Here is a 56,307-nt window from a genome sequence, read left to right as displayed (position 1 = left end):
CAGGCGATTCCCCTTCTAACCGAGGGCAAGGATCTGCTCGGCGTCGCCGAGACCGGCTCCGGCAAGACCGCGGCCTTCGCCCTGCCCTTGCTGCACAACCTCTTTCTGGACGCCACACCGCGTCTACCGGGCGCCCCGCGGGCGCTCATCCTGGCGCCGACACGGGAACTCGCCGGCCAGATCGGCGACCGGATCAACGCTTATGGGCGCCATCTGAAGCTGCGTTCGGCCGTGATCTTCGGCGGCGTCGGCCAAGGTCAGCAGGTCAAGGCGCTGAAAGCGGGCGTGGATATCTTGATCGCCACACCGGGCCGCCTGCTCGACCTCTGTAATCAGCGCCATGTGCGGCTCGACAAGGTCCAGATCCTCGTTCTCGACGAGGCCGACCGGATGCTGGACATGGGCTTCATCCATGATGTGCGCAAAATCGTGGCCGCCTGTAGTAAGGACCGCCAAACGCTGCTGTTCTCGGCCACCATGCCGCCGTCGATCGCCAAGCTCGCGCAGGACATCTTGCGCGCTCCGGTGCGCATCGACATCTCGCGGAGCAAGGTTGCAGTCGACCGCGTGGCGCAAAGCGTCTACTTCGTGGGCGCGCAGGACAAGCGGACGTTGCTGACCGACCTGCTCAAGGCCCAAGAGATGGGCCAAGCGATCGTGTTTACGCGCACCAAGCGCGGCGCCGACCGGGTTTGCCGCCATCTCGTGCAGAACGGCCTGACCGCCGAAGCCCTGCACGGAAACAAGGCCCAGAACGCACGCGTGCGCACGCTCAACGGATTCCGCTCCGGCAAGGTGCGCGTGCTGGTCGCCACCGACATTGCCGCGCGGGGCATCGACGTTCCGGGCATCTCCCACGTTATCAACTACGAGTTGCCGAACGAGCCGGAAAGCTACGTGCACCGCATCGGCCGCACGGCCCGCGCCGGCGCGCAAGGCATCGCCTTGTCGCTGTGCGATAACAGCGAGCGGCCCTATCTCAAGGCCATCGAACGGCTGATGAGTACGAACGTCGACATCGCCGAGCATCGTCTCGCCGAAACGAGCAACGCGCCTGCCACTGGATTTGAGCGCAGCACGCCTGCAAGCAAGCCCGCCAGACGGCGCCGGCGTTTTCGCGGCCGCCGTCCGAACGGCGCGGCCCCTTCCACCGGTAAATCATCCAACCACCGCCGTATGGAGGCTCCTATATGAGCAAGTCCTCCCCCTCACGCATGTCAGCGGCCCGGCGCAATGCCGAGACGATCCTGAGTCAGAGCCGAAAGCGCCAGGAAAGCTTCAAGCAGGAGCAGCAGCAGGCGCAAGATGCCATGACCCTGAAAACCACGCGCTTGCGCGAGCTTCGCTTGGCCAAGGAGGCGGCCGAACAGGAGGCCGCCGATGCCGCGCCGGCGACCCCCCGGAAGCGCTCCAAGGTGCGCCGGTCGAAGCAAACCTAAACACGGAGGCCCCGAGAGATGGCATTCAAACCCAACTACAATTTCCAGAAGGCCGAGCGCAGCCGGGCCAAGGCGCAGAAGAAGCAAGAGAAGCTGAAGCGCCTGCAAGATGAAGCCGCCAAACGCAAGGCCGAGCGGGGCGAAGACCCCGAGACGGAAGAGGCCGGCGAGGCCGCCGAAACGAGCACGGACGAAGCCTAGCCGGAGGTTGGAGCGTCATGGCGCGGAAACAACAGGCACGCCCGAGCGGCTACGTCCTATTCGACGTGGTCTACGAGGACGGTACGCAAACTTCGAACCGCAAGGTGCCGGCCATCGAGCTCGGCGGCCTGGACGGCGACGCGCCGGCGCGTACCATTATCGAGGACCAAGACCAGAAGATTGCCGCGATGTCCGGCAACCGGCGCGCGCGCATAAAATCTCTGGCCCGAGCGCGCAAGGCCAAGGCCAGCGCCGCCTCTTAGCCGCTTAGACCCTCAAAAATTGGCTTCATGGCGCCTGCGGGATAGTTCCCTAGGCCTGGGCCTCGACTATAGTGTGGCTCCGGCCGCGCAGGGTAGCGGCAGCGTTTTCAGAAGCCGTCTTAGCCGCCATTCAAGGCACATACCGTCTGGGAGGAAAGTTCATGCAGGTTCTCTTCGCCACTGTGAAGGGGTTGATGGCGCTCGGCATCGCGATGCTGTTCATCGACGATGTCCGTGCGCAGGTTCCCATCGAGGAAGACGCCGGGACCATTACGATGACCGGCACCGTTGAGGAAATCATAGTGCCCGAGCGCGTGCTCATGGTGGTCGGTCCAGGCGGCAACACGGTCGTCGGCGTGATCAGCCCCGACGTAAAGGACATCACGAAGATCAAGCTGAAAGAAAATGTCACGATCCAGTACAGCCAGGAAGTCGCCGTGGCCCTACGCAAAGCCGACGGCCCGCCCGCGGCCGCGCAGGACGGATTCGAGGCAAACGAGACCTCCGACATGGGCCTCGACGCGCCGACCGTGGCCGAGCAGGACTGGACGAACCTGACGCCTTCAGGCGGTGTGGCCAATCTCGAAACCATCGAGATCACCGAGACGATCGCCGCGCTCAACAAGCGCAAGCGTACCGTGACCTTCGCCGGCACGGGCGGCAAGACGCGCACCATCTATGTGCCGCCGAGCGTGCAAGGCTTCGATGCGCTGGAGGTCGGCGACATGATCGTGCTCGAGGTAACGCGCGCCTCGATCGTCAACGTCAAAATCTCTTAGACGCTTCACAGCGCAAAACGACAAAAGGCAGGGAGAGCGATCTTCCTGCCTTTTTGATGAGCGAATACAACGCGCGCAGCGAAGCCTTACATGGTGGAAGCGCCAATCACCTCGTGATCGCTGATGACGCATTGCCAGGCGCCCACGGCCGGGAACTCGTGCAGATCCTGCCGCTGCTGGAGGAACTGCATGGCGGCGAGGTAGCCGCCGTGGCCCATACAGGCGGTGGGCGACATGGCGTCGGCGAGAAACTCCATTGGCACGGGCACGTCGATGCAACCCGTGGCGACGAGCAAGGTCTTGCGCTCTTCCAACGTCAGCGGCTTCTCGTCGTCGTAAACCTTGCCCTGGTTGATAGGCTGAAGCGGCGTCTCCACGCCGCGGCACGCCTTCACGATGAGCTGCACATAGACGGTCTTTTCTTTGTCCTCGCCCATGCGCGTGGGTTGGTCGGCATCGGCCGCAACGGCAGGACCGCTCGCCACGGCGCCCAGCGCGAACGCGGCAATCGCATGACGGATCATCGTCGGATCTCTCTGTGGAGAGCTGGCGGCCGCGCTCTCTTGACGATTTGCCTGCGGCTGGCCGATGCCGCTTTGGGGCACATGCTCCATTGTCCCGCGAGAAACGGGAAGATTTATCCTACAGCGTTCCAACGCCCAAACCAAACCGAAGGTTGCAAGGCTTATTTGCCTGGCAGCCTGCCTAGCGGCGGGGCTTCTTTTTTCCTAGCTCGCCACCTCGTAACCATATTCGGCGGCGCTCCCGTCGAGCCAGCGCCAGAAGCTCGCCGCCACGCTGCGGAACAAGGCGATGTCGTAGGCTTGCTCGTCGCCCTCTCGCCAAACGAGCACACCCATATGCGAAAGCGTGCTGGTGGCCGCGCCTCCAGCCGGAAAGACGCGGGGGTCGAGGTCGATGGCCAATCCCTTGGCGAGCACGTCGCGGACGCGCGGACCGCTCAAGCGAACCACGGCCCGCCCGCTGCTCTGATCCGAGACCGACGCAAGGCCCTTCAGCTTGTCGGCGAGATCCTCGGCTAGCGCTTCGTTGTGAAGCATCGCGGAGACGGCGAGCCACTGGCCCGGCCCCGTGCCAATAAAGCTGATGTCCTTGCCCTGGGTCACGATCGAGGCCTCGGGCAGGTCCAGGCCATAGGCCTCGCGCACGGCCGCGTTCAGAGCCTCGTCCTGGCCTTTGCGCGTCTCGACAGAGGCGAGACCGAGATCGGTGCGCTCGGCGACCGTCACGCCTGCGTCGCCGTCCGCCTTGCCATAACGGCCGGGCGTGGCGAGGCCATGAAAAGCGGAGAGAGAGGCGAGCTTAGACACGGAGGCGCCCCCCTTCCGGATCAACGAAGCAGGGTCCGCAGACTTCGGCCAGCATCTCGGTGTTACGCAACGGATCGCAGACCTTCACAACCTCGCCGTGGCGCTCAGGACCATTGGACAACATGGCGAGCGCAATCCAGGTACCGAGCTCCGGCGAATAGGCCATGGAGGTGACGTAGCCCTGATCGTTGGCGGCCACGACATCCGCTCCCTTCGGCACGAGATGCGCGCCGGCGGGAATGCGCGCCGCCCTATCGAGCGGCTTCAGGCCCACGAGCGAAGCGCGCTCGGCTTCGGTGAGAGCTTCGCGCTCGCCCATGAAGCGGCCGATGAAGTCCTTCTTCTTCGACGCCATCCGGCCGAGCCCAAGATCGTGCGCCGTGGTCTGGCCGTTGAGCTCAGGTCCCGCGGCATGCCCCTTCTCGATGCGCATGACGCCAAGCGGCTCGGTGCCGTAAGGCGCGATGCCGTGCGGCGCACCCGCTTCGATAATCGCGCGGATCATGGCATCGCCGTAGCGCGCCGGCACCGCCACCTCAAAGGCGAGCTCGCCGGAGAATGAGAGCCGGAACAGCCGCCCCTTCACGCCGCCGCAGAAAGCGAACTCGCCGCAGGCCATATAGGGGAAGGCTTCGTTGGAAATATCCTGCCCCGGATCGAGCAGTGCCTCGACGACCTTTCGCGACTTGGGACCGGCGACGGCGTATTGCGCCCATTGCTCGGTGACGGACACGGTCTGCACGTCGAGCTCGGGCCACAGCACCTGCTGGCAATATTCCAGATGCTGGCTCACCTTGAGGGCGTTCGCCGTGGTCGTGGTCATGTAGTAGTGGTCGTCGGCGAGGCGCGCGGTGGTGCCGTCGTCCATGGCGAAACCGTCCTCGCGCAGCATGAGCCCGTAGCGAGCCTTGCCCACGGCGAGTTTGGCGAAGCCGTTGATGTAGACCCGGTCGAGGAAGGTACCGGCGTCGGCGCCCTGCACGTCGATCTTGCCGAGGGTGGAGACGTCGCACACGCCGACATTGGTGCGGGTGTTCTCCACTTCGCGATTGACGGTCTGCTGCGGGCGCTCGCCGGGCTTGGGGAAGATGAGCGCTCGCATCCAGGCGCCCACCTCGACGAAGACGGCGCCCTGCTCCTTGGCGAAGGCATGGGAGGGCGGCAGGCGTGTCGGACGGAAATCGGCCCCGCGATGATGGCCGGCGAGCGCGGCGATAGAGACGGGCGTATAGGGCGGGCGGAAGGTAGTGGTGCCCACGGCGCCCACATAGCGGCCCGTCTGCGCGGCAATGAGCGCGGCGGCGTTCAGGTTCGACGTCTTGCCCTGGTCGGTGGCCATGCCGAGCGTCGTGTACCGCTTGACGTGCTCGGGAACGCGGAAGCCTTCGCGGGTCGCGAGCTTCACGTCGGACGCGGCCACGTCGTTCTGAAAATCGACGAAGACCTTGCCGCGGCTCTTCTCCACTTGCCAGGTCGGCGTCGCGGGGACCGCCTCCTCCTTTGGCGCGGGACGGCGAAGCGCCGAGGGAGAGAAGCCGCAATTACGCGCAGCATCGGCACCCGCCGCCTCCCCGCTTGCCAAACAGGACGCAAGCGAAAACTCGCCGGACGCCGCGCCGGCCACGCGCATGCCGGGCGGCAGATCGCCGGGCACCAGGCAAGACAGCGTATGGTCCCAGACCGGCTTGCCACTGAGATGAGTGCTGAGGTTGAGCGCCGGGTTCCAACCGCCGGACATGGCGAGCACGTCGCAATCGAATTGCTCCGTGGCGCCCTTCGCATCGTTGACCAGAACCGACTTGATGCCGTGTGCGCCGCGCACGCTGCCGATCGATGCCGCTGCGAAATACGGCGCACGCGCCGCCTCGGCGATGGCCTGCACGGCCTCGGACGGTTCGCGACGCGCATCGACCAGAGCATTCACAGCGATGCCGGCATCGGCGAGATCGGCCGCGGTGCGAAAGGCATCGTCATTGTCGCCGAAGATCACCGCGTGACGGCCGGGGGCCGCGCCGAACCGGTTCACGTAAGCGCGCACGGCGCCCGCCAGCATGACGCCGGGGCGGTCGTTATCGCCGAAGAGGATGGGCCGCTCAAAGGCACCGGCGCACAGGACGGCGCGCTTGGCTACGATTCGCCACAGGCGCTGGCGCGGCTCATGGGCCGGCGGCACAGGCCGGTGATCGTTGACCCGCTCGATGGCGGCGTAGGTGCCGCCGTCATAGACGCCGAACACGGAGGTGCGGCGCAGGACCTGGCAGTCAGGCAGACTTTCGAGCTCGGTTTCCGCCGCTCTTGCCCATTCATGGGCGGGCCTGCCGTCGATCTGGTCGCGCTCGGCCAGGAGCCGGCCACCGAGACGGAAATCTTCGTCGCAGAGAATGACGCGGGCGCCCGCCTTGGCAGCGGACAAAGCAGCGGAGAGGCCGGCCGCGCCGCCGCCGATCACCAGCACGTCGCAAAATGCATTCGACTTCTCGTAGTGGTCGGGATCAGCGGCCGAGGCAGCGCGTCCGAGACCCGCGGCCCGGCGAATCAAGGGCTCGTAGACCTTCTCCCAGAAGGAGGCGGGCCACATGAAGGTCTTGTAGTAGAAGCCCGCGCCGAAAATGGGCGAAGCGAGCTGGTTCACCGAGAGAAGATCGTATTTGAGGGACGGCCAGCGATTTTGGCTCGCGGCATTCAGCCCGTCGTAGAGCTCGACAGTGGTGGCGCGCGTGTTGGGCTCGCGCCGCGCATTCGTGCGCGATTCGACAAGCGCGTTCGGCTCCTCGGAGCCGGCGGTGAGTATTCCGCGCGGGCGGTGATATTTGAACGAGCGGGCGACGAGGCGTACGCCATTGGCGAGCAGCGCCGAGGCCAGCGTGTCGCCTGGGTGCCCGGTGAGCCGCGTGCCGTCGAAGTTGAAGCCGAGCACCTTCTTACGGTCGACGAGACCCTTGTCGCGCAGGCGATTGACTTGCGGCGGGGCCATGTCAGCGCCCCTTCCCGGCGAAGGCGACATCCATGATCTCGTGGGTGCGCGTATCGCGCGTCACTTCGAGCCAGGCATGACAGCCGGCGCTGTGATGCCAATGCTCCTTGTGAAGGCCTGCGGGATTATCGCGGAAATAGACATAGTCGACCCAAGCCTCCGTCGCCGACGGCTCGAGGCTCTCGGGCCGCTTCACGGTCGCATCGCCGCGATAGGAGAACTCCTCCAGCGCGCGCTCACCGCAATAAGGACATTTGATACGCATGGTCTTGCCTCAGTGCAGGTTCGGTTGCGCGCCCATGCCCTTTTCGTCGATGACGCGGCCGAGGCCGAAACGATCGAGACGGTAGGCGGCGGCATAAGGGTGAGGTTCGCCGGTGGCGATGAGATGGGCGAAGCACCAGCCGGCAGCGGGCGTGGCCTTGAAGCCGCCATAGCACCAACCGGCATTGAGATAGAGGCCGTCGACGGGCGTGGTGTCGATGATGGGCGAGCCGTCCATGCTCATGTCGAGCAGGCCGCCCCAGGACCGCAACAGGCGCAAACGCCCGATGATCGGCATCAGCGCCATGCCGCCTTCGGCGACATCCTCGACAACCGGCAGGTTCCCGCGCTGGGCATAGGTGTTGTAGCCGTCGATGTCGCCGCCGAAGACGAGGCCGCCTTTGTCGGATTGGCTGCAATAGAAATGTCCCGCGCCGAAGGTGATCACCGTGTCGAGCAGCGGCTTGATGCCTTCGGTTACGAAGGCTTGGAGCACATGCGCCTCGATGGGAAGGCGCAAGCCTGCCATCTCGGCGACGCGGCTGGAACTGCCGGCGACCGAGAGCGCCACTTTCTTGGCGCCGATGAAGCCTTTCTCGGTCTCGACCCCAACGATGTGGCCGTCATCGATGCGGAAGCCGGTGACCGCGCAGTTCTGGATGATGTCCACGCCGTGTGAATCGGCAGAGCGCGCATAACCCCACGCGACCGCATCGTGGCGCACCGTACCGCCGCGCGGTTGATACAGCCCGCCGCGTACGGGGAAGCGTGCATTGTCGAAATCGATGTAGGGTACCAGCTTTCTCACCTGCTCGCGGTCGAGCAGCTCGGCGTCGGCGCCGTGCAGACGCATCGCATTGCCGCGCCGAACGAAGGCATCGCGCTGAGGATCGGAGTGAAAGACGTTGAGCACGCCACGCTGGCTGACCATGGCGTTGTAGTTGATGTCCTGCTCCAAGCCCTCCCAGAGCTTCATCGACCATTCGTAGAAGGGCTCGTTGCCGGGAAGCAGATAGTTGGAGCGGACGATGGTGGTGTTGCGGCCGACATTGCCGGAGCCGATATAGGATTTCTCGATCACCGCCACGTTGGTGATGCCGTGCTGCTTGGCGAGATAATGCGCCGTAGCGAGCCCATGGCCGCCGCCGCCGACGATCACCACGTCGTATTGGGGCTTAGGCTCAGGCTCGCGCCAGACCGGCTTCCAGTTCCGGTTGCCGGTCAAAGCGTTGGTCAGAAGGCTGCCAAGCGAGTAGCGCATGGTCCGAGTTTCTAGCGGCTTCCCGCGTCAGGATTGACATTTTGCGTCGCTTGTTTGACCGTTTCCGCCATGAGCGAAAATCTCAGGACGGTTGGCTTTCTTTTGGTGCCGGGCTTCGCGCTAATGTCCTACACCGCGGCCATCGAGCCCTTGCGCGCGGCCAACCTGCTCTCGGGACAGACGCTCTATCGCTGGTGGCATGCGGCCCCTTCGGGCGAGCCCGTCACCGCCTCGAACGGCGTCGCGATTATTCCCGACTGCGGAACGCGCAGCGAGCGGCCCGCCGACATGCTGTTTGTCTGCGCGGGCGGAAACCCAGCAACGTTCAACGACAAGACGAGCTTCGCCTGGCTAAGACGACTTGCACGAAAGGGTACGATCCTCGGCGGCATCTCAGGCGGGCCTTACATCCTGGCGCTGGCGGGGCTGCTCGACGACCGCCGCGCAACACTGCATTGGGAGCACATGCCAGCCTTTCGTGAGGCCTTTCCCGACGTCACCGTGGTGCCGTCGCTGTTCGAGATCGACGGCAACCGAATCACCTGCTCTGGCGGCATCTCGGCGCTCGACATGATGGTGGCGCTGATCGAACGCGATCACGGCCGGCAGCTTGCGGCCGCCGTCGGCGATTGGTTTCTGCACACGCACATCCGGGAGGGCTACGGCCCGCAGCGGCTGGACTTGCGCTACCGGCTCGGCGTCGCCGATGAGAAGTTGCTGCGCGTGCTGGGCGTCATGGAGATGAATCTCGAGCAGCCCTTGCCGCGCGTCGAGCTGGCAGAGCAGGCGGGCATCTCGCTAAGACAGCTGGAGCGGCTATTCCATGCCCATGTGGGCCACGGTATCCACCAGCATTACCGCTGGCTCCGGCTCGAACGCGCGCGCCAGCTCTTGCGCGAGACGTCGCTTCCCGTTCTCGATGTGGCGCTTGCCACCGGCTTTTCCTCGGCGAGCCAGTTTTCCCGCGCTTACGGCCAGACTTTCGGCGAACCACCGAGCCGCACAAGGGGTAACGCGTAAATGGTCGCGCGCCTGAAAACTTTGGTGCTAGGTTTGTTGCAATCCCGCGAACTGCTCGCAATGAGATGTCGGGATCGGGAGGGCTGATGGCCTCACGGCTGACTTCAAAGGAGCTTCGGGCGCGCGCTCTTTCGCGGGAGAAGACGGCAGCGGTGCGTCCCAAGCCGGGCAAGGCGGCCGCCGAAACGCCGCCGGAAGCCGAATACGCCACCGGCTCAAACGCTCCCACCACCGGCGAGCTGAATCTTGAAGTCTCCATCGGCCGCCGGGTGCGGCTGCTTCGCCAGCGTTTGCAGCTCACGGCCACGGATCTCGCGGCGCAAGCGGGACTATCGCCTGGCATGCTCTCAAAGATCGAGAACGGCGGCACCTCGCCATCGCTCTCCACCTTGCGGGCGCTGGCCCGCGCCCTCAATGTGCCGATGACCAGCTTCTTCGCCGATTTCGAGGACCGGCGGGACTGCTCCTATGTGCGGGCGGGCCAAGGCGTGCTGATCGAGCGGCGCGGCACCAAGGCTGGGCACCATTACGAGCTCCTGGGACATACGCTGTCGGGCGACATCGTGGTCGAGCCCTATTTCATCACCTTGAGCGAGGATGCGAACCCCTACACGCAGTTCCAGCATGACGGCATGGAGTTCATCTACATGCTCTCGGGCCAGGTGATCTACCGCCACGCCGACAAGCTCTACCCCATGGGGCCTGGGGATGCGCTGTTCTTCGACGCCGCAGCGCCGCACGGCCCGGAAGAGCTTGTCGAGCGGCCCATGACCTACCTGTCGATCATCATCTATCCGCGCTCCTAGATCTTTTTGCGCGCTCCTCTGGACTTTCCCCAAAGGAAACTTTATTTCATGTGGGTTGACGAACCCAAGCGCGCCGTAGCATGGTGAACGGCGCTTAACCTGGAGCTTTTCTTCGCATGTGTGGCATTGTCGGACTGTTTCTCAAGGATCCCGCCCTCGAGCCCGAATTGGGCCGCCTGACGGCAGGCATGCTGGCAACCATGTCGGACCGCGGGCCCGATAGCGCCGGTTTCGCCGTCTATGGCGCCGGCGAGGCCGGGCAGATCAAGCTGACCTTACGCGGCCCCTCGGCCTCGTCGATCGAGGGCACGGCGGCCGAGGTCGAGAGCGCCTTCCCGGGCGCGCACGCCACCTTGCACGATACCCATGCGGTGGTGGCAGTGCCCGACCAAGACGTTGCGCGGCTGGAAGAGTGGCTCGCGCGCGAGCGCCCGGACACCGAGATCGTCGGCCGGGGACACCGCATGGAAATCTTCAAGGAAGTCGGTCTGCCGGAAAAGGTGGCGGAACGGTTCGGGCTTTCCGGAATGCGCGGAACCCATGCGATCGGCCACACGCGCATGGCCACGGAATCCGCGGTGACCACGGACGGCGCCCATCCCTACTCTACCGGCCAGGACCAGTGCCTGGTGCATAACGGCTCGCTGTCGAACCACAACAATCTGCGCCGTTCGCTGCGCCGCGAGGGGCTCGAATTCGAGACCGAGAACGATACGGAGGTAGCCGCCGGCTATCTCAGCTGGCGCATGCGCGAAGGGCTTTCGCTCGGCGATGCGCTGAAAGTGAGCCTGGACGATCTCGACGGCTTCTACACCTTCGTGGTCGGCACCGAGAACGGCTTCGGGGTGCTGCGCGACGGCATCGCGTGCAAGCCGGCCGTCATGGCCGAGACCGATCAATATGTGGCCTTCGGCTCCGAATATCGGGTGCTCGCCAATCTGCCGGGCATCGAGAACGCGCGCGTCTGGGAGCCCGAGCCTGCCACCGTCTACTTTTGGGAACGCTAGACATGCCGGATATCGACCTTAGCGTCACGCCATTGAGAGAACTCAACGCGGCGCTGCACCAACTTACGCCCGAGACCAACGAGCGGCATTGGGTCATCGAGCATCCAGCCGGGGGGCACGCCATCGCGGCGGGGCTCAACGTGCCGGTCACTGTCGAGATCAACGGGTCCGTCGGCTATTACTGCGCGGGCATGAACAAACTTGCGACTGTGCTCGTACATGGCAGCGCCGGCGTCGGCGTGGCGGAGAACATGATGAGCGGCTTCGTGCATGTCTCGGGCGATGCCAGCCAAGCGGCGGGCGCTACCGGGCGCGGGGGTCTGCTTCGCATCGACGGCAATGCCTCGTCGCGCTGCGGCATCTCCATGAAAGGCATCGATATCGTGGTGAAGGGGTCGGTGGGCCATATGAGCGCGTTCATGGCGCAGACCGGCAACCTCGTTGTGCTTGGCGACGCCGGCGACTCGCTCGGCGATTCCATCTACGAGGCACGCCTCTTCGTGCGTGGCTCGGTCAAGAGTCTCGGCGCCGACTGCATCGAGAAGGAGATGCGTGACGAGCATAAGGCCGCCGTGCATGACGTGCTCACCCAGGCGGGCCTCGACGGCGGGGTCGATCCATCCGAATTCAAGCGTTACGGCTCCGCCCGTACGCTCTACACTTTCAACGTCGATCACGCAGGAGAGTATTGATGGACGCGACGCCGAGGACGACGCCACGCAAGTCTGCGACGTTCGACGATTATAGCCTGTCGGAAATCCGCCGCGCCGCAGCCAGCGGCATCTACGATATCCGCGGCGGGGGAGCGAAGCGCAAGGTCCCGCACTTCGACGATCTTCTGTTTCTCGGCGCCTCCATGAGCCGTTATCCGCTCGAAGGCTATCGCGAAAAATGCGCCACTGATGTGTGGCTCGGTACGCGCTTCGCCCAGAAGCCGATACATTTGAAGATTCCGATCACCATCGCCGGTATGAGCTTCGGCTCGCTGTCGGCGCAAGCCAAGGAGGCTTTGGGCCGCGGCGCGAGTCAGATGGGCACCTCGACCACCACGGGCGACGGTGGCATGACCGAAGAGGAACGAGGCCACTCCACCATCCTCGTCTATCAGCTGCTCCCCTCGCGCTACGGCATGAACCCCGACGATCTGCGCCGCGCCGACGCCATCGAAATCGTCATCGGCCAGGGCGCCAAGCCCGGCGGCGGCGGCATGCTGTTGGGGCAGAAGATCTCCGACCGGGTGGCCGAAATGCGCACGCTGCCCAAGGGCATCGACCAGCGCTCGGCCTGCCGCCATCCGGATTGGACCGGGCCGGACGATCTCGAGATCAAGATCCAAGAGCTGCGCGAGATCACCGACTGGCAGAAGCCCATCTACATCAAGGTCGGCGCCTCGCGGCCCTATTACGACACGGCGCTCGCCATCAAGTCCGGCGCCGACGTGGTTGTGCTGGACGGCATGCAAGGCGGCACGGCGGCGACCCAAGAAGTGTTCATCGAGCATGTGGGACTGCCGATCCTGGGCGCCATTCGTCCGGCGGTGCAGGCGCTGCAAGACCTCGGCATGCATCGCAAGGTGCAGCTCATCGTCTCCGGCGGCATCCGCAACGGCGCCGACGCAGCCAAGGCTCTGGCGCTGGGTGCCGACGCGGTGTCGATCGGCACCGCGGCGCTGGTCGCCATCGGCGACAACGATCCGGCGCTCGAGGAGCACTATCAAAAGCTCGGCACCACGGCCGGCGCCTATGACGACTGGCACGAGGGCCAGGATCCCGCGGGCATCAACACGCAGGACCCGACGCTTTCGGCACGGCTCGATCCGCAGCTCGCCGGACGCCGCCTCGCCAACTATCTCGCCGTCATGACGCTCGAGGCACAGACCATCGCGCGCGCCTGCGGCAAGAGCCACGTCCATAATCTGGAGCCGGAGGATCTCGTCGCGCTGACGGTCGAGGCCGCGGCGATGGCGAAAGTGCCGCTGGCCGGCACCGAATGGATTCCAGGATCGAAAACATATGAGTAAGGCGCGCAGGAAGCACGCCTAAGAGCAAAAGCAAAGGGGAGTAGCATGGCGGTTGATCTTGCAGTAGAGGCCCGCGAACGCGGGATCAAATATTTCCTGATTTCTTTTGTCGACCTGTTCGGCACGCTCAGGGCCAAGCTGGCACCGGCCAGCGCTATCACCGGCATGTCCAAGGATGGTGCGGGCTTCGCAGGCTTCGCCAGCTGGCTCGACATGACGCCGGCCCATCCCGACATTCTCGCCATCCCCGATCCCGATAGCCTGATCCAGATTCCATGGAAGCCGGAAGTTGGCTGGCTCGCCGCCGATCTTTATATGAACGGCAAGGAAGTGGACCAGGCGCCGCGCAACGCCTTGAGGAGGATTCTCAAGAAGGCCAAGGACGCGGGCTATACGGTAAAGACCGGCGTGGAGTGCGAGTACTTTCTCGTGAGCCCCGACGGCGAGGCGCTCAGCGACCCGTCGGATATCCAGGCAAAGCCCTGCTACGATCAGTCGGCGCTGATGCGCCGCTACGACGTGATCAGCGAGGTCTGCGACTCCATGCTCCAACTCGGCTGGGGCCCGTATCAGAACGACCACGAGGACGCCAACGGCCAGTTCGAAATGAACTGGGATTTCGACGACGCGCTGAAGACCGCAGATCGCATGACCTTCTTCAAGTACATGATGAAGTCGATCGCGGAGAAGCACGGCTTGCGCGCCACGTTCATGCCCAAGCCCTTCGCCCACCTCACCGGCAACGGCTGCCACGTGCATGTGTCCTTATGGAAGGGCGATGAGAATGCCTTCGAGGACGACAATGACCCGCTCGGCCTTTCGAAGGTGGCCTATCACTTCATCGGCGGCCTGATCGATGGCGCGGACGAGATCTGCTCGATTACCAATCCGACGGTGAACTCCTATAAGCGCATCAACGCGCCGGTGACGACGTCGGGAGCCACCTGGTCGCCCAACACGGTGACCTTCGCCGGCAACAACCGCACCCATATGATCCGGGTCCCGGGTGGCGGCCGGTTCGAATTCCGCCTTCCCGATGGTGCGACCAATCCGTACCTCCTGCCGGCCGCGATGCTCGCCGCTGGGCTCGACGGCATGGCCAAGAAGACCGATCCCGGCAAGCCGCTCGACATCGACATGTACGCGGAAGGCCACAAGGCCCCGGCTGGCGTGAAGAAGCTGCCGCTCAACCTGCTGGATGCGCTGCGGCTCACCGACAAGTCCGCGCTCTTGCGGGACGCCCTCGGGGACGAGCTCGTCGACTCCTACGTCAAGCTCAAGACGAAGGACTGGAACGAGTTCTCGCGGCAGCTCACGCCTTGGGAGCGGGCCACGACTCTCGACTGCTAATGGCGGCGGCCCACGGACTTCGTATTCGCGATCCGAGACCCGGCGACGAGGCGGCATGGCGCCGCCTCTGGTCCGGCTATCTCACCTTCTACAAAGTGGACGTGCCCGAGGCGGTAACGGCGGAAACGTGGTCGCGCGTCCTCGATCCCGCCGTTCCCATGCTCTGCAGACTTGCCGAGCAGGAGCGGACGATTGTCGGCTTCACAGTCTCGACGCTGCATCCTTCGACCTGGACGAGCGACCTGAACTGCTATCTGGAGGATCTCTTCGTCGATCCGGACGCCCGCGGCCATGGGGTGGGACGCGCGCTGATCGACGATCTCCCGACCCTCGCCCGCAAAAAGCGGTGGTCGCGGCTCTATTGGCACACGAACGCTGGCAATGAGACCGCACGCCGGCTCTACGACACCTACACGCAAGCGGACGACTTCGTTCGCTACCGGATCACATTCGACTAAGCACAAAAAAAGGGGCGCCAGCCCAAGGCCGGCGCCCCACATGTCACGCGTTCGCGTCAGGCCGGCCTAAATCGGATGATCGTCGAGCGCCCTCTCGATGGACTCTTTGTTGCCGTAGAGCCGGACATCCTCGGCATACTCCACCTTCTCATCGCGGAGCTGGATGATGTGCCAGAGGATCCATAGAGCCACGCCAACGATCACCATGATCAGTTCGTAGCCCTGCCAGGGATAAACCGCCCCGGTGTCGGCAAGATCGACTGCCCAAGTGCTACCCATTTCAGTTCTCCTTTATCTCTCTTGCCATGCCTCAGACGAGCGCCTTCTCGGCGTCGCGAACGTCTCGGCGTGCTTGCTCTTCCTCATGGAGCGTCTTGAAGTCCAGGCCCATGAGTTCGACCTCCCGCGGCACCCGCAGAAGCCCGCCTGCGTCGAGCAGCTTGGACACGATCCAAGCCGGGACGAAGCCGAGGACGAAGAACATGATGACCGCGCCGATGGTGTTCCCGAGCGGATTCACCGCGGCGTAGCCCTCATACGGCGAGGACGGATAGCCCCACAGGACAAAGCCAGCGATCACCAGACCGATGAAGCCGGCATAGCCATGAACGGCCACGGCTCCGACAGCGTCGTCGATCTTGAAGGTGCGCTCGACCCAGTAGTGCAGCTTGTAGGCGCACCAAGTGCCGATGCCGGCAATAACCATGGCCTGGATCGGGTGGTAGAGGTCATTACCGGCTGAAGCGGTAATGATACCGGCAAGGCCGCCCGAATAGGTCCAGAAGGAATCGCCCTTGGAGACCAGGTAACCGACCAAGAGGCCTCCCGACAGCGACATCAGGAAATTGACCGTGATGGCGCCAAGTGTGGTCGGCGTCAGATAGATGGTCGTTGCCGTCCAGGTCTCGCCGGTGATCTGACCGCCAATACCCTCCGGAGAGATGATTGGCACGTTGCAGGCGGCGTAGAAGCCCCAGAAGCCGGTGTAAATCAAGAACAGACCGATCGTGACCAGCCAGGGATTATGCGCAACGAACACGCGCGGCGTGCCGTCCGCGGCGAAGCGGCCGAGACGCGGGCCGAGCACCACGAGAACGCCGAGGGCGGTGCCGCCGGCAATCCCATGGATGACGCCGGAGGCATAGGCGTCGTGATAGCCGAGAAGCTTCACCATCCAGCCTTCGGGATGCCAGCCCCAAGCCGCATCGATGATCCAGGTCACCGAGCCGATCATCACGGCGATGATCCAGAACGCACCCGACCTGATGCGCTCGATGACCGCGCCCGAAACGATCGACGCCGCCGTCCACGAGAACAGCAGGAAGGCCGCCCAGAACACGCCGGTGATGCGGTCGCCGAGATTGGTGGCCATGGTCTCGGATGTAGGCAGGTTCGCTGCCCCCGCCTCGAGATTGAGCCCGCCGGTGATGAACGGTCCGTTGGGGAACGCCCAATAAATCCACCAGCCGAAGAAGAAGAACGTGATGGTGACCAACGGGATCAGCATCGTGTTCTTCAATAGGGTGTGCATGTGGTTCCGCCGCCGGCTGGCGCCGACTTCGTACATGCAAAAGCCAACATGGATCAAAAACATGATAACGACCGTCACCCAGTAATAGAACTCGGTGAAGACGGTCGTGAGAGCGTCTAAGTTATTGCCCATTGATGTAACCCCCCTAGGTTCACGCCTTGGATTGATTTTTTGTCCCAAGGTCACGATGGATGTTTCAACTACGTCGTCGATTCTCCTCTTGTCTCGCCAGGTGCCTGAAACGGCCCGCTGCCACGGTTAAAAGCCCTACAGAGCGTCCTCATCTTACATTGATGCTAGGGGGCACCCCAAACGCCGTCAACCAAGATGAAATTGACTTTCCTTAAATGAAACGCAATTGAACCCAGGTCTCTAAGCCACTTTCATGGCGCTAAATCAATCGGTTAATGGCCGTGCGAGCAAACTCTGCGTGAGTTTGGAGACCCGTATTTTTTTGACCTGAAGGCGGAAAAGCAACGATTTCTGGAGCCAAAGAGGGCCAGAAAACTCGACCAGACAGAGAAAGAAACCAAGCTTTTCAACCGGCTTTCGAAAAAGCGTGAGCCAAGCCCTTGCCCTAATACGACCTGCGGATTGACGCGAAGCGCCGGGGGAGGCAGTGAGGCCCGATGGGCAAGACGAAAACCAAGGATTCGCGGCAGCCGTTTCTAATCTGGCAATGCCAGATTCGCCAGATTGCCATGCGGGAGGATGATGGACGTCCCTCCCCGGGCATGTGCCCCCGGGTGTTGGATGAGTCGGGTGCGGAGCTTTCGCCGGCTTTGACCGTGCTGCTGGTGCCAAAAGCACCCGAGGAGAGTACGGCCTTCTTCCGGTTCCAGGTGATGAAGTCGGCCGACCCGCGCGAAACCTACGAGAAGGCGCTGCGCCATCTCCAGGCGGACTATTTCCAAGAGCCGAAGTCTTTCAGCGACCGCCTGCTCGCAATCTTGCCCGCGGATGCTCCGCTTGCCGACGCGCTTGTTTCAGGCAAGCGCTGCGTGCTCGACTTCGCGCAACGGCGCTATGCTTTCCGTCTGTCCTGCAAGGTGAAGGCTCTCGATGTGGGCGATGCGGACCGCGAGGCCGCGATCTGGCATAATCGGGTCTTCAATCCAGCGCTGCCCGACACGGTGCAAGTGCTTGCCTTCAAGCCGGATTGGAAAACGGCCGAGATCAAGAACTGATCCCGGCCGTCTGCCCAGCTTGCGAAGAGTCACTTCGCTTCGGTGAAGCTTAGGTCCGCCCCCGCGTTTTCGCGGGACGCGAAGCCGTCCAGGTTTGTCCGGACGCTTGTTTTGTTCAGTCTTGGTCTGCGCAACCGCCTAGAACTTCGTGTAACCCTCCTAGAACTTCGCTTAGCCTTTTAGAACTTGCGATAGGCCTTGTTCAGCTCAATGAGCGGATGCCTTGGCGAAGTCTGAAACCGGATCAGTAGCTCGCGCGCCAGCATGTCGCGATCCTGCTGGTTGTCGGGTAGCTTCATCGACTTGGGGATGCGCACCCAACCGTTGATGTTGCGGTCGAAGATGGCGGGTTGCCCCGCCTCGTAGCCCATGTGGACGTCCTCCAGCCAGTTGAGGTCGTCCCAGCCCATGAACTCCATGTAGTCCTTGAGGAAGGGCGTGAGCTTGCCATAGTCGGGCAGCAGATTGACGTCGTAGCGGTAGCCGATGTGCTGGCCGATCACCTTCTCGCGGTCGGTGTCGAGGCCCGCGGCATCCTTCAGGTACTTATCGACGTCGCCGCCTTTGGCAGCCGCGTTATCGACTTTGCCGTTCTTGTCGCTCTTAGCCATAATTTACCTCAACCCAGCTTGTGGTAGTTCTCGACACCGACGGTCATATCGGTGCCGGCGAGCGGCACTTGTGCCATCGCCGAAGCTTCCATGGTGAGCGCGGCGAGATCCTCCGGTTCCAGGCTATGGATGTTGGTCTTGCCGCAGGCGCGCGCCAACATCTGCGCTTCCAACGTGAGCGTGTGCAGGAAGTTGTAGACGCGCTCTGCTGCCTCGTCGGGATCGAGCCGCTTTCGAAGCTCCGGGTCTTGCGTGGCGACGCCGACCGGGCAGCGGCCCGTGTGGCAGTGATAGCAACTGCCGGCGGGAACGCCCATCTCCGCCTCGAAGTCGGACTCCGGAATTTCCTTATTGCAGTTGAGCGCCATCATCACCGAGTGGCCGATGGCGATGGCGTCGGCGCCGAGCGCCAGCGCCTTGGCCACGTCGCCGCCGTTGCGGATACCGCCGGCATAGACGAGGCTGATCTGGCCGCGCAGGCCGAGCTCGTCGATGGCGCGGCGCGCCTGACGAATGGCGGCAATACCGGGGACCCCGGTATCCTCCGTGGCGATATGGGGGCCAGCGCCGGTGCCGCCCTCCATGCCGTCAATGTAGATCGAATCGGGCCCGCACTTCGCCGCCATGCGCACATCGTCATAGACACGCGCGGCGCCGAGCTTCAACTGGATCGGAATCTCCCAGTTGGTCGCCTCGCGGATTTCCTCGATCTTGAGCGCCAGATCGTCGGGGCCGAGCCAGTCCGGGTGACGCGCCGGCGAGCGCTGGTCGATGCCGGCAGGAAGCGAGCGCATCTCGGCCACCTGGTCGGTGACCTTCTGGCCCATCAAATGACCGCCCAAGCCCACCTTGCAGCCTTGGCCGATGAAGAACTCGCAAGCGTCCGCGAGCCGCAAATGATGCGGATTGAAGCCGTAGCGCGATTGGATGCACTGATAGAGCCATTTCGACGAATAGCGCCGCTCGTCGGGGATCATGCCGCCCTCGCCCGAGCAGGTGGCGGAGCCCGCCATGGTGGCGCCGCGGGCGAGCGCGATCTTCGCCTCGTAGGACAGCGCGCCAAAGCTCATGCCGGTGACATAGACCGGGATGTCGAGATCGAGCGGGCGCTTCGCTTTAGGGCCGATCACCGTCTTGGTATCGCATTTCTCGCGATAGCCCTCGATGACGAAGCGGGTCAGCGTGCCCGGGAGGAATGTGAGATCGTCCCAATGGGGAATCTTCTTGAACAGGGAGAAGCCGCGCATGCGGTAGCGCCCGAGTTCGGACTTCACATGGATGTCGTTGATGACCTCCGGGGTGAAGATCCGGCTCTTGCCGAGAATGAAGCGGCTTTGCTCGGCCGGTTCCCGCGCGCCGTTTCCCTTTTGCTTCTTGCTCTTTGCCATTGCCCAGCCTTTCCCCTACAGCACCATCTTTTTCTCAGTGGGCTCTAGATTGTCGTAGTTCCACAATTGCTTGCCGGCGACGATCTTGCGGAAGGAGGTAATGCCGCCCTTCGGCATGATGTCGTACCGGGTCAGCTTCTGGTTCAGCCATTCCTTGTCGAGGTCGGTCAGTTCGCCCCACACCGCGTCGACACCGAGGCTTTGCGGCTCGCCGCCCAGGTAGATGACGCCGTCATACATGGAGTCGCCGAGGTTCTTTCCCGCATTGCCGCAGATAACCATGCGGCCGCGCTGCATCATGAAGCCGGTGAAGGCGCCGGTGTTGCCGCCGACGATGATATTTCCGCCCTTCATGTCGATGCCCGTGCGCGAGCCGACGTCGCCCTTGCAGACGAGATCGCCGCCGCGGATGGCCGCGCCGAACTGCGACCCGGCATTCTTCTCGATGAGCACCGTGCCGCTCATCATGTTCTCGGCGCAGGACCAGCCCACGCGTCCGGAAATGCGGACATTCGGGCCATCGAGCAGGCCGAGGCCGAAATAGCCGAGCGAGCCTTCGACGATGAGGTTGAGGCGGTTCAGAATGCCGACGGCGAGCGAGTGCTTGGCGCCAGGGTTCTTGAGCACGATGGTGCCGTAACCGTCGATCATCATCTCGCGGATGCGGAGATTGACCTGCTTCGCGTCCATGTTGGAAGCGTCTATCTCGCCGCGCTTGTTGAAGTCGACATCGAAAGTGTCGGGAAGCCCGAAGCCGTGATGCTGCTCGCTCAGATCGATGTCGAAGAACTGCTGCTGGGTGCGGCCGGTAAGCTGCTCCGTGTGCATGCCCATCTCATGGGACTTGAGCTCCTGCTTGGAGGGAGCCGATCGCGTCAGCGCTGCCATACCCGCACCTCCTCATCGTAAGGATCCGACGTGTCGATCTCGCGTGGGACGATGGCGCGGATCGCCACCTCCTCGGAAGCGAGCGCGACGATGTCGTCGCTTTCGTAGAGAACCATGGGCTTGGCGGCCATGGTGTCCTTGGCGAGGCCAAGCTCCTTATCGGTGGCGACGAGATAGGTGAAGACGCCGTCGATCTCGCTGATGGAGGCCTTCAGCGAATCTTCCAGCGTCGCGCCCTGTTCCAGATTGTTGGCGGTGTAGACCGCGAGCAGCTCGGAATCGCAGTTCGACATGAAGCGGTGGCCGAGACGCTCCATCTCGCGGCGCATGATCCAGTAATTGGTGATCTGGCCGTTATGGACGACGGAGATGTCGTTGTACGGATAGGCCCAGTAGGGATGCGCGGAACGGATATCGACATCGGACTCCGTCGCCATGCGCGTGTGGCCGATGCCATGGGTGCCTTGGAATGTCCCAAGACCGTATTGTCCGGAGACCTGGGTCGCGTCGCCGAGATCCTTGATCAGCTCGAGCGCATGGCCGAAGGACAGGACCTCGGCGCCCTCGATCTGCTCGATATCCGTGGCGAGTTGCTTGGTGTCGCCGGAATAGCGCAGGCGATAGCGGAACGCATAGGGTCTGGGCTGCTCCACTTCCAGGGCCTCGACGCCGAGTTCCGACAACCTGTTGTCGACCAGACCCTGGCGCTCGCGAATCTTGTCGCGAATCTTGTGATCCGTCTTCAGGTCGTCGGCTTCCGCAAGCTTCAAGCGCATGACGTACTCTTCGGGCTTGGTGACGCCGTAAACGGCGAACCCGGTCGAGTCGGGGCCGCGGTGCTTCAGGCTCTGGAGCATCGCCGTCATTTCCTGGCCAACGCCCACGGCCTGCCCGCGATGAATCACTCCGGCAATCCCGCACATTATTTTTATTCCTCCTCGTTTCGTCCGCCGGCGCCCGGTTGAGCGCGGCTGACTGCCCGCCTACGGCAGGCAGTCGAGATAAGTCTCGACATCCCATTCGGTGACGGTGTGATTGAAGCGCTCCCACTCGTCCCGTTTGTACTGGTCATAGAGGCGATACATCTCGCCCGGCATGCCGCGCTGCACGACCTTGTCGGCGGCCAAGGCATCTAGAGCCTCGCCGAGCGTCATCGGCAGCTTCTTGACCTGCTTGCCGGCCTCGATCGCCTCGTAAATGTTGCGCTCTTCCGGTTTGCCCGGCTCGAGATTGTTGTCGATGCCGTCGTCGGCGGCCGCAAGGATCGTCGAGCCCATCAGATAGGGATTCACCATCGAATCCACTGAGCGGTACTCGAACCTCCCTGGCGCGGAGACGCGCAAGCCCGTCGTGCGGTTCTGGAAGCCCCAGTCGGCGAAGATCGGCGCCCAGAACCCCGTGTCCCAAAGCCGGCGATAGGAGTTCACCGTCGACGAGCCGACCGCGGTCAACGCGCGCAAGTGGTGCACAATGCCGCCGATCGCCGCCAAGCCCGCTTTGCCGGGCATCTGCAAATCGTCGCCGTCGGGCATGAAGGTGTTCTCACCCCCCGAGACATACATGTAGTTGTGCGGCAGGCCCGGCAAATCATTGGCGTCGTTGCCAGTCGGGCGAAGCTTGTCCTCACCGCCACGCCACAGCGACATGTTGTGGTGACAGCCATTGGCGGACACGCCCATGAAGGGCTTCGACATGAAACAGGCGATGATGCCGAACTCGCGCGCAACTTGCGCGCAAATCTGGCGGTAGGTCGTCAGCCGGTCGGCATTGCGCAGGACGTCGTCGAACATCCAGTTCAGCTCAAGCTGACCGGGCGCGTCCTCATGGTCGCCCTGGATCATGTCGAGGCCCATCTTCCGGGCATACTCCATCACCTTCATGTAGACCGGGCGCAGGCTCTCGAACTGGTCGATGTGGTAGCAATACGGATTGGAGTAGCCGCCGTTCGGCTTGCCGTTCTCATCCTTCTTCAGCCACATCATCTCCGGCTCGGTGCCCATGCGTAGCTGCAGACCGTCGTGCTTTGTTTGGAACTCCTGGTGGAGGCGGCGAAGATTGCCGCGGCAGTCCGCGGTGAGGAACCCGCCCGGGTTCTCCTTCTCCTCGCGGTTGCGGAACAGCGTGCAGTACATGCGCGCGATGCGCTTGTCCCAGGGAAGCTGCATGAAGGTCTCGGGATCGGGAATGCCGACAAGCTCGGCGGCCTCCGGACCGTAGCCGAGATAGTCTCCATGGCGGTCGAGGAAGAGGTTAACGGTGGCGCCATAAACGAGCTGGAAGCCCTTCTTCGCTACACTCTCCCAATGGTCGGCCGGAATGCCCTTGCCCATGATGCGGCCCGTGACCGAGACGAACTGCAAATAGAGATATTCGATGCCGAGCTCGTCGATCTTGCGGCGAACTTCCTTCACAAGCTCTTGGCGTTCCGGATCATCTACGTAGCGTGCGATATCCATCGGCACTCTCCCCTTCCCTCAACTCCACGGAAATGGACTATTGGAGGTCGGATGCAGTTCGCCTTTGGCGAAGCGTTCGAAACGAAACGGCTCCAGCAACCTGCTCTTCTCTCCCATCAACTCCTGCGCCACGAGTTTACCAACGCCGATCATCTTATAGCCATGGTTGGAATCGGCGATGATGTAGACGTTCTCGCGGAAGGTATCGAAGACGGGGAAGTTGTCGGGTGTGAAACAACCGAGCCCACCTGATTTTTCCTTGTGCTTATAGGCCGAGATCTTCCCTTCGAATCTCTTCTGGCAATGGGCCAGCATCGAGCACCACATGTGAATGAAATTGTCGCCGACGATGAAGTCCGGCGAGTCCGGACCATAAGGATCGATGGCGATCTGGTCGGGATCCTGCTCAACCTTGTAAGGCGAGGCGCCGCCCTGGATGCCGCCGAAATTGAAGTCAGGCTTGTAATAGAGGCCCCACAGCTGATCGGTGATCACGGAACCGTCTACGTCCGAATAAAGCGGCGCGTCCGTATCGACATGGATGACGGGCGGCATGCGGCCGTCATTGGTCTTATGCATGTCGGGATCGACGCCGAGCGTGCCTTCCTCAAGACACCAGAATTTCCACATGGGCACGTCGTCATGCATCGCGCCGTCGGCGCCCTTGACGGAGATGGCCTTCGGTAGATCAAGCATCTCCCAAAACTTCAGGACCCAGGGGCCGGCGCCCACCACTACGGTCTCGCAAGGGATGGTGCCCTTGTTGGTGATGACGCCGGTGACGGAGCCGGAGTTCGAACCGTACTCGAAGCCCTTGACCTCGACGCCGGTGGCGATCCGCACGCCTTCGGCTTCGGCTTTGCCGGCCAAGCCATAAAGAGACGCGGTGTTGTTGGCATAGCCACCCCGCTTCTCATGCAGGACCGAGGTGATCCCCTTGGCCTGCCAATCGTCGAACAGGCCCATCATATATTTCTGGCAGTCGCCCGTGCCCTCGATGAACTCGGACTCGTAGCCGATCAGCTTTTGCTGCTCGTAGATGGTGCCGACCTGCTCATGCATCACCTCGGCGCTGATCTGCATGTAGCCGACCGGGTGATAGCTGTAGGCCTTGGGGTCGCTTTCCCACACCTCGACGGAATGGGCCATCAGCTCGCGCATGGCCGGCTGATAGTAATTGTTGCGGACCACGCCGCAGGCAATCCCCGACGCGCCGGCGCCGATCCCCGCCTTGTCGATGACGAGAACGTCCGCACCGGTGCCGCGACCGGTCGCTTTCAGCTGCTGTGCGAGATGATAGGCGGTGCTCAGGCCGTGAATGCCGGCGCCGATGATGACGTATTTGGCGGCCGAGAGGGTCATAGCAGACCAGCTCCCTTCAAGGAATTGGTCTCAAATTGGTCCTCTATAGACCTCAGTCTCACGTCGAACGACATTGCGATGCCCAGCGCTTTGCCACTTAACTGCGACTATTACTGCATAGTGAGAGCCCGATTGCAAACCAATTAACACTTTACGAGCCCAAAGTGGTCCGTTATAGTCGCGCTGGGAAAGGAGACTCCATCGTGAACGATCAGCCCATGAGGGAGGCGGCCGCCGTTCTTGCGCGCCTGTCGAAACCAATCTCGGGCGTGAGCGCCATCTCCGCCTATCTGCAGCGCGCGATCGAGACAGGGGCCTATTCCGAAGGCGAGAAGCTGCCGCCAGAACGGCAACTTGCCGAGACATTCAAGGCGGCGCGCTCGACGGTGCGCCGTGCACTGGACAGGCTCGAGAAGGAAGGGTTGGTGTCGCGCCGTCTAGGCAGCGGCACATTTGTCGGCGGCCCTGTCTCCGCAGGCAAACGCACCGCCCACCTCATCGACGAGGTGAGTCCATTGCAGCTCATCGAGGCGCGTCTCGCAGTGGAGCCTTTCACCACGCGGCTTGCGGTGTTGCACGCCACGCGGCGCACGCTCGATGAGATGGACCAGGTGCTGGCGCACGCGGAAGCGACACGGGACAAAGACGAATTTTCCAAGTGGGATGGCGAGTTTCATCTCCTGCTTGCGCGCGCCTCCGCCAATCCGCTTCTGATCAACGTCTATCGGCAGATCAATCATGTGCGGCTCCACGCGCAGTGGGACGCGATGAAGGAAAAGGTCCTGACGCCGGGGGTGATCGCCGATTACAGCCGGCAGCATCGCAGCATCCTCCAGGCAATCCATGTGCGCGACGCACAGTTGGCGCAGACGCTGATGGCCGATCATCTGGAGAAGGCGCGGGATGATCTGATGAAGGCGGCGAGCCCTTAAGGCGCCTCACGCCCGAGACATTCGCCCGTGACTTTGATCGCCCGGAAAAAAATATTTCTCAACACGCAAGTACGTGGTCTAGCATGGTCTGCCGTGTGCAACACCAGTTCCCGGGGGCGTATCAATGCTGACACCGGCCAAGGACCTCAACTCACTTCGCGAGCAGCTCGGCGCCGAGGGCGTGGAGTTTTTGATGGCGAGCTTCTCCGACATGCACGGCGTGTCGAAGACCAAGATGGTGCCGCTCGCGCATCTCGAACACATGATGGCCGGTTCGGAGCTCTACACAGGTGCTGCGCTTGACGGCGTTCCCCAGGATGTGAGCGACGAGGAGGTCTCGGCGCGGCCCGATCCCGCCTCGTGCATCGTGCTGCCCTGGCAGAAAAACGTCGCCTGGTTTGCGAGCAATCTATGGTGCGAGGGGAAGCCCTTCGAGGCCTGTAGCCGCAACATCCTGGCGCGCGCCACGCGTAAGGCCGCCGATCTCGGCTATGTGATGAATCTCGGGTTGGAAGCCGAGTTCTATGTGCTCAGGGACAGCGAGGCCGGCGCGGTGCCCGTCTCGGAGCGCGATACGCTCGAAAAGCCCTGCTATGACGGCTATGGCGCGCTGGACAACCTGCACTGGCTGTCGGAACTGGTGGATGCCATGGAGGCGCTGGGTTGGGACGTCTATTCCTTCGACCATGAAGACGGCAACGGCCAGTTCGAGGTCGACTTCCGCTTCGCCGACGCCATGACCATGTCGGACCGCTTCGTCTTCTTGCGGATGATGGCCAACGCGATCGCGCGCAAACACGGCTATTTCGCCTCATGGATGCCCAAGCCTTTCGCCAACCGCACGGGCTCCGGCGCCCATTACAACATGTCGCTGGCGAGCCTCGACACGGGCGAAAATCTCTTCACGGACCCGGACGACCCACGCGGCTGCGGGTTGTCGAAACTCGGCTATCAATTCCTTGCCGGCGTGCTCAAGCACCTGCCCGCCATCAGCGCCGTCGTCTCGCCAACGGTGAACAGCTATAAGCGCCTGATCAAGCAAGGCTCCATGTCGGGCTCGACCTGGGCGCCGGTGTTCGTGTGCTACGGCAACAACAACCGCACCAACGCATTGCGTATTCCGCTGGGCGGAGGCCGGGTCGAGCTGCGCGCGGCCGACTCGGCCAACAATCCCTATCTCGGCGCGGCCATGGTGCTGTCCGCAGGCCTGGAAGGCATTCGCGAAGGGCTAGACCCGGGCGAGCCGCATACCGAGAACATGTACCGGAAGTCTGACGCCGAACTGAAGGAGATGGGCATCCAGGTGCTGCCGCGGAACCTGGAAGAAGCCGTGGACGCCTTCGAGGCCGATCCGCTGTCGGCCGAGGTCATGGGTAAAGCCATGTTCGAGAGCTATGCCCGCTTTCGCCGCGCGGAGTGGGAGGCGTACCACAACTTCGTCTCCGACTGGGAGCGCGACCGCTACCTCAAGTTTTTCTAATGCGCGGCGGAAAAAGCGCCAATCGTTAGGCAGTTCGCCGCCCCCTTAGGCAGAGCTTCAGCCCCCCATCCGGGCCCGCTTTGGGCAACAGCTTGATTCGCCGGACTCTCCCTCCCTGGCACGCTCTTTGCGACAGTAAATATAGTTTCCTCAGAGGAAACGATTAACGCCAACGTGGACTTGGTCTTCGGCTGCGGCCGGGAGCCAGGTTCATTCGGATGGGGGTGCTGCTCATGGAAGAGCAAATCGCAGAACTGACGAAAACGAGCGGCATGCTCGGGACCGTCGACATGGAGATCTTTTACTGGTGGTGCACGGCGATCATGGTGTGCATCCACGCAGGCTTTCTCGCTTACGAAATGGGTGCGTCGCGCGCCAAGAACGTGCTGGCCTCGGGCGTAAAGAACATTCTCGCTTTCGCCTTCATCGTTCCGACCTTCTTCTTCTTCGGATGGTGGATCTATCTCGCCTTCCCGAACGGATTCATTCCGAGCGCAGACGGCAATGTGGGCTTGCCGTGGGCTCCGGAGATGGGACCGAACCTCGCAGACAATGCAACGGGCGTGTTTTGGGCGGCCTTCGTGCTGTTCGCTGCGACGACCGCGTCGATTTTCTCCGGCGCCGTCATCGAGCGCATTCGCGTTTCGGCGTTTGTCATTCTCGCCATCGTCCTAGGCTCCATGGCTTGGATCCTGGCGGCGTCTTGGGGTTGGCATCCGGACGGCTGGCTGGTGAAGGACTGGGGCTACCACGATGTCGGCTGTGCCGGCCTCATCCATGTGGTCGCCGGTTTCTTCGCACTCGGCGTGCTGCTCAATCTCGGTCCGCGCATCGGCAAGTACAACGCCGATGGCACCGCGAACGATCTATTGCCGCATAACGTACCCATGGTGCTGATCGGACTGATGCTCATCATCGTCGGGTTCTTCGGCTTCCTCGGTGCGTGCCTGATCTTCAACCCGGGCGCTCAGTGGACCAACATCTACGGTCAACCGGCGACGCTTTCGTCCTACGCCTTCAATACGCTCATGTGCTTCTCGGGCGGTATTATCGGCGCCTGGGCGACAACTCGCGATCCATTCTGGATGATGTCGGGCGCACTGGCCGGTATCTTCGTCGCGGCCGCCGGCCTCGACGTGTGGTATCCGCCACTCGCCTTCCTGCTCGGCATTCTGGGCGGCGTCATCATCAAGCCGGGCAACGACTTCCTGGTGCGCATGGGCGTTGATGACTCTGTGGGCGCGGTGTCGGTGCACGGCTTCTCGGGCATCCTCGGCGTCATGGCCGTGGGCATCCTGGCGGCCGGTTATCCGAATGTGGGAGATGCGCCTCCGACCTCGTTCATCGGTCAGCTTGTCGGCCTCATTGTCATGATCCTCTGCGGCTTCGTGCCCGGCTACCTCGTGTCGCTGGCTCTGAAAGCAGGCGGCGTGCTGCGAGTGCCGAACAGCGTGCAGGAGATCGGTCTCGATCTGGCCGAGGTTCCGTCGAAAGCCTATCCGGAAGCGGTTGGCTCCAAGAGCGGCGCCGCATTGCTTCCCGCGGAATAGACGGTCTCTAACGCGAACTCTTTGGAAAGGAGACTTAAATGGACACCAGTCCGATCACAGCGTGGGAAGGGGCGGAAACCTATTTCACGTTCGCTGACAAACCCGGGATCATGTACGCGATCCTGGCGGCCGCGGTGATCATCTGCTTCGGCACGATCATCTCGGCCGGCATCCACGAAATCGAGGCGTTCAAAAAGTTTGAAGGCAAGGAGTAAGAGTACCCTCCGTGCGCGGCGAGCCTTGTCGGCCTCGTTTGGGCCGGCAAGGCTTCGTTGCGACTGGAGACGCGCCAATTACGGTTCAGGGGAAACGACCAATGGAACAGAAAGTCTCTGACGACGTCGCGGCGCTTGAGAAATCCCTCGCCGGCAAGGGCGTCAAATATCTCATGGCGAGCTTCGTCGACATGCACGGCGTGTCCAAGACGAAGATCGTACCGCTCAGCCACATCAATCAGATGCTGCAAGGCTCCGAGCTCTATACAGGGGCGGCGCTGGACGGCGTGCCTCAGGACGTGAGCGACGAGGAGGTCTCGGCGCGTCCGGATCCCGACTCCGCGGTCGTGCTGCCTTGGGAGCCGGAAGTCGCTTGGTTCGCGAGCGATCTGTGGTGCGAGGCAAAACCTTTCGAGCCCTGCTCACGCAACATTCTCAAGCGCCAGCTCCAAGCGGCGCTCGATCTTGGCTATGTCATGAAATTTGGAATGGAGGCTGAGTTCTTCGTATTCAAGGACAGCGAGAACGGCGGCTTCGAACCGCTCTCGCCCCTGCCCCATCTCGACAAGCCCGCTTACGACGCGACCCGACTCCTGGACAATCTGCCGTGGATCTCGGAGTTGGTGGACGCGATGAATGGGCTCGGCTGGGGCGTCTATTCCTTCGACCACGAGGACGGCATCGGCCAGTTCGAGATCGACTTCAATTATGCCGACGCGCTGACCATGGCCGACCGCTACGTGTTCTTCCGTTTCATGGCGAATTCCATCGCGCGGCGACACGGCGCCTTTGCCACCTTCATGCCAAAGCCTCTCGGCGACCGCGCAGGCTCCGGCGCGCATTTCAATATCTCGCTGGCGGATGCGGACAGCGACGCCAATTTGTTCGCAGGGCCGGCCGACGCCCGCGGCAACAAGCTCTCCGGACTCGGCTATTACTTTTTGGGGGGCGTGCTCCGGCATGTGCCGGCAATCTGCGCGGTCTGCTCACCGATGGTGAACAGCTATAAGCGGCTGATCAAACAGGGCTCCATGTCCGGCTTCACCTGGGCGCCGGTGTTCGCCTGCTACGGCAACAACAACCGCACCAACTCGCTTCGCATTCCCTTGGCCGGCGGGCGTGTGGAGCTGAGACCGGCCGATAGCGCCTGCAATCCTTATCTCGGCGCGGCGCTGGTGCTGGCCGCGGGGCTCGAAGGCATCCGCGAGAGGATCGATCCCGGCGAACCGTACCGGGAGAATATGTACCGTAAGAGCCCCGAGGAGCTTCAAGCGCTCGGCGTGACGCTGTTGCCGCGCACGCTCGAAGAGGCCATCGATGCCTTCGAGGCCGATCGATTGACGTTGGAAGTGTTCGGCCCGGCCATGCACGAGGCCTGGATCGACTTCAAGCGGGAGGAGTGGTCGAGCTATCACAACCACGTCTCCGATTGGGAGCGGGACCGCTACCTCAAGTTCTTCTAGATCGGACCGATAGCGACGGCGAGGCGAGCGCTTGAGAGGCTGCGGGCGCCACGATCGGGGCCGTGTTGTCGTACTGTCATCGCCCCCATTAACGATGCGCCAGGAAGATTTGGCAAAAGCGGCCCGCTCGTCGTTCAAATCCCGGTTATGCGGACGGTCGTCGCTGGCACCGGTCCTATTCTATCTTTAGATTGGCGCCGGAACGCGATGGGGGCCGGATTTGGCCTTTCCACATCGTAATGTTCCGGCCGAGAAGCCTGGATTACCATGGGCTTACACGGCTGGACGCCCGCATCGCAGCCCCACTCGATTGGCCCTTGGACGATATGAGAGCTGTTATTTCTTTACCTTCCCGATCCCCGGCGAGACACGCCGTTCTTCTCGGCCTGTTCATGACCGTGGCGGCCTATCCGGGCGCGTCCCTCCAGGCGCAAGCCATCCCGCCCGTGGAGACCGAGGTGGTGAAAGAGGCACCCGTCGTCCGCAAGCTCGCGCTTTCCGGTACGGTGACGTCGCCGCATGCCTCGCCGATCTCGACGTCCGTGGAGGGCCTGGTGAGCTCCGTCTATTTCGACAGCGGCGCGCATGTGCAGCAAGGCGACCTTCTCTTGGAACTGGATGCCGAGTTGGAAGAGGCCGCCTACGCGCAAGCCGAGGCCCAGGTCGCGCAAGCCGCCGCCGAGGTCGACGACGCCAAGCGGCGCCTTGGTATCGCCGAGAGTCTCGCGAAGCGAAAGTACGGCCCTCAGAACGAGGTGGAGGCCAGGCAGGCGGAAGTCGAGATCGACAGCGCCACCCTTGAGAGTTTCAAGGCGGAACAGAAGCGTCGCATGGCGGTCCTCGAGCGTCACAAGTTGCCGGCCCCGTATGAGGGGGTTATCTCCCAGCGCATGGCTGAAGTCGGCCAGTGGGTGGCACCGGGTACGGCCGTGTTCGAGCTTGTGGCCATGCGCGACTTTCGCGTCGATGTGCCGGTACCGCAGCAGTATTACGCGCGGCTCAGAGATGGTGCGGAGGTGGCGATCGAGGTCGATGCGCTTCCCGGCGAGACGGTGCCCGCAAAGATTGGCGCACTTATTCCGGTCAGCGATCCGGACGCGCGCACATTTACGTTGCGGGTGCTGCCGACGCGCGATGACATTCCCATCACGCCCGGCATGTCCGCCCGCGTCCTGATCAATCTCGACACCGGCAAGCACGACGTGGCGGTGAAGCGGGACGCGCTGATCCGCTATCCGGACGGCCGCATCACGGTATGGGTCCTGAAGGACCAGGACGGCGACAAGGCCAGCGTCACCGAACGCCGGGTGCAGATCGGTCTCGCCTTCGATGGGTATGTGCAGGTGTTGTCTGGGCTGAAAGTGGGTGAGCGGGTTGTGGTGCGCGGGAACGAGTCGCTGCGCGAGGGCCAGACTGTCCGGATTGCGGAAGCAAGAGGCTAAGAGGGAACCGGCCTGATGCTCGAAAAGATCGTCCAGCGCGGGACCTTGGTAACGGTCGCAACGCTCATCGTGTGCGTGCTCGGCGTCGTGGCGGCCTTCCGCATCCCCGTGCAGATGATTCCCGACCTTGAGGTCCGCACGGTGACGGTGCAGACGCGCTGGCCCGGAGCAACGCCGCAAGACATCGAGAAAGAGATCATCATCGAGCAGGAGGAGTATCTGCGCTCGATTCCCAGCCTGGAGCGCATCATCTCTCAAGCATCGAGCGGCGAGGCGCGGATCCAGCTAGAGTTCCCCTATGATATCGATCTCAACGAGACGCTGATCCGCATCAACAATGCGCTGAGCCAAGTCCCTTCGTATCCGGAGGACGTCGATCAGCCGCGGGTGCGGGCGAGCTCCTTCAGCGCCAACGCTTTCATGTTCTTCCGCGTGTCTCCGCTTCCGGGCAACCCACGCGAACTGAACATGGACATGATGCGCGACTTCATCGATGACAACGTCAAGGCGCGTCTTGACAGCGTGACCGACGTCTCCGACGTGCGGCTCGGCGGCGGCGCAGAAAAGCAGATTCAGATTTTGTTCGACCCGGCCGCACTGGCCGAGCGCAAGATTTCGCTGACAGACGTGCGCCGCGCGGTCGCCGAACGCAACCGCGATACGTCCGGCGGCGAGATCGAAAGTGGCAAGCGGCGCTATCTTTTGCGAACCATCGGCCGCTTCGACGATCTCGAAGACCTGAAAGACCTGATCATCGCCCGTCGCGGCGACAACATCATACGGCTTGAAGACGTTGCGGATGTTCGGCTTGGCCATTTCGAGATCTATACCCGCGCCTATGTGAACGACCGGCCTATCATCTTCCTGTCGATCCGCCGCGAGGCAGGCTCTAACGTCATCGCCATCAAAAAGGAGGTAATGAAAGAGATCGAGGCCATCAACCGTGAGGTGCTGCATCCCGCCGGCATGGAGATCGAGCGCACTGCGGACGACGTTACCTACGTCGAAGCCTCGATCCGCAACGTCTGGACCAATCTCGGCATTGGCGCCGTGTTGGCGACGCTCGTGATGTTCCTGTTCCTGCGCTCGGCAAAGGCCACTGTCGTAGGCGTGATGGGCGTCCCGATCTGTACCATTGCCGCGTTCATCGGCTTGATGCTTGCGGGGCGGACCGTCAATGTCATCTCGCTGGCGGGTGTGGCTTTCGCCATCGGCATGACGCTCGACAACACCATCGTCGTGCTCGAGAGCATCGATCTCGAACGGCGGCGCGGCCTAGGCCGGCTGAAAGGGGCAATCGAAGGCGTCCGCAAGGTATGGCCCGCGGTGTTGGCGTCCACGCTCACCACCGTCATGGTCTTTCTGCCCATTATATTCATCCAGGAAGAGGCCGGACAGCTTTACTCGGACATCGCAATTGCCGTATCCGCCTCGATCCTCGCCTCGATGATCGTTGCCATTACCGTCGTGCCCACAGCGGCAGCGCATTTCGATCTCACGCCGCAAGACAACAAGACCGTTGATGCGGCGGACGGCGCAATCGTCAAGGGCGTGAACTGGCTCGTGGCAGGCCCTTTGCGGCGGCTCTTCTGCATCTTCGGCATGGCCGGTGCCAGCGCCGCGATCATTCTCTTGCTGACGCCGCCCGCCGAGTATCTGCCCGAGGGCGAGGAGCCCAAGATGTTCGCCAGACTCAACGCGCCGCCCGGCTACAACCTCGAGACCATCGAGGAGATTGGCAAGGACCTGCAGGACTGGCTGATGCCCTTCGTCGAAGACGATCCGGTACGGTTCCATAGCGGGGAGACCGAGGTCCCGGCACTCAAATACTTTTTCTTGATGATGGAGGCGGATGGCCTGCGCATCATCGCCGAGACCGTGGATTCCGGCGATATCGACAACCTGATGAAGATCATCGGCGAGAGGTACAAGACGTATCCGGGTATGCAGCCCTTCGTCTCGCGGGGCTCGATCATTACCAGCAATGACGGCGGCACGCGCAGCGTCAGCCTCGATATTTCCGGACCCCGGCTCGATGACGTCTATCGGGCCGCGGCCACCGCCTATCGCCGCGCGAACGAGATCTTCGACGGTCCGCGCATTCAGGCCGACCCTTCGACACTGAGCTTATCTCAGCCGTTGCTCGAGGTTCGCCCGAAATGGGATCGCGCGGCGGAACTCGGCATGAACGCAGACGATGTCGGCTTCACCGTCGCCGCGCTGACCGACGGGACCTATGTGGGGGAGTTCTTCCGCGACGACGAAAAAATCGACATCTATTTCTACAGCAAGGATTCCGCGCGCGCCGAACTCGACAATCTCGGCCAGATGCCGATCTATACGCCGCAAGGCACCATCGTGCCGCTGTCGTCCGTCGCGGATATCAGAGAGACGGTGGATACGAACACGATCCGGCGCATCGATGCCAAGCGTACGGTAACCCTCAACATCATCCCGCCGGACAACATCGCTCTCGAGACGGGCGTCGAAATCGTCCGTAGCCAGCTCGTGGAGCATATGAAGCGCGCGGGCGAAATGCCGTTCGCCGTGACCATGAACATTTCCGGAGCCTCCGACCAACTGGACGCCACGCGCAGCGCGCTTGCCGGCAATTACCTGGTGGCGATCGTCATTATCTACCTTCTCCTTGTCGCCATCTTCACCCATTGGGGCTACCCGCTTCTCATCATGACCACGATTCCGCTCGGCGTGGCAGGCGGATTGGTCGGCTTGGCGCTGATGAACTGGGTCGGTGCGATCCTGCCGCGCTTCGGGCTCGACCCCATCATTCAGCCCTTCGATATGATCACGATGCTGGGCTTTTTGATCCTGATGGGAACGGTGGTGAACAACCCGATCCTGATCGTGGACCGGGCGCTCTATAACCTGCGTGAGATGGGGCTCGACGCGCAGAACGCCGTGATGGAGGCGGTCTCGTCCCGCTTGCGGCCCATCGCCATGTCCACGGTGACGACGATCTGCGGCTTGGCGCCGTTGGTGTTCATCCCGGGCGCGGGTACGGAGCTTTATCGGGGCGTGGGCGCCATCGTGCTGTTCGGCATTCTCAGTACGGCGATCATCACGCTGACCTTCCTGCCGGCGCTGTCCATCAGCGTGTTCAAGCTGGCAGGCTATGGGAAAAAGGCGGGCAGCAAATCTTCGGCCATGGAGCCTTCACCCGCACCCGGCGAGTAGGATTACGCCAGCTTGCTCTGAAGCTCGGGCACGAGCTGCTCTGGCGGCACATAGTGCGGATGGACCGCCGCCCAGCCGTCGGCGCAGAGGTCCGGGTGGGCCCGCACAACGTCCTCCAGCACGCCGGCCGGGAAGCGCGTTACATCGTAAGCGCAAACCACCGCCTCGCCATAGAGCGGCAAGATGTGGTTGAGCCGGCTTTCGTAGATTGCCAGCAACTCCACGCCGGGGGCATCCTGCAGCGCCCACTCCATATTGGCCCAACCGCGCGTCCGCTTGAAGCCGAGTTGACGCCCCTTATTGATGCTCTCCTGCGCAAGACCGAGCATTGCATCCGGGTCGAAGCCGCCGCCGGCCAAGTAAATCTCATCCCAGGCCGAAATTTCGAGCTGACCGTTGCGCTCCGCCGCCTCAACGTCGATGCCGGCGTGTCGCAGCCGATTGCGGCGCTCGTCGCGCTCGGCCGGATCGACAAGTGTGACGACCCGATCTCCGGCTTCGATGCCCTCTTTCAAAAACGGCAGGAGCGCGGCGTATTGCTCCTCAGCGTGACCATAAAGCGCGCAGACATGGCAGGGGCAGCCGAGCGACGAGCCCGCCAGAGTGACCTTGCTCGTCGTGGCCAATCCACTGTGCTTTCTGCGTCTCGCCACTTTTGGAATGTGCCCCTGCGCCCAAGACCCGACAGGCGCTCATTCTACAGAGTTGGGGGTCTCACGTCACTTTCGGAGAAGGGGGAAATTGGCGCGCCGGAGAGGATTCGAACCCCTGACCCCCAGATTCGTAGTCTGGTGCTCTATCCAGCTGAGCTACCGGCGCATAAGCCGAAAAACCGCAACAATTTGAGCGGGATTGGCTGATCCGAGGCGCCGGCTAAAGCGGCGGCTCGGGACCCGCCTAGGTAATACCTTGCGACATCGAAGGCAAGTGTAGGGAACCCGGCATGAATCGAAACAGTTTTCCATTATGTTGGGCCGACAACCACTAGGGAGAAGCACCATGATTCGATATTTCCGCAACGCGGTCGCCATTCTAGGCGCGGTTTTCCTCACATTCGCCGTCGCCAGCTGCGACGCCCCCTCGGACGACACCACCGCTGCCAGCGACAGCTTCGTGGGCAAGTACACAACCGAGGACACTCAAGGCAAGCCGATGACCATTACGCTGTCCGAAGACGGATCCGCCTCCGGCGATCGCGCTGGCGAAAGCCTGTCCGGCTCTTGGAAGGAAGAAGACGGCGCGGCCATGATTGACTGGTCCGACGAGTGGACCACCAAGATCGCCAAGGACGGCAATAAGTACACCAAGACCGCCTACCAGGACGGCACGCAAGACGGCGCACCCGTGAGCGCTGAGAAGACGCAATAACAGGCTGTCTTAGCCTTTACGCGCGGCGCCGCCTCGCCCGTTCCAACTCGACCACCACGTCGGGGATGGTGACGCGGAAGGTGGCGCCGCCGTCATTGCTGAGGAGCTCGATCTCGCCGCCGTGGGCCTGGATCAGCTCCGCCGCGATGGCGAGCCCCAGACCCGAGCCCCCTTTGCGCGCGACGCTCTGAAACGCCTGGAACAGCCGCGCCCGCGCCTTCTCCGGCACGCCTGGTCCGGTATCGGCCACGTCGATAATCGCGACGGCGCCCTCGCGGCGCGCAACCACCATGATCGCGCCCGGACGGCCCGGCTCGCTCTCGAGCGCCTGCACGGCGTTGCGGCAAAGATTGCTCAAGATCCGATAAAGCTGGTCGCGGTCGGCGTCGACTTCGAGCCGCTCCTCCAGATCGAGCTGCCAATCGACCGATCCGTCGCGCGGCAGGCCGAGAGCGTCGCCCACCTCCTTGATAAGCGGCGCAAGCTCGAAGCGCATGCGCCGGGGCGCTGCCTCCTGGGCCTGACCGAAATCGAGAGTCTGAACGCAGAGCCGGATGGCGCGATCGAGCGAGGCGATAAGCTTCGGCACAAGACGCTGCACGGTCGGGTCCTTCACCTCGGCCAGGCGGTCCGACAGAAGCTGCGCGCTTGACAACATGTTGCGCAGGTCATGGCTGATTTTGCTCACCGCGAGGCCGAGCGCCGCGAGCCGCGTCTTTTGCGACAACGTCTGCGACAGTTCGTTCTGCATGGCCGAAAGTTCGCGCTCGGCGGTGCCGATCTCGTCGCGGCGCGACGACGGCGCGATGATCCGCGCCGGATCCTCCGGCTGCTCGGCGAAGCGCACCATGTTGCGCGTGAGTCTGGTGATGGGCTTCACCAGAAGCCAGTCGAGCGCGAGAAAGACCAGCGCCGCGGTGATGATCGAAATGAGGATCGACAGACCCAGAATGTCGAGCCCGTAGCGCAGCATGGCTGCTTTCAGCGGCCCCTCCTCCATGACGACGTCGATGGTCTCGCCGGCGTTGAAGCCCGGCTCGCCGACCACGCGAATGACGCGATCGTCGGGCGCGACATAGACCATGAGCGCGTCGGCTATGAGGGTCATCCAGGAGGCGTTGCGCAGATCGTAGGACCCATCGACATCCGCCGGCATATCCATCTCGATGATGAGCACGCGCGCATCCTGCCGCTTGACCGAGATGGCCTTGACCCTGGCGCTATCGAGCAGCTCGTCGCGGAGCCTGGCGGGCAGCCGGCCCCCGGGGGCGGCCTCGGCCGCGAGCGAGGCAATCTGGGCCGCTTGCAACCGTTCCATCAGCCATTGGCGGCGAAAATTGGAGACCGACGGCACAAAGACAAGCACCTCCGCCACCATGACGAACACGATGGTGAGCAGCAGGAGCTTAGTCGAAAGACCCGCCACGGCGCGAGAGATCCGTCTCGGTTCCCGTTCCTCGCCTGAAGTCTGATCGTTCACGACAGCGCTCTTTGCCCAGTTCTCAAGCGTGGACGCCGGTACGCGTCCCGGCGCGTTCCGTCATAATACCCGAAAATTGGGCCGATTTCCGCAAATGCCGCTTCTAGCCCAGCTTGCGCAGCAGGCCGATAATGGTGCGCAACCAGCCCTTGGACAGGGTGGGCTGGTAGTAGGCGAAAGCCACTCGCTTGGAGAGCTCCGAAAGGGTCGGATAGGGCAGCACCAGCGAGATGAGGTCGCCGATGCGAATGTCCTTGGCCATGGCGACGATCCAAAGCTGAAGCAGCTCGCCGGCTTCCGCGCCCACGATGGTGACGCCGAGGATCGTGCCGTCTTTCTTGGTGATAACCTTGATGAAGCCTTCCGTTTTCCGCTCGCACTGCGCGCGGTCGTTGTCCGCATACGGCCAGCGGAAAATGCGGATGCGCCGGTGCTTCTTATGAGCTTCCTGCTCGGTGAGGCCAATCTGAGCGAGCTCAGGGTCCGTATACATGACCCGCGGAATGTTCACGGCGCTGACGTCCGGCTTCAGACGGAACAGCGCGTTCTTGATGACGATGCTGGCGTGATAGTTGGCCAGATGCGTAAACTGCTGACCGCCGATCGCATCGCCGATTGCGTAGACGCGACGGTTTGAGGTTTTGAGCTGCTCGTTGACCTTGATGCCGTGGTCGGTGTGGGCGATGCCGGCGCGGTCAAGACTGAGCGGTTTCAAAATGGGCTTGCGTCCGGTGGCAACCAGAATATGCGAGCCCTTGATGATGACGCTCTCGCCGTCTTTGTGAAAATGCACGGCGACGCCCTGCACCGAGGGCTCCACGCGTTCTATCCGCGTGTTGGGATACATTACCACCTCTGTATCCTCGAGCCGCTTGAGCAGCACCTTGGCCGCTTCGGGATCTTCCTTGGCGAGGAAGTCCGCGGTGTCGAAGATGGTGACGTGTGAGCCAAGCATGCGATGGGCCTGGCCTAGCTCTAGTCCGATAGGGCCGCCGCCCAGCACGATCAGATGCTGAATACGCTCGCCGATGTCGAAGATGGTCTCGTTGGTGAGGTAGGACACCTCATCGAGGCCGGGGATGGGTGGGATCGTGGGGGACGAGCCCGTGGCGATCACGAAGCGGCGCGCACGCACAAGCACGCGGCCGGCCTCCACGGTGAATTTGTCGAGGAAGTTGGCTTGCGCCTGGATCACGCGGACGCCGAGCCCGGTGAACCGCTCCACGGAATCGTTGGGCGCGATGCTGGCGATGACGCGGTGCACGTGATCGTGGATGCCGCGGTGATCGATCTGAGCTTCGAGCACGTCGATGCCGAAGGTGGAGGCGGTGCGGACCGCGTCGGCGCGCTTGCCCGCGGCGAGCAGCGCCTTGGACGGGACGCAGCCATAGTTGAGGCAGTCGCCGCCCATAAGGCCTTTCTCGATGAGCACGACAGGCACGCCGAATTGGGCCGCCGCCGCCGCCACCGAAAGGCCGCCTGAGCCCGCGCCGATAACGCAGAGGTCGGGCTTCAGCACCTCTTCCATGATCGTCTAGTCCCCCGTTTAGCCAATCAGGCCGGCCGCCGCCTGAACCATTTTACCGCCACCGGAATAAGCGACGCGAGCCCAAGCGCCACCAAGCCGGCAATCAATTCTGGCGTCAGCAACGCGCCGGGATCGAGCCCATACGGGCACAACTCTTGACCGCCCTCTCCCGCCTTGGCAAGGCAGGATTGATGGGCCGCTTGCTGAGCCTCGACGACGCTGTCGAGCCCGTTGCCCGCCAGCGAAAAGGCGAAGGTTCCCGGGATGATGCCGAGAGCGGTGGTCAGGACGTAGGTCCCGAACGCCACGCCCAGAAGGCCCGGCGCGAGGTTGACCAGCCAGAACGGAAACACCGGCACGAGCCGCAGAAAGAGAAGGTAGCTGAAGGCGTCCTCGCGGAAGCCGTCGGCAAACCGCTTCAGCCGGGGACCGGCCCTGGCCACGACGAAATCGCGCAGCGTGGTCTTGGCGACGAGATACACGACCGTCGCGCCGACCGTGGCGGCGATGACCGAGGCGATGCCGCCTGCCAGCCAGCCGAACAGAAATCCGCCGGCAATCGTCAAAACGGCGCCTCCGGGCAGCGATAGCGACACGGTGACGGCGTAGATGGCAACGAAGGCCGCCAGCGCGAGCAGGTAATGGCCCGCGATGAGATCGCGTAGGCTCTCCCGATTATTGGCCAGGTGCTCAAGCGTGAGGTAGCGGTGCCAGCCCATGGCGATGACGAGCCCGCCGACCCCCAGAAGCAGCAGAAGCGGCCACAGCCGTTTGAGCCAGTTGCCGGCCCCGCGGGCCATGTGCTGCACCGTGTCCATGCTGAAGGGTACTCCCTGGCTGCCAATAGCCAAGAGATAGGCAGGCCCGATCAGACCTGGGAACGGCTTGTCGCGCCCTTGTGATGCGCCGTCAGTGGACGTGATGCGAAACGGCCCTATCAGCGCAAATTGGCGGTCTGGCATATTTACGGACTGGCTTCCGGCGCGTGCGTGCGCGCCGTGCATTGGGAGGGAACTGGAGATTGATTAACCGACTTTGGGGCGCTGCCACAACAGCGGGAAAGGGGTTTGACGTGACTTCGCGGCCAAGAGACCCATTTTTGTGCAATTGCCGGCGCTCCGAGGCGTAAAAGACCGGGGAATGCGCCGGATTGATTGACTTGCGCTCCTCGCCAACCTATAAGCCGCCCCGAACCTTTTCGCCTCCAGGGCCCGCTTTCGCTTTCTGAGAGCGCGGACGGATGGCAGGAGAAAGTCCTTGAAACGCACCTATCAACCATCGCGGCTCGTCTGCAAGCGGCGGCATGGTTTCCGGGCCCGTATGGCCACCAAGGCCGGGCGCAAGGTGATCTCGCGGCGTAGAGCCAAGGGGTGCAAGCGCCTGTCTGCTTAGGCGCGCGAACCCCGCCTCCCCGGTGACGGCCATCGGACGTCTCAAGACCCGGCCTGAGTTCCTCTATGTGAAGGGCGGTACGCGCTTCGCCACGCCCTCGCTCGTGCTTCAAGCCAGGCGCCGCCTGCCGAGCGGGCTTCCCGCTGCCCATCTCGCCCGGTTCGGCTTCACCGCGACCAAAAGCCTCGGTGGCGCTGTCATACGCAATAGGGCGCGTAGGCGACTCAAGGAGGCGGTGCGGCTCGCAGCCCCCGCCCTGGCCTTGGAAGGCTATGATTATGTGTTGATCGCGCGGGGAGGCGCGGTACAACGGCCCTTCATCGAGCTAATCAAGGATCTTGAACGCGCGCTGGCCCACGTGCACGAGCCGTCTTCGGCAAAAAGGCGCCGCAAGCCCCCATCCGATTAGCTACTTCCCTTCGCGCTTCGCGGAAGAAAGCGGCCACCGAGCCTGAGAGCGACATGGACGAGAACAACCGCAACTTTATCCTGGCGATCGTGCTGTCCATGGTCGTGCTGTTCGCCTGGCAGTTCTTCTTCGTACCGGAGACCCCGCCCGAGCAGCAGCAAGCGCAAGAGCAGAGCGAGCAGGGACCGCCCACGCCCGGCAGTGAGACGTTGCAACCGGGCGCCGCGCCGCAGCCCGGGGCAAGCAGCACGCCGCAGCCGGAAGGCTCGCCGACCGGGCAGACCCGCGAGGAGGCGCTCTCCGCCTCGCCGCGCATCCAGATCGAGACCCCGAGCGTCAGAGGGTCCATTTCGCTGAAAGGCGCAAGGCTCGACGACCTGATCCTCAAGGATTACCGGGTCACGGTCGACCCCGACAGCGAGCAGGTCATTCTGTTGTCGCCCGCGGGCGCCCCCCACGCCTATTACGCGGAGCGGGGCTTTGTCGGGTCAGGCGGCAGCGACCTCACCCTTCCCACCGGCGACACAGTGTGGACGGCGGAGGGCCAAGGCACGCTGACCCCGAATTCGCCGGTCACGCTCACGTACGACAATGGCCAGGGTCTCAAATTCACGCGCACGATCTCCGTCGACGACAAGTACATGTTCACCGTCGACGACAAGGTGACCAATACAGGCACGTCCGCCGTCACACTCTATCCGTATGGTCTCGTCTCGCGCCACGAGCTGCCCGAGGTGCAGGGATTCTACATTCTGCACGAAGGCCTGATAGGCGTGGTCGACGATGGGCTCGAGGAGATCAGCTACTCGAGTGCCTTGGAAGACGCGCCCGCCACGTTCAAGAGTGAGAGCGGCTGGCTCGGCATCACCGACAAATATTGGGCGACGGTGGTCGTTCCCGAGCAAGGCAAGACCTTCGAGGCGAAGTTCGCCGGCACCGAGACCGGCGATCGTCAGCGCTTTCAGACCGACTATTTGATGGGGCCGCTGTCGGTGGCGCCTGGCGACACGGCGCAAGTGTCCGGGCAAGTGTTCGCCGGGGCCAAGGAAGTGAATGTCGTCGACGGCTATGCGGCGGCCTACGAGATTCCCAAATTCGACCTGCTGATCGACTGGGGCTGGTTCTACTTTTTGACCAAGCCGATGTTCTACGCGCTCGACTATTTCTTTAGGCTGGTCGGCAATTTCGGCGTCTCGATCCTCATCGTCACGGTGCTGATCAAGCTCGTGTTCTTCCCGCTTGCCAACAAGTCCTACGTGTCGATGAGCCGGATGAAAAAGCTCGCGCCCGAGATGCAAAAGATCAAGGAGCGCTATTCCGACGACCGCATGCGCCAGCAGCAGGCGATGATGGATCTCTACAAGACGGAGAAGGTGAACCCGGCCGCGGGCTGTTTGCCGATCCTGGTGCAGATCCCGGTGTTCTTCGCGCTCTACAAGGTGCTGTTCGTCACCATCGAAATGCGGCACGCGCCGTTCTTCGGTTGGATTCAGGACTTGTCGGCGCCGGACCCGACCTCGATTTTCAACCTGTTCGGCCTCATCCCCTGGGACCCGCCGGCTTTCCTGATGATCGGCGCTTGGCCGCTCATCATGGGCGTCACCATGTGGTTCCAGATGAAGCTGAACCCGGCGCCGCCGGACCCGATTCAACAAAAAATCTTCACCTGGATGCCGGTGATCTTCACCTATCTGCTGGCCTCCTTCCCGGCCGGCCTCGTGATCTACTGGGCGTGGAACAACACCCTTTCGATCCTCCAGCAGTCCTTGATCATGTGGCGCCAGGGCGTGGATATTCCGCTCCTGGAAAATCTCGGTATCAGGCCGCCGAAGGAGCCCGCGGACGCGCCAGAAGAGGTGAAGTCCGCGAAGGAGGAGGCGGAACAGAAGCGAAGCGCCAAGGCTTCGCGCCGGGCGAGCCGTGCCGCCAAGCAAAAGGCCGCCGAGAAGGAGGCCGGCAAGCCGCCGGAAGGCGAGGCGGACCAGGACCGCCCGGCTTAGCGCTCACCGTTCTTGTCTTTGCCCGCGAACGCGGGCAAGCCATGACCATGGAAACCTCCGAGTTCGGCCCAGAGGAGATCGCCCGCGGCGAGACGCTGTTCAAGTCCGGTTGCGAGTTCGTCAAAGGCGTCGTCAGCCTCGACGGGCTTCCCGATGACGGTCGGCCCGAGATCGCCTTCGCCGGACGCTCGAATGTCGGCAAATCCAGCCTGATCAACGCGCTCACCAGCCGCAAGACGCTGGCGCGCGTCTCGGTGACGCCGGGGCGCACGCGTGAGCTCAACTTCTTCACCCTTGGCGATCTCTACCTCGTGGACATGCCGGGCTACGGCTACGCGAAAGCGCCCAAATCGGCTGTCAAAGGCTGGACCCAGCTGATCGAGGACTATCTAAAGGGCCGGCGGGAGCTGAAGCGCGTGTTCCTGCTGATCGATGCCCGTCACGGCGTGAAGCCCAACGACCGGGACACCATGAAGCTCATGGACGAGACCGCGGTGTCCTATCAGGCGGTGCTGACCAAGGCCGACAAGCCGAAGCAGAGCGAGCTGGACGCGGTGATCGCCAAGACCGCGCAAGAGCTTGCCAAGCATCCGGCGGCCTACCCGCACATCCTCGTCACCTCCGCCCGCACTGGCATGGGCAGCCCTGAGCTGCGCGCCTCGGTCGCCGCGCTTTCCCCAAACGGCGTTGTGCCTTTAGGCCAAGCGCCGCTATAAGGCGCAAATGGCCAAGACCAAGACAGCCCCAGCAAAGTCCAAGACTCCGGCGCCCCCGAAGGACACGGCGCCGCTCGCGGACGTGCTCGAATCCGTGCACGCCAAGGCCAAGGTGCTGTCAGAGGCCCTGCCGTTCATGCAGCGCTACGACCGCGAGACGGTGGTGGTCAAATATGGCGGCCACGCCATGGGCGATCCGGAACTGGCCCGCGACTTCGCCCGCGACATCGTGCTCCTGAAGCAAGCTGGCGTGAACCCGGTCGTGGTGCATGGGGGCGGCCCGCAGATCGGCAAGCTTTTGGAGCGGCTGAACATCAAATCCGAGTTCAAGGGCGGCTTGCGGGTCACCGACCGCGAGACCGTCGACGTGGTCGAAATGGTGCTGGCCGGCTCCGTCAACAAGGAAATCGTGTCGGCGATCAACGACCAGGGCGGCAAGGCGGTCGGCATTTGCGGCAAGGACGCCAATTTGATGCGGGCCAAGCGGCTCGAACGGCGCGTGCGCGACCCCGATTCCAATATCGAGAAGGTGATGGATCTCGGCTTCGTCGGCGAGCCGGCGCTGGTCGAGCCGCATATCGTGGACGTCATCATCCGTTCCGACCTGATCCCGGTGGTGGCGCCGATTGGCGTGGGGCCCGAGGGCGAGACGCTGAACATCAATGCCGACACGTTCGCAGCAGCCCTTGCCGTCGCCATGAAAGCGAAACGGCTGCTTCTGCTCACGGATGTGGACGGCGTGCTCGACAAAGAAGGCCAGTTGATCCGCTCCATGACCACGGCGGAGGCGCAAAGCCTGATCGAGGATGGCACCATCACCGCCGGCATGATCCCGAAGATCGAGAGCTGCGTGGACGTGATCGCCGAAGGGGTGGAAGCGGTGGTGATCATCAACGGCATGGTGCCCCACGCGGTGCTGCTGGAGCTGTTCACCGAGCATGGCGCGGGCACGCTGATCGAGCGGCGGCGCCCGAAGCGCACGAGGGCGCCGCGATGACGGAGACTCTATCCGCGCGCGGGTTTAGGCACATCGACACCTGGGTGTTCGATCTCGACAACACGCTCTATCCGGCGGACTGCGATCTGTTCTCGCAGATCGACAAGCGCATGGGTGCGTTCATCGCTGATGCCTTCGATCTTTCGCTCGACGAGGCCCATGCCATGCGGCAGCGCTATTACGCCGAGCACGGCACCACGCTTGCCGGGCTCGTGCGGCTCCACGGGGTCTCGCCCCACGCATTTCTCGACTATGTGCACGACATCGACCTCGCGGTCGTGGCGCCCGCGCCGGAGCTCGGCGCGGCGATCGACGCGCTGCCCGGGCGGAAGTTCGTGTTCACCAACGGCTCGCGCGGGCACGCCGAAGCGGTCGCCGCCAAGCTCGGCGTGCTCGACCGCTTCGAGGATATTTTCGACATCCACGCGCTCGAATACATCAATCCAAAGCCGGCGCGCGAAGCCTTCGACCGTTTCATCGCCGCGCACGGCATCGCCGCGCCGCAAGCCGCCATGTTCGACGATCTGCCGCATAATCTGCAAACGGCGCACGCCGTCGGCATGACCACGGTCTGGATCGACTGCCGCGCCACCGGCCGTCCGGAGCATTTGAGCAACGAAGACTGGACGGCCCTGCCGGACCATATCCACCATCGCACCGAGGCGCTCGCGCCTTTCCTCACCGCCATCGGAGCCGCACTTGCGGAGGAAAACGAGCCCTCCGGGCCCGCCGTCCGCCCAGCGCAGTTCTGCCTGACCTGACGGGAGTCCCATGTCCTACGACCACCTCAAGAGCTTCATCGACGGCGCCTTCGAGCACGCCTCGGAAATCAAGCCGGTCACCAAAGGCGTCGTCCGCGACGGCGTCGAAGAAGTCTTGAACCTGCTCGACAAGGGCGAATTGCGTGTGGCCGAGAAGATCGACGGCGAGTGGGTCGTGCACCAATGGGTAAAAAAGGCGATCCTGCTGTCGTTTCGCCTCAACGACCCGCACAAGATGGACGGCGGCCCGGACGGCTCGTCCTGGTGGGACAAGGTTCCGGTCAAATTCGAGAAGTGGAAGGCCAAGGACTTTAAGGAGGCGGGCTTCCGCGCCGTGCCGGGCTGCGTGGTGCGCCGCTCGGCCTATATCGCGCCGGGCGTGGTGCTGATGCCGTCCTTCGTCAATCTCGGCGCGCGGGTGGATAGCGGCACCATGATCGACACTTGGGCCACGGTCGGCTCCTGCGCCCAGATCGGCAAAAACGTGCACCTGTCCGGCGGCGCCGGAATCGGCGGCGTGCTTGAACCGCTCCAGGCGAACCCGGTCATCATCGAGGACAATTGCTTCATCGGCGCCCGTGCCGAGGTTGCCGAAGGCGTGATCGTCGGCGAAGGTGCGGTGCTGTCCATGGGCGTCTATATCGGCCAGTCCACCAAGATCATCGATCGGGCCACGGGCTTCGTGCATCAGGGCCGCGTTCCGCCCTTCTCCGTGGTGGTTTCCGGCTCCATGCCCGGCAAGTCCCTGCCGGATGGCTCGCCCGGACCGTCGCTCTACTGCGCGGTGATCGTGAAGACCGTGGACGAGCAGACGCGGTCCAAGACCTCTATTAACGAGCTTCTCCGAGACTAAGAGGTCATCGCCCTGATCTTTCTGTGGATTGTGGTCGAGCTCGGCTTCCTCAAGGGAACTCAGGGGCCGAATGCCTATGGCCTGGCTCCTTCGGGAGATCCTCAGGCCAACGCCGAGCTCGGCTAGCTCACGGACTTGAGATCATGTCCCTCTTCGCAAACCCATCATTCGGCCTTACAACCGGAGACCTTGAGTCTCGAGGCCTGCCCGGGGGGGGAACAATGGATTTGCAATATATTCTCACGTCGTTCGACGGCCGCATCAACCGGGCCAAATGGTGGGCCGGGGCGGTCATTCTGGCGGTCGTCAGCCTGGTCATTAGTTTGATCATCGAAGTGATTTTCGGCACGGGCTTTTTCGGGGGCTTTTTGCTGACGCTGCTGGCGCTCGCCCTGTTCTACCCGACTTACGCATTGTGCGCGAAACGCTTCCAGGACCGGGACAAGCCCGGAAAGACCGCGCTTTACGGTCTGGTGCCCTTACTGCTAGCGAATCTGCTGGTGACTTGGGGCCTCACGGGTACGCCGCAGGAGCCGAACGCCATCGGCTGGCTCTGCACCCTCGTCAATCTCGGCGTCGGCCTGTGGTTCCTCATCGACCTCGGCATTCTCAAGGGCACGCCGGGGCAAAATCACTTTGGCGGCGACCCGCTGGCGGCTATTAGCTAGACACGGTGGCGCTCGGCCACACTAGAACCCAGGACCGATCCATGTCCACGCCCGGCGAGAAGGCGATCGCGCTCGCGCAAGGCTTGATCCGCTGCCCCAGCGTCACCCCGAAGGACGCCGGCGCGCTCGATGTTTTGATCGAGCCGCTGAAGAAGGCGCGCTTTGTCTGCGACCGGCTGACCTTCGCCGAGGAGGGCACGCCCACCATCGACAATCTCGTGGCGCGGATGGGCGACGGGCCGCCGCATCTGTGCTTCGCCGGACATACCGACGTGGTGCCGCCAGGGGACGATCAGCTTTGGAGCCACCCGCCGTTTGCCGCGGAGATCGCCGATGGCGTGCTGTACGGCCGCGGCGCCTCCGACATGAAGGGCGCGATCGCCTGTTTCGCGGCCGCGGCGATGGACTACGCCAAGGCCAAGAACCGCGAGATTGAGGGCACGGTCAGCCTGCTCATCACCGGCGACGAGGAAGGCCCCTCCATCAACGGCACCAAGAAGGTGCTGAAATGGATGGAGCAGAATGGGCTGAAGCCCGATCACTGCATCGTGGGCGAACCCTCGAACTCCACCGAACTCGGGGAGGTCATCAAGATCGGGCGGCGCGGCAGCTTGAACGGGCGGCTTAAAGTCTCGGGCCAGCAGGGTCACGTCGCCTATCCGCATCTCGCCGCCAATCCGGTGAAAGGCATCATCGAGATTCTGGCCAAGCTCTACGACACGCCGCTCGATTACGGCAGCGCGCATTTCTCGCCATCGAACCTCGAAGTGACCAGCATCGACGTGGACAACCCGGCCACTAACGTGATCCCGGCGAGCGCCGAGGCGAAGTTCAATATCCGCTTCAACGACCGGCAACGGCCGGACGGCTTGCATACCCTACTGCAAGAGGAGATCACCCAGGCGCTGGCCGGCTCCGAGCTCACGTTCACGCTCGACTTCGATCCGCCGGGCGACGTGTTCATCACCGAGCCGGGGGAACTCGATGCGCTCCTCAGCGAAGCGGTGAACGAGATCACGGGCAAGACGCCGACGCTTTCGACCGACGGCGGCACCTCGGATGCCCGGTTTATCAAGGACTATTGCCCGGTGGTCGAGTTCGGGCTGACCACCGAGACGATCCACAAGGCGAACGAGAACGCCAAGGTCGCCGATCTCGAGCAACTCACCGCCATCTACCGCCGCTTCATCGAACGCTATTTCGAGGCCTTCGCGGGGACCCCCGATGGCCGGTGACAGCCGGCCGATCGGGGTCTTCGACTCCGGCATGGGCGGTTTGACGGTGTTGCGGGCACTCGCCGCGAGGCTGCCGCAGGAGCGCTTCGTCTATCTCGGCGACACCGCGCGCCTCCCCTATGGCACCAAGAGCGCCGAGACCGTGCAAGCTTACGCGCTGCAAGCCACGCGACTTCTGCTCGGCGAAGGCGTGAAGATGGTGGTGATCGCCTGCAACACGGCCTCGGCGGTCGCGCTCTATGTCCTGCAAGAGTCCTGGGACCCGGTGCCGGTGATCGGGGTGATCGAGCCGGGTGCGCGCGCCGGAGTCGCGGCGACGAAGAACAAGCGCATCGGCGTGCTCGCCACCGAAGGCACGGTCAAAGGCGGCGCCTATGCGCGGGCCATCAAAGAGCTCATGGCGGACGCCGAGGTGATCCAGCAGCCTTGCCAGGTGTTCGTGGCGCTCGCCGAAGAAGGCTGGGCGGACACGCCGGCGACCCTTGCGACCGCCGCGCATTATCTCGAGCCGCTGTTCGAAGGCGCGGACGCGCCCGACACCCTGGTGCTGGGCTGCACGCATTTCCCCGTCTTGGCCGACGCCATCCGCAGGACCATCGGCTGCGGTGTCGCGCTGGTGGACTCGGCGGAGACCACGGCCGCCGCCGTCTCCGAGGCGCTTGCGGAGGGCGGACTTGCGGCCGGCGGGGCGGGCGACGGGCCGAGACTCCGGTTCTTCGCCACGGATTCGCCCGAGCGCTTCGCGCGCGTCGGCGCGATCTTCCTGGGGGCGGCGATCGACGAGGGGGACGTGGAACTGGTTGACTTGTTGAAGTCCTAGCGTTCGTCCTGCCCGCGGACCGCATGGGTTACTGGATTGCCCGGTCAAGCCGGGCAATGACACAAGCGGCTAGCCCTTCGGCGGCGGCTCGGAGTCCGGCAGGGCGGCGGAATCGTCCGTGGGATCGGACTCTTTGAGATCGACCCGCGCGGGGCTGTCCGCCGCCGTGGAGACCTCTTTCAACAGGCCCGTGAACCAGCGCCGGCCGAGCACCAGGTAGACCAGCACGAAGTAGAGGCCCGCGCCGAGGATCACAAGCAGGGCCAACGCGGTCTCGTCGCGGAAATGCGCAAGACCGGACAGCGCCTGCTGGAGCCCATAGGCCCCGGCGAACAGCGCCCCGGCGAACACCACACCAATGGCGAGGAGCTTGGCGACGGGTCTGCCGATGGCCGTGCCCGACACTGCGAAGCCCTGACGGCGGGCAAAGTAGGCGAGCAGGCTCAAATTGATCCAAGCGCCGATGCTGGTGGCAAGCGCCAGGCCGACCTGCGCCAGCGGGCCCATGAGCACCACCTTCAAGGCGATGTTGACGGTGGCCGCCAGGAGCGCCGCCTTGACCGGCGTCCACGTATCGCGGCGCGCATAGAAGGGCGCGGTGAAACTCCTGAGCAGCACGAAGGGCAGCAGCCCCACCGAATAGGCGGCGAGCGTCGAGCCGGCGGCGAGCGCGTCGGCGGATGTGAAGGCGCCACGGGCGAACAGCGCGCGCATGATGAGGTCGGGAATGGCAAGGGCGGCCGCCGCGCAGGGGATTGTGAGCAACAGCGCGAGCTGGATGCCGCGGGCTTGCGCCGAGGCCGCGCCCGTCACATCGCCCGCCGCGAGGCGCCGCGACATCTCCGGCAGCAGCACGGTGCCCACGGCGATGCCGACGACGCCGATGGGAAGCTGGTTGATGCGGTCGGCATAGTAGAGCGCCGACAACGCACCGGTGGGCAAGAAGGTGGCGATCACCGTGTCGGCGAAGAGCGCAAGCTGCACGCCGCCGGCGCCGATGATGGCGGGGCCGAGCGCCTTCAAGAATTTCCGGGTCGGCTCGTCGAGCTTCGGCATGCGCAAGCGAATTCCGAAGCCATGGGCCTCGGCGTCGGCGCCCAGCAGCAGCGCCTGCGCCACGCCGGCGATGAGCACCCCCCAAGCCGCGGCGTGACCGGCATCGCTGAAATAGGGCGCCAGCAGCAGCGTGGCGATGACCGACAGGTTGAGCAGCACCGGCGCGGATGCCGCGGCCGCAAACCGGTTGTTGGCGTTGAGGATGCCGGCGAACAGCGTCTCGAGCGACACGAGCGCCAGATAAGGAAAAGTGATGCGGGTGAGCGCGACCGCCAGGTCGAAACGCTCCGGATCGCCGGCGAGGCCCGGCGCGAGCAAGCCGACGACTTCCGGCGTGAACAACAGCGCGATGGCGAGCAGCACCAGATTGATGGTGACCAGGGCGGCCGCGATCTGATCGGCGAACAGCTTGGCGGCGGGAAGGCCGGCCTCCTCCAGCGTGCGCGCATAGGCCGGCACGAAGGCGGCGGCGAAAGCGCCTTCGGCGAAGATCGCGCGGAAATGGTTGGGCAGGCGAAACGCCACGAAGAAGGCGTCGGCGATGGGCCCGGCGCCGAGAATAGCGGCCATGACCACGTCGCGGATGAAGCCCGTGAGGCGCGAGACGAGCGTGAGCCCGCCGACAGTGGCGATGCGCCTGATCATGCGTCCTCGTGGTCTTTCAACGGCGATCCCCGTTCGCGGCAGAGGCGTATCGGAATTTCAGGGGCCTGGCTATGCTTCCTCTGGCCACGTGCAGCCCTTTGGCGTGCCTCTTCCTATTCCTTTTCGTCATTGCCGGGCTCGTCTCTTCTCCCTCCCCCTTTCAGGGGGAGGGAGAGGTTCTCCTTTGCGCTACCGCTTCGCTAAGGCGTTTGCCAGGTCGCGTGACGAGAGGAAGCGGGTCGAGATGCGCTTTGCACACTTGAAGACCCACCACGGCTTCGAGCGGCTGAGGCTACGCGGCCTCTCCGGCGCACGCGACGAGTTCCACCTCGCGGCCATCGTCCAGAACCTCAAGACGATGGCCTTGCGGCTGGCGTGGCCCCCGCCAGGCCTCGCGGTCGCGTAAGCTGCGTGAGAGCCGCTGCCGGTGGCGTCCCGTAGCATCGGTAGACCCGCCACCACCCAACCGGGTGCTGATGAAAGGCAAAGAACCCCTCAGCCTCGCAGCAGCGAGGAGGACCAAGCCGGATCCGCCGCCGACTTTATCGACAGTATCTGCCAATAGCTGACTCCCCACGCCCTGGCTGTTGGCGAGTCACAACGAACAGCTACTTCAGGGCAGGCGCGTATTCCCCGGATTGCCAGGCGGCGAGAAAAATCCAGGCACGCGAAAGGGCCCAAGTGGGAACCAAAGTGCTTCCCCCTCCATTGATTAAGGGAGTCGGAGGCAGACGCCTGCGAACTCGAACCCTCTATCCCCCCAAGGAGGATCTAACATGAAAATCACCACCATCAGCGCATTGTCCGCCATCGCCTTGTTTGGCTTTGCAGGCACGGCCCTTGCCGAGGACGTCTCCGGCAAGATTCAAGGTATCGATCAACAAGCCAACTCCATCACGCTCGACGACGGCATGACCTATCAGCTCGGCGAGGGAGTTTCCCTGGACGCGTTTTCCGAGGGTCAGAATGTGACGCTGTCCCTTGAGGACGAGAACGGCCAGCGGGTGGCTCAGGATATCCAAGCCGACGCAGTGAGCGCCACCGAAGACTCGGAAATGGCTCCCCCAGCAGCGTCAGAGGCGCCCGAAGCACCGCAAGATTACTAGACCCGACTGAACCACAACACCTAGGCCCGTCCTCCGGACGGGCCTAGGAATTCGGTTAAGGTGACGGGCTCAGCGACTTGCGCTCTGGACAGTATCGTCCTCACTCTGCGGTGCAGGTTGGGCTAAGCCCTTGCCTCTCCTGACCGGAGGGCCAACGGGCCCCTCACCTGGCCTTTCCCTCTTGATCGTCGCAGGGATGGCACGCGGTCGACCCACTGGCCTGATTTCCGGCGGAATGGCCTTGAGCCGCTTCGTGGAGAGACTGTTGGGTTGGGCGAGCGAGGCCCCTGCCTCTGGAGTTGCTAAGATCAGAGCGCCGAGCCAAACAGCGCCAAGACCAGCAATGACGGTTAAAGGTCGTCGCACAGCGCATCTCCCACGGCTTCGAGTTCCTTGGGCTCTCTAAAACTCAAGCTGGATTTCCCTCAGACCAAGGCACACCGCCAAAATGAGGCGGAATGATGGTAGCTCCGTCTCCCCCGAATGAAGGGACCGAAGGCTATGCCTTCATTGGGCCGGTCGACGCGGCCATTGAAGTTGCCGGTTCTTGGCCGGTAAGACCACGTCGTCGCGAAGTCCATCAATGCAGGATGGACGCGCCAGCTGCCGCGCGGCAACCGGAACTAAGTTCGTGCCGGCGGGTTCTCCTTTTAGTGGCATTGGAGCGATTTAGTGGCATTGGAGCGATTCCCCCCGTCAGCCCCGATGCCCTGACTAATAGAGAAGCCCGGCCTAACCCGGGCTTCTCTTATTCACCCCAGGAGACCGACATGGACACGACGACACTTCTCATCATCCTCATTCTCGTCCTGATCATTTTTGGCGGCGGCTGGTATGGCCGCGGACGCTGGTTCTAACAGCGTTAGCCTTCAATCGTGGGTCACAGCGTGTCAGTCGACAGAGCGAGCATTGCCTTCGGCCCTGAAGCGTTGTCGAGTTTCACCCAGATCCTTGAAGAGGTAACGGTGGATCTGATTGACGACGGCCTTTCCGCTGAGTTGATGCGATCCGACGGAATGCGTACAAAATTAGCGCTCCGGCTTCTCAGCTTCGCTCATTCCGGGTGCACTCCCACTCAAATCAAAAAGCGCTTACTGAGGGTGTCACGCAACGAGATCTCCGCCTCCCGAAGGTTGCGCGATCGCGGTGCTGAAACCAAAGCCGATGGGAACTAATTGCCTGCGAGGCAGTTAGCTTGATGACCGGGTCCGACGACACCGTCCTCGATGATGTGTCTGTTAGAACGACACCCTCCTTGTAGAACGACACCCTCCTTGATGATGTTTCCCCTCTCTTGAGACCTGCTCTTGAGACCTGCCGGGCAGTCCTCACTGCGCGAATGTTCGCGCACGAGTCAGTCAACGAGCATAGGAGGACGTACAATGAAATTCGCAACCCTTACCGCCGTGGCGGTTCTCTTTAGTGCCAGTTATGCCTTTGCTGGAGCCGGTGCGCCGGTTCCTGAAGGTTCTCAGTCCGGTGACAGTTCGGGTCGCCCGAGCGCGGTCTTGGATGACGCCGCATGCCAGAGCCTGTGGACAGTGGCCTCCCCGGACGGTGACACGTTATCCGGCGACATGGCGCTGCCGTATATCGTGAATTTCCAGATGGTCGATACGGACGAGGACGGAAAGATCTCCGACGCCGAGTTCAAGACTGCTTGCGGCAAGGGCTGGGTGCAGAGCGCCGACGCCTCGACCACCAAGGAAATGAGCCCGCCTGCAAAACTCTAACCGCTAAGTGATGCCGCGTAGCGTAACGGCAAGTAGAAGAAGCGGCCTCAGGGTTTTTCCTGGGGCCGTTTGCCGTTTCCGCTCTGGGCGCAGGTTGACCCAAGAGTTGAGCTTCACCTGGCCAACCCTAATTAAGGACCGCTAGCTTGGTGCGTGATGACGGGAGATCAACTTCATTCGGCTCAAGCGCAGGTAGAGGCGGCTTCTCATGAATGTGGAATTGCGGCGGGAGAGCATGCCACGCATCAGGCGAAGCATAGGACATGTCTATGATGTCCGGCTCGTCGCGCTGCGAGCTTGCGCCCGACGGTACTGGTTGAATAAGGGCTGTACCCAGCAATCCAACTGAGAGCAGAAGTCGCTTCATGGCCGCCTCGATCTCGGTGGGCCACCCGTCTTAATCTTAACAAAGTACCGCTGTGTTCGTTCCAAGGGGCGTCGGGCTCAACCCTTGGTGGGGTCCGATCACTGAAGCATCGCGGCTTGGGGAGCGTAACCGTGGTGGATGAGCCATTCATGCGGCGCGCTGCCGGGCGCGGAAGCGGACCGGGGGCGTGCAGCTCAGCCGCCGATGCGCGCCGTGCCCGAGCGTCCGTCGCTACGCACCCAGCGGACGGACTTGCCGTTGAGGGTGAACTTGTAGCAGTAGGACTTCCCTTCCATCCAGCTCGACCAGCGCTGGCAGAGCCTATTAGCCTCAATCCACCAGCGGCCATAATCGGAGGAGCCATCGCCTCTGGAAAACTCCGCAGCCATCCTGCCCATCTTGCCGCTCATGCGTCCGCCGGCCGCGTAGCGGATGGGCAGCTCGAAGCCTGAAATCTTGAGATAGACAGTCTTGCCACTAATGGCAGTACACAACGCGTCGCCCGCAAGAGATGGGGGGTCCGCGCTCATTGCGGCAGTCGGCAGGCTGATCGCCGCGGCAAAAAGGATGGCTCTGACTGTCATTGGGTCGGGAGGACCTGTCGTTGAAAAGTTAGGGGCTGGCCGACGGTCACGGCCTACTCGAGGCCAATCGGGCCTGCTTAGAGTTAACGTCGTGGGGAACTCCCGGTTCCTCGAAAAGGCCTCGACCCCCCGCATGCGAAGCGGAAGTCGAGGATGCCGCGCCTGCTGGCGCGGCCCTCACGCGGCTCGGATCGCCACCGTCTCAAACGTAGCGCGAGTGATAGCCACTGTCGTTCCATCAGGGCCGGCCAAAGTTTCGACATCGGCGCCGAGTTGTTGCGCGATCGCCTTGATAATGCCCGTGCCAAGCCCAGTTTTTGCTTGAGCAAAAACGCCTTCTGGCTTGCCAACCCCATCGTCAGCGACCGAAAGCTTCCAATTCGTTCCGGCTACCTCATACGCGACGGTGATGTGGCCTTCGACCTTCTCGTTGGGGAATGCATGCTTCACAGCATTCATGACGAGCTCAGTCACCATTAAGCCGAGACTCTCGGCCTGACGGGACGTGGCATAGCCTTCTTGGGCAACGACTTTTAGCGAGATAGGTTGGCTCTCACCAATCATGGAAGTGGCAAGGGTCTCGCACAACTTCGAGAGATAAGGCCCAATTTCGATAGGTCCACCGGCCCCGGATGCATGGAGCTGTCGCTGCACAGTGGCAATTGACAAAACGCGCTGGTGAGCGTCTTGGAGATGATGACGCGTGTCTTCCGACGTCACTGTCCGCGCTTTCATGAGTATGATGCTGGCAATGATTTGCAGGCTATTGGCAACGCGGTGCTCCAATTCCTGGAGCAGCACCTCCTGCTGTTGCAGCAGCGCGTCCTTCTGTCGTAGCAAGTCGTCCTTTTCATCCTCCAGCTTTCGCCTATCGGTGACATCCTCAATGCCTAGCAGAATGGTCGTGTCGGCACCTCCCTCGTAAAACAATTGGCACGCATTGACGCGCATCGTGCGAAATCCGAGGTGGGGAAAGTTATGCTCCACGTCAAAGCCATCAATCACCCGGTGCTCCGGTATGACCTTTTCCAGCAGCATGCGAAGCTGCGGAACGTCCCATTGTCCATTGCCCAATGTGTAAAGGTGCTGGCCTTGAGTCTCTTCGGGGCGAACGTTGAAAGCCGAATAGAAGGAGCGGCTCGCGGCGATAACACGCAATGCTTTGTCGAGCACGAGCACCGGCTCGTGGACTGTGTCGACGATGCCTTGGGCGAGTGCGCAGGCATCGCTAATGTCGGTAAACTGTTGCCTGAAGTGGGTTGCCAGCATTTGAAATACTCCCGTGAACAGATCTGCGCTCTCCAGAAGCCGGCCATTTAAGGATGGACGAGCCAGACTGAACGCCTCCGACGGGTAGCGTGGAGCACTCAGCACAGGCGAGTCTGTATAAAACAGGACACGGTGCGCCCGATGCTGTGTTTAGGTTTTCCTTGGCCCGAATGGAGGGTGAGGAGGCCCCGTATGAACAATCAGCCGGCTTGTGACGGGCATGGATTGGTAGCGGCAGCTAGTGCGCCGAGGAAAAAATCTAATTCCGCTTTAGCTTGGTCAGTCGGCGGCCCAGCCGGTCACGCTGAAGGCGCGCGTTCACACGGTCCCCCCGCTGACTTGGATCACGCATCCTCCGGTTCTCGCCTCAGTCCGGGCGCGTCATGCAAAACCACATTTAACAGCGAATTGTGCACTTTTAGGTCGCCGTTGTACTCGATGAAACCG

53 protein-coding genes, 1 tRNA gene and 1 pseudogene (1 of these 55 only partly in view) are annotated in these 56,307 nt (G+C 62.9%); 34 read left to right on the top strand and 21 right to left on the bottom strand.

Annotation, left to right across the window (positions count from 1 at the left end):
* From ACSLE4_RS01855 to ACSLE4_RS01835, 5 genes are all read left to right on the top strand, one after another.
* On the top strand, positions 1-1,194 hold the 3' portion of the coding sequence (locus ACSLE4_RS01855; RefSeq protein ID WP_435902790.1) for a DEAD/DEAH box helicase. Its footprint begins 93 nt before the window's first position; only the last 1,194 of its 1,287 coding nucleotides appear in the window; the start codon falls outside the window, past its left edge; it ends in the stop codon at positions 1,192-1,194.
* The gene (locus ACSLE4_RS01850; RefSeq protein ID WP_435902789.1) at positions 1,191-1,439 is read left to right on the top strand and encodes a hypothetical protein; all 249 of its coding nucleotides are present in this window, start codon (positions 1,191-1,193) and stop codon (positions 1,437-1,439) included. The genes ACSLE4_RS01855 and ACSLE4_RS01850 overlap by 4 nt, the downstream gene beginning before the upstream one ends.
* Before the next feature lie 18 nt (positions 1,440-1,457).
* Entirely contained in the window at positions 1,458-1,640 is a 183-nt protein-coding gene (locus ACSLE4_RS01845; protein ID WP_435902788.1) for a hypothetical protein, read from the top strand.
* A 17-nt stretch (positions 1,641-1,657) separates the two neighbouring features.
* Positions 1,658-1,903 carry a hypothetical protein gene (locus ACSLE4_RS01840; protein ID WP_435902787.1) on the top strand — a complete coding sequence of 82 codons (246 nt, stop codon included), beginning with the start codon at positions 1,658-1,660 and terminating at the stop codon, positions 1,901-1,903.
* Positions 1,904-2,064: 161 nt separating this feature from the next.
* Positions 2,065-2,682: a hypothetical protein gene (locus tag ACSLE4_RS01835; protein WP_435902786.1), complete on the top strand. Its 618-nt coding sequence runs from the start codon at positions 2,065-2,067 to the stop codon at positions 2,680-2,682.
* Positions 2,683-2,768: 86 nt separating this feature from the next.
* On the opposite strand, the gene ACSLE4_RS01830 is transcribed toward ACSLE4_RS01835, so the two are convergent.
* The 5 genes from ACSLE4_RS01830 to ACSLE4_RS01810 all read right to left on the bottom strand — a co-directional run bounded on the left by ACSLE4_RS01830 (position 2,769) and on the right by ACSLE4_RS01810 (position 8,512).
* Positions 2,769-3,206, bottom strand: coding sequence for a hypothetical protein (locus ACSLE4_RS01830; RefSeq protein WP_435902785.1), 438 nt, complete (start codon positions 3,204-3,206; stop codon positions 2,769-2,771).
* A gap of 204 nt (positions 3,207-3,410) precedes the next feature.
* Entirely contained in the window at positions 3,411-4,013 is a 603-nt protein-coding gene (locus tag ACSLE4_RS01825) for a sarcosine oxidase subunit gamma (protein ID WP_435902784.1), read from the bottom strand.
* Positions 4,006-6,987, bottom strand: a complete 2,982-nt coding sequence (locus tag ACSLE4_RS01820; protein WP_435902783.1) for a sarcosine oxidase subunit alpha family protein — start codon at positions 6,985-6,987, stop codon at positions 4,006-4,008. Before ACSLE4_RS01820 ends, ACSLE4_RS01825 begins: the two co-directional genes overlap by 8 nt.
* Position 6,988: 1 nt before the next feature.
* Positions 6,989-7,252 (bottom strand): sarcosine oxidase subunit delta, encoded by a 264-nt coding sequence (locus tag ACSLE4_RS01815; protein WP_435902782.1) that lies wholly within the window; start codon positions 7,250-7,252, stop codon positions 6,989-6,991.
* Positions 7,253-7,261: 9 nt separating this feature from the next.
* On the bottom strand, positions 7,262-8,512 hold the full coding sequence (locus ACSLE4_RS01810) for a sarcosine oxidase subunit beta family protein (protein WP_435902781.1): 1,251 nt from the start codon (positions 8,510-8,512) through the stop codon (positions 7,262-7,264).
* 69 nt (positions 8,513-8,581) lie between these two features.
* Here ACSLE4_RS01810 and ACSLE4_RS01805 point away from each other — a divergent pair, with 69 nt between their 5' ends.
* The 7 genes from ACSLE4_RS01805 to ACSLE4_RS01775 all read left to right on the top strand — a co-directional run bounded on the left by ACSLE4_RS01805 (position 8,582) and on the right by ACSLE4_RS01775 (position 15,173).
* The gene (locus tag ACSLE4_RS01805; protein WP_435902780.1) at positions 8,582-9,532 is read left to right on the top strand and encodes a GlxA family transcriptional regulator; all 951 of its coding nucleotides are present in this window, start codon (positions 8,582-8,584) and stop codon (positions 9,530-9,532) included.
* Positions 9,533-9,618: 86 nt separating this feature from the next.
* Entirely contained in the window at positions 9,619-10,338 is a 720-nt protein-coding gene (locus ACSLE4_RS01800) for a helix-turn-helix domain-containing protein (RefSeq protein ID WP_435902779.1), read from the top strand.
* Between the two features lie 116 nt (positions 10,339-10,454).
* Positions 10,455-11,345: a class II glutamine amidotransferase gene (locus ACSLE4_RS01795; protein ID WP_435902778.1), complete on the top strand. Its 891-nt coding sequence runs from the start codon at positions 10,455-10,457 to the stop codon at positions 11,343-11,345.
* Positions 11,346-11,347: 2 nt separating this feature from the next.
* Positions 11,348-12,037, top strand: a complete 690-nt coding sequence (locus tag ACSLE4_RS01790) for a protein glxC (protein WP_435902777.1) — start codon at positions 11,348-11,350, stop codon at positions 12,035-12,037.
* Complete coding sequence (locus ACSLE4_RS01785) at positions 12,037-13,365, top strand: FMN-binding glutamate synthase family protein (RefSeq protein ID WP_435902776.1); 1,329 nt, start codon at positions 12,037-12,039, stop codon at positions 13,363-13,365. Before ACSLE4_RS01790 ends, ACSLE4_RS01785 begins: the two co-directional genes overlap by 1 nt.
* Positions 13,366-13,410: 45 nt before the next feature.
* Positions 13,411-14,715 (top strand): type III glutamate--ammonia ligase, encoded by a 1,305-nt coding sequence (glnT, locus tag ACSLE4_RS01780; protein WP_435902775.1) that lies wholly within the window; start codon positions 13,411-13,413, stop codon positions 14,713-14,715.
* Positions 14,715-15,173 carry an N-acetyltransferase family protein gene (locus tag ACSLE4_RS01775; protein WP_435902774.1) on the top strand — a complete coding sequence of 153 codons (459 nt, stop codon included), beginning with the start codon at positions 14,715-14,717 and terminating at the stop codon, positions 15,171-15,173. The genes glnT (ACSLE4_RS01780) and ACSLE4_RS01775 overlap by 1 nt, the downstream gene beginning before the upstream one ends.
* 66 nt (positions 15,174-15,239) lie before the next feature.
* Here the strand turns inward: ACSLE4_RS01775 and ACSLE4_RS01770 are convergent, their stop codons facing one another.
* Both ACSLE4_RS01770 and ACSLE4_RS01765 read right to left on the bottom strand, forming a co-directional pair.
* A complete protein-coding gene (locus tag ACSLE4_RS01770; RefSeq protein WP_435902773.1) occupies positions 15,240-15,452 on the bottom strand; it encodes a hypothetical protein in 213 nt (70 codons plus the stop codon).
* Positions 15,453-15,483: 31 nt separating this feature from the next.
* Positions 15,484-16,836 carry an ammonium transporter gene (locus ACSLE4_RS01765; protein WP_435902772.1) on the bottom strand — a complete coding sequence of 451 codons (1,353 nt, stop codon included), beginning with the start codon at positions 16,834-16,836 and terminating at the stop codon, positions 15,484-15,486.
* Between the two features lie 497 nt (positions 16,837-17,333).
* On the opposite strand from ACSLE4_RS01765, the gene ACSLE4_RS01760 reads away from it, so the two are divergent.
* Positions 17,334-17,891, top strand: coding sequence for a hypothetical protein (locus tag ACSLE4_RS01760; RefSeq protein ID WP_435902771.1), 558 nt, complete (start codon positions 17,334-17,336; stop codon positions 17,889-17,891).
* 179 nt (positions 17,892-18,070) lie between these two features.
* Here ACSLE4_RS01760 and ACSLE4_RS01755 read toward each other — a convergent pair whose 3' ends face one another.
* From ACSLE4_RS01755 to ACSLE4_RS01730, 6 genes are read right to left on the bottom strand one after another with little or no spacing between them, the layout of a single operon-like run.
* Entirely contained in the window at positions 18,071-18,502 is a 432-nt protein-coding gene (locus ACSLE4_RS01755; protein WP_435902770.1) for a hypothetical protein, read from the bottom strand.
* Positions 18,503-18,510: 8 nt separating this feature from the next.
* Positions 18,511-19,890, bottom strand: coding sequence for an FMN-binding glutamate synthase family protein (locus ACSLE4_RS01750; protein WP_435902769.1), 1,380 nt, complete (start codon positions 19,888-19,890; stop codon positions 18,511-18,513).
* A gap of 15 nt (positions 19,891-19,905) precedes the next feature.
* Positions 19,906-20,778, bottom strand: coding sequence for a hypothetical protein (locus tag ACSLE4_RS01745; protein WP_435902768.1), 873 nt, complete (start codon positions 20,776-20,778; stop codon positions 19,906-19,908).
* Entirely contained in the window at positions 20,766-21,701 is a 936-nt protein-coding gene (locus ACSLE4_RS01740; protein WP_435902767.1) for a hypothetical protein, read from the bottom strand. Before ACSLE4_RS01740 ends, ACSLE4_RS01745 begins: the two co-directional genes overlap by 13 nt.
* 60 nt (positions 21,702-21,761) lie before the next feature.
* A complete protein-coding gene (locus ACSLE4_RS01735) occupies positions 21,762-23,234 on the bottom strand; it encodes a glutamine synthetase family protein (protein WP_435902766.1) in 1,473 nt (490 codons plus the stop codon).
* 18 nt (positions 23,235-23,252) lie between these two features.
* Entirely contained in the window at positions 23,253-24,596 is a 1,344-nt protein-coding gene (locus ACSLE4_RS01730; protein WP_435902765.1) for an NAD(P)/FAD-dependent oxidoreductase, read from the bottom strand.
* A gap of 203 nt (positions 24,597-24,799) precedes the next feature.
* Here ACSLE4_RS01730 and ACSLE4_RS01725 point away from each other — a divergent pair, with 203 nt between their 5' ends.
* From ACSLE4_RS01725 to ACSLE4_RS01695, 7 genes are all read left to right on the top strand, one after another.
* Positions 24,800-25,528, top strand: coding sequence for a FadR/GntR family transcriptional regulator (locus tag ACSLE4_RS01725; protein WP_435902764.1), 729 nt, complete (start codon positions 24,800-24,802; stop codon positions 25,526-25,528).
* Positions 25,529-25,652: 124 nt separating this feature from the next.
* The gene (gene glnT, locus ACSLE4_RS01720; protein ID WP_435902763.1) at positions 25,653-27,008 is read left to right on the top strand and encodes a type III glutamate--ammonia ligase; all 1,356 of its coding nucleotides are present in this window, start codon (positions 25,653-25,655) and stop codon (positions 27,006-27,008) included.
* A gap of 233 nt (positions 27,009-27,241) precedes the next feature.
* On the top strand, positions 27,242-28,558 hold the full coding sequence (locus ACSLE4_RS01715; protein ID WP_435902762.1) for an ammonium transporter: 1,317 nt from the start codon (positions 27,242-27,244) through the stop codon (positions 28,556-28,558).
* A gap of 38 nt (positions 28,559-28,596) precedes the next feature.
* Entirely contained in the window at positions 28,597-28,773 is a 177-nt protein-coding gene (locus ACSLE4_RS01710; protein WP_435902761.1) for a hypothetical protein, read from the top strand.
* A gap of 101 nt (positions 28,774-28,874) precedes the next feature.
* On the top strand, positions 28,875-30,236 hold the full coding sequence (gene glnT, locus ACSLE4_RS01705; protein WP_435902760.1) for a type III glutamate--ammonia ligase: 1,362 nt from the start codon (positions 28,875-28,877) through the stop codon (positions 30,234-30,236).
* Between the two features lie 392 nt (positions 30,237-30,628).
* Positions 30,629-31,678, top strand: coding sequence for an efflux RND transporter periplasmic adaptor subunit (locus ACSLE4_RS01700; RefSeq protein ID WP_435902759.1), 1,050 nt, complete (start codon positions 30,629-30,631; stop codon positions 31,676-31,678).
* Positions 31,679-31,693: 15 nt separating this feature from the next.
* Positions 31,694-34,873, top strand: a complete 3,180-nt coding sequence (locus ACSLE4_RS01695) for an efflux RND transporter permease subunit (RefSeq protein ID WP_435902758.1) — start codon at positions 31,694-31,696, stop codon at positions 34,871-34,873.
* 2 nt (positions 34,874-34,875) lie between these two features.
* Here the strand turns inward: ACSLE4_RS01695 and ACSLE4_RS01690 are convergent, their stop codons facing one another.
* Positions 34,876-35,499, bottom strand: a complete 624-nt coding sequence (locus tag ACSLE4_RS01690; RefSeq protein WP_435902757.1) for an MEDS domain-containing protein — start codon at positions 35,497-35,499, stop codon at positions 34,876-34,878.
* 116 nt (positions 35,500-35,615) lie between these two features.
* Positions 35,616-35,692, bottom strand: a tRNA-Arg gene (locus ACSLE4_RS01685).
* 180 nt (positions 35,693-35,872) lie between these two features.
* Between ACSLE4_RS01685 and ACSLE4_RS01680 the strand changes: the two genes are divergently transcribed.
* The gene (locus ACSLE4_RS01680) at positions 35,873-36,241 is read left to right on the top strand and encodes a hypothetical protein (protein WP_435902756.1); all 369 of its coding nucleotides are present in this window, start codon (positions 35,873-35,875) and stop codon (positions 36,239-36,241) included.
* A gap of 16 nt (positions 36,242-36,257) precedes the next feature.
* On the opposite strand, the gene ACSLE4_RS01675 is transcribed toward ACSLE4_RS01680, so the two are convergent.
* The 3 genes from ACSLE4_RS01675 to ACSLE4_RS01665 all read right to left on the bottom strand — a co-directional run bounded on the left by ACSLE4_RS01675 (position 36,258) and on the right by ACSLE4_RS01665 (position 40,067).
* Positions 36,258-37,721 (bottom strand): ATP-binding protein, encoded by a 1,464-nt coding sequence (locus ACSLE4_RS01675; protein ID WP_435902755.1) that lies wholly within the window; start codon positions 37,719-37,721, stop codon positions 36,258-36,260.
* A 103-nt stretch (positions 37,722-37,824) separates the two neighbouring features.
* Positions 37,825-39,249 (bottom strand): dihydrolipoyl dehydrogenase family protein, encoded by a 1,425-nt coding sequence (locus ACSLE4_RS01670; protein WP_435902754.1) that lies wholly within the window; start codon positions 39,247-39,249, stop codon positions 37,825-37,827.
* Between the two features lie 26 nt (positions 39,250-39,275).
* Entirely contained in the window at positions 39,276-40,067 is a 792-nt protein-coding gene (locus tag ACSLE4_RS01665; protein ID WP_435902753.1) for a TVP38/TMEM64 family protein, read from the bottom strand.
* A gap of 439 nt (positions 40,068-40,506) precedes the next feature.
* On the opposite strand from ACSLE4_RS01665, the gene rpmH reads away from it, so the two are divergent.
* The 10 genes from rpmH (at position 40,507) to murI (ending at position 49,100) form a co-directional block, all read left to right on the top strand.
* A complete protein-coding gene (gene rpmH / locus ACSLE4_RS01660; protein WP_435902752.1) occupies positions 40,507-40,641 on the top strand; it encodes a 50S ribosomal protein L34 in 135 nt (44 codons plus the stop codon).
* 22 nt (positions 40,642-40,663) lie between these two features.
* The gene (gene rnpA / locus ACSLE4_RS01655; protein WP_435902751.1) at positions 40,664-41,050 is read left to right on the top strand and encodes a ribonuclease P protein component; all 387 of its coding nucleotides are present in this window, start codon (positions 40,664-40,666) and stop codon (positions 41,048-41,050) included.
* A 53-nt stretch (positions 41,051-41,103) separates the two neighbouring features.
* Positions 41,104-43,050 (top strand): membrane protein insertase YidC, encoded by a 1,947-nt coding sequence (yidC, locus tag ACSLE4_RS01650; protein ID WP_435902750.1) that lies wholly within the window; start codon positions 41,104-41,106, stop codon positions 43,048-43,050.
* Positions 43,051-43,091: 41 nt separating this feature from the next.
* Positions 43,092-43,766, top strand: coding sequence for a ribosome biogenesis GTP-binding protein YihA/YsxC (gene yihA / locus ACSLE4_RS01645; RefSeq protein WP_435902749.1), 675 nt, complete (start codon positions 43,092-43,094; stop codon positions 43,764-43,766).
* A gap of 7 nt (positions 43,767-43,773) precedes the next feature.
* A complete protein-coding gene (gene argB, locus ACSLE4_RS01640; protein WP_435902748.1) occupies positions 43,774-44,763 on the top strand; it encodes an acetylglutamate kinase in 990 nt (329 codons plus the stop codon).
* Complete coding sequence (locus ACSLE4_RS01635; RefSeq protein ID WP_435902747.1) at positions 44,760-45,524, top strand: pyrimidine 5'-nucleotidase; 765 nt, start codon at positions 44,760-44,762, stop codon at positions 45,522-45,524. Before argB ends, ACSLE4_RS01635 begins: the two co-directional genes overlap by 4 nt.
* Before the next feature lie 10 nt (positions 45,525-45,534).
* Positions 45,535-46,377 carry a 2,3,4,5-tetrahydropyridine-2,6-dicarboxylate N-succinyltransferase gene (dapD, locus tag ACSLE4_RS01630; protein WP_435902746.1) on the top strand — a complete coding sequence of 281 codons (843 nt, stop codon included), beginning with the start codon at positions 45,535-45,537 and terminating at the stop codon, positions 46,375-46,377.
* 221 nt (positions 46,378-46,598) lie between these two features.
* The gene (locus ACSLE4_RS01625; RefSeq protein WP_435902745.1) at positions 46,599-47,045 is read left to right on the top strand and encodes a DUF805 domain-containing protein; all 447 of its coding nucleotides are present in this window, start codon (positions 46,599-46,601) and stop codon (positions 47,043-47,045) included.
* Positions 47,046-47,086: 41 nt separating this feature from the next.
* Positions 47,087-48,280, top strand: a complete 1,194-nt coding sequence (gene dapE / locus ACSLE4_RS01620) for a succinyl-diaminopimelate desuccinylase (protein WP_435902744.1) — start codon at positions 47,087-47,089, stop codon at positions 48,278-48,280.
* The gene (gene murI / locus ACSLE4_RS01615; RefSeq protein ID WP_435902743.1) at positions 48,270-49,100 is read left to right on the top strand and encodes a glutamate racemase; all 831 of its coding nucleotides are present in this window, start codon (positions 48,270-48,272) and stop codon (positions 49,098-49,100) included. Before dapE ends, murI begins: the two co-directional genes overlap by 11 nt.
* A gap of 69 nt (positions 49,101-49,169) precedes the next feature.
* Here the strand turns inward: murI and murJ are convergent, their stop codons facing one another.
* Positions 49,170-50,801 (bottom strand): murein biosynthesis integral membrane protein MurJ, encoded by a 1,632-nt coding sequence (gene murJ, locus ACSLE4_RS01610; RefSeq protein ID WP_435902742.1) that lies wholly within the window; start codon positions 50,799-50,801, stop codon positions 49,170-49,172.
* Positions 50,802-51,018: 217 nt separating this feature from the next.
* Between murJ and ACSLE4_RS01605 the strand changes: the two are divergent.
* From ACSLE4_RS01605 to ACSLE4_RS01595, 3 genes and pseudogenes are all read left to right on the top strand, one after another.
* Positions 51,019-51,207 (top strand): annotated as a pseudogene (locus ACSLE4_RS01605) (transposase); the annotation flags it as partial.
* Between the two features lie 370 nt (positions 51,208-51,577).
* On the top strand, positions 51,578-51,907 hold the full coding sequence (locus ACSLE4_RS01600) for a DUF1344 domain-containing protein (protein ID WP_435902741.1): 330 nt from the start codon (positions 51,578-51,580) through the stop codon (positions 51,905-51,907).
* 1,382 nt (positions 51,908-53,289) lie between these two features.
* Positions 53,290-53,640, top strand: a complete 351-nt coding sequence (locus ACSLE4_RS01595; protein WP_435902740.1) for an EF-hand domain-containing protein — start codon at positions 53,290-53,292, stop codon at positions 53,638-53,640.
* Between the two features lie 561 nt (positions 53,641-54,201).
* On the opposite strand, the gene ACSLE4_RS01590 is transcribed toward ACSLE4_RS01595, so the two are convergent.
* Positions 54,202-54,537 (bottom strand): hypothetical protein, encoded by a 336-nt coding sequence (locus ACSLE4_RS01590; RefSeq protein WP_435902739.1) that lies wholly within the window; start codon positions 54,535-54,537, stop codon positions 54,202-54,204.
* A gap of 231 nt (positions 54,538-54,768) precedes the next feature.
* Positions 54,769-55,860, bottom strand: coding sequence for a histidine kinase dimerization/phosphoacceptor domain -containing protein (locus ACSLE4_RS01585; protein WP_435902738.1), 1,092 nt, complete (start codon positions 55,858-55,860; stop codon positions 54,769-54,771).
* Between the last annotated feature and the right edge of the window lie 447 nt (positions 55,861-56,307).

It is taken from the genome of Methyloceanibacter sp. (assembly GCF_051306395.1).
GTDB lineage: Bacteria > Pseudomonadota > Alphaproteobacteria > Rhizobiales > Methyloligellaceae > Methyloceanibacter.
This window is presented reverse-complemented; position numbering and strand designations above follow the sequence as displayed.

Excerpts from the sequence above, each read along its gene's own strand:
- ACSLE4_RS01735 (WP_435902766.1), bottom strand. The coding sequence starts at position 23,234 with ATGGATATCGCACGCTACGTAGATGATCCGGAACGCCAAGAGCTTGTG.
- glnT (WP_435902763.1), top strand. The coding sequence starts at position 25,653 with ATGCTGACACCGGCCAAGGACCTCAACTCACTTCGCGAGCAGCTCGGC.
- glnT (WP_435902760.1), top strand. The coding sequence starts at position 28,875 with ATGGAACAGAAAGTCTCTGACGACGTCGCGGCGCTTGAGAAATCCCTC.
- ACSLE4_RS01815 (WP_435902782.1), bottom strand. The coding sequence starts at position 7,252 with ATGCGTATCAAATGTCCTTATTGCGGTGAGCGCGCGCTGGAGGAGTTC.
- ACSLE4_RS01820 (WP_435902783.1), bottom strand. The coding sequence starts at position 6,987 with ATGGCCCCGCCGCAAGTCAATCGCCTGCGCGACAAGGGTCTCGTCGAC.
- yihA (WP_435902749.1), top strand. The coding sequence starts at position 43,092 with ATGACCATGGAAACCTCCGAGTTCGGCCCAGAGGAGATCGCCCGCGGC.
- ACSLE4_RS01835 (WP_435902786.1), top strand. The coding sequence starts at position 2,065 with ATGCAGGTTCTCTTCGCCACTGTGAAGGGGTTGATGGCGCTCGGCATC.
- ACSLE4_RS01695 (WP_435902758.1), top strand. The coding sequence starts at position 31,694 with ATGCTCGAAAAGATCGTCCAGCGCGGGACCTTGGTAACGGTCGCAACG.
- ACSLE4_RS01770 (WP_435902773.1), bottom strand. The coding sequence starts at position 15,452 with ATGGGTAGCACTTGGGCAGTCGATCTTGCCGACACCGGGGCGGTTTAT.
- ACSLE4_RS01585 (WP_435902738.1), bottom strand. The coding sequence starts at position 55,860 with ATGCTGGCAACCCACTTCAGGCAACAGTTTACCGACATTAGCGATGCC.
- ACSLE4_RS01700 (WP_435902759.1), top strand. The coding sequence starts at position 30,629 with ATGACCGTGGCGGCCTATCCGGGCGCGTCCCTCCAGGCGCAAGCCATC.
- ACSLE4_RS01755 (WP_435902770.1), bottom strand. The coding sequence starts at position 18,502 with ATGGCTAAGAGCGACAAGAACGGCAAAGTCGATAACGCGGCTGCCAAA.
- ACSLE4_RS01590 (WP_435902739.1), bottom strand. The coding sequence starts at position 54,537 with ATGAGCGCGGACCCCCCATCTCTTGCGGGCGACGCGTTGTGTACTGCC.
- ACSLE4_RS01790 (WP_435902777.1), top strand. The coding sequence starts at position 11,348 with ATGCCGGATATCGACCTTAGCGTCACGCCATTGAGAGAACTCAACGCG.
- ACSLE4_RS01715 (WP_435902762.1), top strand. The coding sequence starts at position 27,242 with ATGGAAGAGCAAATCGCAGAACTGACGAAAACGAGCGGCATGCTCGGG.
- ACSLE4_RS01680 (WP_435902756.1), top strand. The coding sequence starts at position 35,873 with ATGATTCGATATTTCCGCAACGCGGTCGCCATTCTAGGCGCGGTTTTC.
- yidC (WP_435902750.1), top strand. The coding sequence starts at position 41,104 with ATGGACGAGAACAACCGCAACTTTATCCTGGCGATCGTGCTGTCCATG.
- ACSLE4_RS01800 (WP_435902779.1), top strand. The coding sequence starts at position 9,619 with ATGGCCTCACGGCTGACTTCAAAGGAGCTTCGGGCGCGCGCTCTTTCG.
- ACSLE4_RS01730 (WP_435902765.1), bottom strand. The coding sequence starts at position 24,596 with ATGACCCTCTCGGCCGCCAAATACGTCATCATCGGCGCCGGCATTCAC.
- ACSLE4_RS01845 (WP_435902788.1), top strand. The coding sequence starts at position 1,458 with ATGGCATTCAAACCCAACTACAATTTCCAGAAGGCCGAGCGCAGCCGG.
- murI (WP_435902743.1), top strand. The coding sequence starts at position 48,270 with ATGGCCGGTGACAGCCGGCCGATCGGGGTCTTCGACTCCGGCATGGGC.
- ACSLE4_RS01665 (WP_435902753.1), bottom strand. The coding sequence starts at position 40,067 with ATGGACACGGTGCAGCACATGGCCCGCGGGGCCGGCAACTGGCTCAAA.
- ACSLE4_RS01830 (WP_435902785.1), bottom strand. The coding sequence starts at position 3,206 with ATGATCCGTCATGCGATTGCCGCGTTCGCGCTGGGCGCCGTGGCGAGC.
- ACSLE4_RS01625 (WP_435902745.1), top strand. The coding sequence starts at position 46,599 with ATGGATTTGCAATATATTCTCACGTCGTTCGACGGCCGCATCAACCGG.
- ACSLE4_RS01635 (WP_435902747.1), top strand. The coding sequence starts at position 44,760 with ATGACGGAGACTCTATCCGCGCGCGGGTTTAGGCACATCGACACCTGG.
- dapD (WP_435902746.1), top strand. The coding sequence starts at position 45,535 with ATGTCCTACGACCACCTCAAGAGCTTCATCGACGGCGCCTTCGAGCAC.
- ACSLE4_RS01745 (WP_435902768.1), bottom strand. The coding sequence starts at position 20,778 with ATGGCAGCGCTGACGCGATCGGCTCCCTCCAAGCAGGAGCTCAAGTCC.
- murJ (WP_435902742.1), bottom strand. The coding sequence starts at position 50,801 with ATGATCAGGCGCATCGCCACTGTCGGCGGGCTCACGCTCGTCTCGCGC.
- ACSLE4_RS01710 (WP_435902761.1), top strand. The coding sequence starts at position 28,597 with ATGGACACCAGTCCGATCACAGCGTGGGAAGGGGCGGAAACCTATTTC.
- ACSLE4_RS01850 (WP_435902789.1), top strand. The coding sequence starts at position 1,191 with ATGAGCAAGTCCTCCCCCTCACGCATGTCAGCGGCCCGGCGCAATGCC.
- ACSLE4_RS01750 (WP_435902769.1), bottom strand. The coding sequence starts at position 19,890 with ATGGCAAAGAGCAAGAAGCAAAAGGGAAACGGCGCGCGGGAACCGGCC.
- ACSLE4_RS01765 (WP_435902772.1), bottom strand. The coding sequence starts at position 16,836 with ATGGGCAATAACTTAGACGCTCTCACGACCGTCTTCACCGAGTTCTAT.
- dapE (WP_435902744.1), top strand. The coding sequence starts at position 47,087 with ATGTCCACGCCCGGCGAGAAGGCGATCGCGCTCGCGCAAGGCTTGATC.
- argB (WP_435902748.1), top strand. The coding sequence starts at position 43,774 with ATGGCCAAGACCAAGACAGCCCCAGCAAAGTCCAAGACTCCGGCGCCC.
- ACSLE4_RS01785 (WP_435902776.1), top strand. The coding sequence starts at position 12,037 with ATGGACGCGACGCCGAGGACGACGCCACGCAAGTCTGCGACGTTCGAC.
- ACSLE4_RS01760 (WP_435902771.1), top strand. The coding sequence starts at position 17,334 with ATGGGCAAGACGAAAACCAAGGATTCGCGGCAGCCGTTTCTAATCTGG.
- ACSLE4_RS01775 (WP_435902774.1), top strand. The coding sequence starts at position 14,715 with ATGGCGGCGGCCCACGGACTTCGTATTCGCGATCCGAGACCCGGCGAC.
- ACSLE4_RS01670 (WP_435902754.1), bottom strand. The coding sequence starts at position 39,249 with ATGGAAGAGGTGCTGAAGCCCGACCTCTGCGTTATCGGCGCGGGCTCA.
- ACSLE4_RS01840 (WP_435902787.1), top strand. The coding sequence starts at position 1,658 with ATGGCGCGGAAACAACAGGCACGCCCGAGCGGCTACGTCCTATTCGAC.
- ACSLE4_RS01805 (WP_435902780.1), top strand. The coding sequence starts at position 8,582 with ATGAGCGAAAATCTCAGGACGGTTGGCTTTCTTTTGGTGCCGGGCTTC.
- ACSLE4_RS01810 (WP_435902781.1), bottom strand. The coding sequence starts at position 8,512 with ATGCGCTACTCGCTTGGCAGCCTTCTGACCAACGCTTTGACCGGCAAC.
- glnT (WP_435902775.1), top strand. The coding sequence starts at position 13,411 with ATGGCGGTTGATCTTGCAGTAGAGGCCCGCGAACGCGGGATCAAATAT.
- ACSLE4_RS01740 (WP_435902767.1), bottom strand. The coding sequence starts at position 21,701 with ATGTGCGGGATTGCCGGAGTGATTCATCGCGGGCAGGCCGTGGGCGTT.
- ACSLE4_RS01595 (WP_435902740.1), top strand. The coding sequence starts at position 53,290 with ATGAAATTCGCAACCCTTACCGCCGTGGCGGTTCTCTTTAGTGCCAGT.
- ACSLE4_RS01600 (WP_435902741.1), top strand. The coding sequence starts at position 51,578 with ATGAAAATCACCACCATCAGCGCATTGTCCGCCATCGCCTTGTTTGGC.
- ACSLE4_RS01795 (WP_435902778.1), top strand. The coding sequence starts at position 10,455 with ATGTGTGGCATTGTCGGACTGTTTCTCAAGGATCCCGCCCTCGAGCCC.